Here is a 57,671-nt window from a genome sequence, read left to right as displayed (position 1 = left end):
CAACGATCGGCTGCTGCAGCTCGGTGACGCGCAGGTCAGCCTGATGGACGCGTTCCGCAGCGCAGACGAGGTACTGCTCAACGGTGTTCAGGGCATCACAGATCTGATCACCACCCCCGGTCTGATCAACGTCGACTTCGCCGACGTCAAGGGCGTGATGAGCGACGCCGGCAGCGCGTTGATGGGTATCGGGTCGTCCCGTGGTGAGGACCGGGCGAAGAAGGCCGCCGAGGCGGCCATCAACTCGCCGCTGCTCGAGGCGTCGATGGAAGGTGCTCGCGGAGTGCTCATCTCGATCGCCGGTGGCAGTGACCTCGGACTGTTCGAGATCCACAACGCCGCCACGCAGGTGCAGGAGGCGGCCCACGAGGACGCCAACATCATCTTCGGCACGGTCATCGACGACAACCTCGGCGACGAGGTCCGCGTCACGGTGATCGCGGCCGGATTCGACGGCGGCGCACCGCGCAAGCGCACCGACGTCCCGGCAGCGGCAGGCAAGTCGACGGTCGGGTCCGGTCAGGCCGGGTCCGTGGCGTCCCCGTCGAAGGACAACGACCCGCTGTTCGGCAAGATGCCGACCGGGTCGGGGGATCCGTTCACCGAGGAGCAGCCCGAGCGGCCGCGCCGCAACAACGTCACCCTCGACGATGACGACGTCGACGTGCCGTCGTTCATGAAGCGCTGAGCCGCGCTGTGCGGGTACGCCGAGTGGTCACCAGTCGCTCCGGCGGCGTCTCGGTGGCGCCCTACGATTCGTTCAACCTGGGCGACCACGTGGGGGATGATCCGAAGTCAGTCGCCAACAATCGCGCTCGGCTGGCCGAGCAGATCGGTCTGGCACCGGGGCGGATCGTCTGGATGGAGCAGATCCACAGCCGCAACGTCACGGTCGTCACCGGGCCGGTCGACGAACCGGTCCCGGCCACCGATGCGCTCGTCACCACGGAGCCGGGGCTGGCGCTGGCGGTGCTGTCGGCCGACTGCGTCCCGGTGCTGCTCTCCGATGACGAGGCAGGCGTGATCGCGGGAATCCATGCCGGACGGGTCGGCGCCCGAGTGGGGATCGTGCCCGCGACGCTGCGCGAGATGATTCGGCTCGGTGCTCGCCCGGAACGGATGGGGGCACTGCTCGGACCGGCCGCCAGCGGGCGGCACTACGAGGTGCCGGCCCCTATGCAGCGAGATGTCGAAGAGCATCTCCCGGGCAGTGCATGTGTCACCGAGAAGGGGACCAGTGGACTGGACTTGCGCGCCGGATTGCGACGGCAGTTGCTCGCGGCCGGAGTTGCCGCAGTGGCTGCCGATCCGCGTTGCACGATCGAGGACCCCGAGCTCTTCAGTCACCGGCGGGGCGCCCCGACGGGCCGGTTGGCGTCGGTGATCTGGATCGATCCGGTCGCGCCCGGGAACGGCGATGACCCCACCTGAGTCAGACGCGCGGCGAGCGGAGCTGGCGCGCGGGTACACGGCCGCTCGCGAGCGACTCGATGCCGCGGTCGCGGCCGCCGGACGCAGTCCCGGTGACGTGCAATTGCTGGTGGTCACGAAGTTCTTCCCGGCTGCAGATGTCCGCCACCTGATCGGCCTCGGGGTGCGGACCTTCGGCGAGTCGCGCGAGCCCGAGGCGGGCCGCAAGATCGCCGAACTCCGGCATGCCGACGCGACCGACGCCGCGGTGGCGGCCGCCGAGTTCGACATGATCGGCAGTGTTCAGTCGAAGAAAGCGAAATCCGTTGCGCGGTGGGCGCGAACGGTGCACTCGGTCGATCGCGCAAAGGTCGTCGACGCCCTGTCGTCTGGGGTCGAGGAGGCCTGCGACACCGGTTCGCGCAGCGCGGACCTCGGCATCCTGCTCCAGGTCAGTCTCGATGGTGATCCGCACCGCGGCGGGGTCACGGTGGAGGAGCTGCCGGAGCTGGCCGAACACGTCCGGGGCGCTCATGGACTGACCCTGCAGGGGCTGATGGTGATCGCGCCGGTGGACGGTGCGGCGCAGCGATGGATGGCCCGCGCGCAGGAGATCCACGCCGCGTTCGTGTCCGACCATCCCGACGCCCGGGAGCTCTCTGCCGGCATGTCGGGTGACCTCGAGGAAGCGGTGGCGCACGGATCGACATGCGTGCGTGTCGGTACCGCGATCATGGGGCCGCGGCCGTTAGTCTCTCAGTAATCACATTGGTCACACGAGAACCAACGAAACCAAGATCAACAACTGCACCACTGCACTGCTCCCCGGCAGCGTTGGACGACAGAGAGGCCAGCTATGACCACGATGCAGAAGTTCAAGGCATATTTCGGCATGGTGCCTCCGGGTGACTACGAAGACGACTACCTGGAGGAGCCGGGTGGTCCCCTTCGCGGTGGACGTTCCTATCGGGACGAGTACTACGGTGACGCGAGCTATCGCGAACCCGGCTTCCGCGACGGTCCCCGCGACGCCGACTTCGCCTACGTCGACGACCGACGCTTTCCCGGGGAGTTCGAACCACAGGGGTTCGCGCCTGCCGGCTACGACCCCAACGGCTATGACGCGGGTTTCGAGCCGGTCCCGGAGTACGCCTATGCCGGGGGGCGGCACGGAGGCGAGCCGGTCGATCGGATGCGGGCCCCGCATCGACTCGAACCGTTGCAGCGATCGGGGATGCGCACCGCCGGGGTCGCGCGTTCGGCCGCGGGTTCCGATCAGCGCGCCGAGCTCGAGCGGGTCTTCGCCGACGGGCCCCTGCACAAGATCACCACGCTGCGGCCCTCGGACTACGGTGAGGCCCGCACGATCGGTGAGCGGTTCCGCGATGGAAACCCGGTGATCATGGATCTCGTCGACATGAGCAACGACGACGCCAAGCGGCTCGTCGACTTCGCCGCCGGATTGGCGTTCGCGCTTCGGGGTTCCTTCGACAAGGTGGCCACCAAAGTGTTCCTGCTCTCGCCCGCCGACGTCGACGTCTCGCCGGAGGATCGACGCAAGATCGCCGAGACCGGCTTCTACAACCACTCCTGATCCGCGCTCGCACTCGCGCACCACAAGCACTCCGACGCCGGTCAGCGGGGGGCTGCGGCGCGGGTGCGACATATCAGGCAACCTTGAGTCGTGACGATTCTGTTCCAGGTTCTGTACTACGTCCTGTTCATCTACTGGCTGCTGCTGCTCGCGCGACTCGTCGTGGAGCTGGTCCGGTCGTTTGCGCGTGAATGGCGACCCACCGGTGTGGCGGTGGTGGTCATCGAGATCGTGTTCACCGCGACCGACCCGCCGATCCGTGCGCTGCGTCGCGTGTTGCCGCCCATCCCGCTGGGGCCCGTGCGCCTGGATCTGTCCCTGATGATCGTGATGATCGTGGTGCTCATCGCGATGCAGGTGGTCAGTTCGCTCAGTCGCAGTTCGGCCTCGGCTCTGGTCGGGCTCGGGTGAGTTCTGCACTCCGCTTGGCGCTCGCTGACTCGTCGTTTCCGACACGCCAACCGTGACCACTTCGTGACCATCGGCCCGCAGTGGTTTACCGTTGAGTGTCATCATCGAGTGACCGTTCGATTGCGAGACAGTATCGATCGTCTGCTACGAACGGTTCTCGTGTGACAGGATTTGACGCCAGTTACCCAGTGGACTGGTATGAATAAACAGTGACAGCCTGTAGCAAAGACTGTGCAGACCCATGACTCTCGATGTGGAGAGCAGCGAGTGTCGAACACTGGCTGAGACGGTCGTCGAGCGGGTGATGCTGCCAACTGAATACGGGCTTGATCCGGCCTACCAAATACAGACAGTTCGACTGACAAATGAGGGGAACCGACATGCGGCTGACACCAGCTGATGTGCACAACGTCGCGTTCAGCAAACCGCCTATCGGTAAACGCGGCTACAACGAGGATGAAGTTGATCAGTTCCTCGACTTTGTCGAGGCCGAACTGGCGCGACTCATCGAGGAGAACGGCGACCTGAAGCAGCGCGTCGAGGAGCTCGAAGGCGACCTCGCCGACGCACGGTCGGGCGCACCCGCCGCCGAGTCGGCCGCCGCGCCGTCGGCCGAGGAGCGGACCCAGGTGTTCGCCTCGGCCCCGGTCGCCGAGGCGCCGGCCCCTGCGGCCGCACCGCAGCCCGAGTTCAGCGACGACGATGCGAACGTGCGCGCGGCGCGGGTGTTGGCCTTGGCCCAGGACACCGCGGACCGGTTGACCTCGACGTCTCGTCAAGAGGCGGATTCGCTGGTCGCTGACGCGCGTTCGCGTGCCGACGCCATGGTGTCGGAGGCGCAGTCCAAGGCAGACGCCCTGTTGTCGGATGCCCGACAGCGGTCGGAGGCCATCCTCGCCGACTCGCAGACCCGCTCGGAGGCCCAGGTCCGCCAGGCCCAGGAGCGGGCCGACGCGCTGCAGAGCGACGCCGAGCGCAAGCACAGCGAGATCATGGGCACGATCAATCAGCAGCGCACCGTGCTCGAGGGTCGGATCGAGCAGCTGAAGACCTTCGAACGCGAGTACCGCACTCGTCTCAAGACCTACCTGGAGTCCCAGCTGGAGGAACTGCAGCAGCGCGGTAGCGCCGCTCCGGTCGAGGGTGGCCGGTCCGATTCGTTCTCATCAGATCCCGGCAACGGTGGTTTCACCAGCTACTCTCCGAGCTGATCCGGGACCAGCGGGAGGTTTCTGGTGTTGACACTGGCCCTCGCGGCGACGCTCGTGGGGTTCGTGTTGCTGGTGTTGGGCCTGATCACCGGCACCGTATGGCTGGCGATCTCATGCATCGTGGTTTGTCTGGCAGGCCTCGGCTTCCTGATCGCAGATGTGGTCGGGGCCGGGCGCCGCGGTGACGACGAGCCCACACTGGCCGACTTCGTCGACTCTGATCAGGCCGAAGGGCAGACGCCGGACCGTGAGTCGGGTGACCGGGGCGCCCCGGCCGATCGTCGCATCGACGACGAGCCGGTCGCCCGGCCGCATTCGTCGGTGCCCCAGTCGCCGACACCCCAGTCGCCGACACCCCAGTCACCGATACCGCCGTCGCAGTACGGGTCAGCCGCAGCGCCGACCCCGCAGAGTCCGGTCCCGCCGCCGGGTCCGCCGGGAGTCGGCCGCCACGGGCGGGCGCCGCAACCGCCGCCACAAGCCGGGGTCGGTCGAGACGGTGGCTATGACGACTATCTGAGGTCGGTGGGCGGTTATCCCGCGCCGCAGCCGGCACCCGGGACCCACGGTGCACCCACCGGTGGTGCCGGCCGTCACGACGACGACGTCACGGAGTCCTTCCCGTCCTCGCGATCGTCTTCCTCGCCATCGTCTTCTTCGCCATCCCCGTCCGCGTCGTCCACGTCGCCGACTCACGGCCAGGAATCCGATGCGTCGGACGAGCCACGGGAGCAGCGCCGGGCACGGTTCGATCCGTTGGATCCCAACTGGCGCCCGCCGCTCGACTGACCGCGGTCGGGTCCACGCCGCCGTCACCTCGGCGTTCGGCCCCGCCGGTCGCACCAGCGATTCGTCGTGCGCGGCCGGTGACGGCTACACTCGTTGCTGCGTGGATCCGGCCATCACCGGGGAGCACTCGGAAGAACGGGACCGACACCGCAGCGTGGCAGGTTCTCAGTAGAACCGGGCGGGAGCGGCCCGTGACAGCCGTGGGCTCGCGCCGCATCGCGGGCCGGTGAGTGGCGGTGAACGGCTCAGTAGGCGTTCACCGCAAGCGGGGTGGTACCGCGCGGATCGGCTGATCGTCGAATCAGCCGGTGAGCGTCCCCGTGCCAGAGCAGTTGCGCACATGCCAGGCACGAGGAGAAGCATCATGGCCGACACCGCCCGACCCGAGGCCCCGCAGGTGGATACGTCCGCCGACGCCCGCGTCTATCCCGTCGTCGACATGACCGCCGGCGGCGGTCGCAGCGCTCCGTCCTTCCCGGACGTCGAGCAGCATGTTCTGGCCTACTGGGCCGGCGACGACACCTTCGCCGCTTCCATCGAGAACCGGGCCGACGCCGAGGAGTTCGTCTTCTACGACGGCCCGCCGTTCGCCAACGGCCTGCCGCACTACGGGCATCTGCTCACCGGTTACGTCAAGGATCTGGTACCGCGGTACCAGACGATGCGCGGCAAGCGCGTGGAGCGTCGCTTCGGTTGGGACACCCACGGTCTGCCCGCCGAACTCGAGGCGGAGCGTCAGCTCGGCATCACCGACAAGTCGCAGATCGAGTCGATGGGCATGGAGAAGTTCAACGACTATTGCCGTGACTCGGTGCTGCGCTACACCGGTGAGTGGCGCGACTACGTCACCCGCCAGGCCCGGTGGGTGGACTTCGACAACGACTACAAGACGCTCGATCTTGACTTCATGGAGTCGGTCATGTGGGCGTTCAAACGTCTCCACGACAAGGGTCTGGTCTACCAGGGTTATCGGGTGCTGCCCTACAGCTGGTACGAGCAGACGCCACTGAGCAACCAGGAGTCCAAGCTCGACGACGCCTACCGGATGCGTCAGGACCCGGCCGTCACCGTGCGGATGCCGCTCGTCGGCACCGATGCCCACCCCGAACTCGACGGCGTCAACGCACTGATCTGGACCACCACGCCGTGGACGCTGCCGTCTAACCTGGCGATCGCGGTCAACCCGGATGTCGAGTACGTACACGTCCGTGCGGCCGACGGCCAGGAGTACCTGCTCGCGAAGGCGCTGCTGGCCGGCTATGCCAAGGAGATCGTCGAGCCCGAGATCCTCGGCAGCTACGGCGGCGCGGATCTGGAGGGAATGTCCTACCTGCCGCCATTCGACTTCTTCGTCGGTCATCCCAACGCGCACCGGGTGCTGCTCGGTGACTACGTGACCACCGACAGCGGCACCGGCGTCGTCCACCTCGCGCCGGCGTTCGGCGAGGAGGACATGGACCTCGCGATGGCCAATGGCATCGAGGTCGTGCAGCCGCTGGATCCGGGCGGCCGGTTCACCGCGCAGGTGCCGCCCTACGAGGGCCAGATGGTGTTCGACGCGAACCCGGCGATCATCAAGGACCTCAAGGCGATCGGGAAGATCCTGCGTCACGAGACCATCGAGCACTCCTATCCGCACTCGTGGCGGTCGGGAAAGCCGTTGATCTACATGGCGGTTCCGTCGTGGTTCGTCGCGGTCACCCCGATCAAGGACCGGATGCTCGAGCTGAACAAGCAGATCACCTGGTCGCCGGAGCACATCCGCGACGGTCAGTTCGGCAAGTGGCTCGAGGGTGCCCGTGACTGGAACATCAGCCGGAACCGCTTCTGGGGCGCGCCGATCCCGGTGTGGATCTCCGACGACCCGGAGCACCCGCGTACTGACGTCTACGGTTCCCTCGACGAGCTCGAACGTGACTTCGGCGTCCGGCCGGACAATCTGCACCGGCCCTACATCGACGAGCTGACGCGTCCCAATCCCGATGACCCGACCGGCAATTCCACCATGCGCCGGGTGCCGGAGGTGTTCGACTGCTGGTTCGAGTCGGGATCGATGCCGTTCGCGCAGGTGCACTATCCGTTCGAGAACGCCGACTGGTTCGACGGCAACAGCGACTCGGGCGATGTACCGCACAACCCGGGCGACTTCATCGTCGAGTACAACGGGCAGAGTCGCGGCTGGTTCTACAACCTGCACGTGCTGGCCACCGCACTGTTCGACCGGCCGGCGTTCAAGAGCGTCATCGCCCACGGGATCGTGCTCGGCGACGACGGCCAGAAGATGTCGAAGTCCAAGCGGAACTACCCCGACGTCAACGAGGTGTTCGATCGCGACGGCTCCGATGCCATGCGCTGGTTCCTGATGGCATCGCCGGTGCTGCGTGGTGGCAACCTCGTGGTCACCGAACGCGGTATCCGGGAAGGAGTTCGCCAGGCGCTACTGCCGTTGTGGAACGCCTACAGCTTCCTGCAGCTCTACGCCGAGCGACCCGCGACGTGGCGGACGGACTCCACGCACGTCCTCGACCGCTACATCCTGGCCAAGCTCGCGGTCACCCGGGACACGATGACCGAGGCACTCGACACCTTCGACATCGCCGGTGCCTGCGAGGCGTTCCGGGAGTTCGTCGAGTCGTTGACCAACTGGTACGTACGCCGCTCCCGGGCTCGGTTCTGGGCCGGGCAGGACGACGATCCGGACGCGTTCGACACCCTCTACACGGTGCTGGAGGTGGCTACTCGCCTGGCCGCTCCGCTGCTACCGCTGGCCACCGAGGCGATCTGGCGCGGTCTGACCGGTGGCCGGTCGGTGCACCTGACGGACTGGCCCGCGGCCGACGACCTGCCCGCGGACACCGCATTGGTAGCGGCCATGGATGAGGTGCAGGAGGTCTGCTCGGTCGCATCCAGCGTGCGCAAGGCCAACAAACTGCGAGTGCGGTTGCCGCTACCGGGTCTGACCGTCGCGTCGCCGACGGCCGAACAGCTCACGCCGTATCGGGACCTGATCGCCGACGAGATGAACGTGAAGTCGGTGTCACTGGCCACGGACGCGGATGCCTACGGGCGCTACGAGATCGCGGTCAACGCGCGTGCCGCCGGACCGCGCCTGGGCAAGGATGTCCAGGCCGCCATCAAGGCCGTCAAGAGCGGGGCTTGGACAGTCGGTGCAGGAGCCGACGGAAGCGAGGTCGTCATCGCCGGCGGTATCGAACTACACGACGGTGAATACACCCGCCGCCTCGTCGCCGTGGAGCCGGACTCGACCGCGGAACTGCCGGGTGGCCGCGGCCTGGTCGTCCTCGACACCGCCGTCACCCCGGAACTCGAGGCCGAGGGTTGGGCCAAGGACCGCATCCGCGAACTGCAGGACGCCAGGCGCACTCTCGGTCTCGACGTCTCCGATCGGATCGGCGTCCGACTCGTGGTGCCGGCGAACCGCGCCGACTGGGCACGCACGCACGCCGATCTGATCGCCGGTGAGATTCTCGCGGTCTCCTTCGACGTCGTGGACGCGGAGGCCGGTGCGGCGGGTGGCGTCGAACTCGGCGACGGGATCACCGCGGACGTCACGAAGGTGGCGCGCGCCTGAGTGTGATCTGAGTCACTCGCTGTCACGTCCCGCGGGCGTACGGTGTCTCAGAGGTTGTCCACCTTTTTCGAGAGGAGCAACCCATGAAGAACACTCGACGCCCGCGGGTCGTCGTCCTCGGCGGAGGCTACGCCGGGACCATGGCCGCCAACCGGATCGCGGGCGCAGGTACCGAACCGGCACCCGACGTGGTGCTGGTCAACCCGCGGCCGAATTTCGTCCATCGCATCCGGCTGCATCAATGGGCCACCGGAACCGGGGAGGCCGAGCGCGATTTCGACCAGGTGCTCGGTCCCGACGTGCGTCTGGTCGTCGACTCTGCCGCCCGCATCGACGTGGCCGGCGGCCGGGTCGAGCTTGCCGGCGGTGACACGCTCGACTACGACCATCTGGTCTACGCCGTCGGCTCGACCGCGTTGTCCGCGAACACGATTCCGGGTGCGGCCGAACACGGCTATCCGATCGGCGAATGGGAGACCGCCGAGCGACTGCGTGCCCGGCTGGCCGACCTCGCCGACGATGCGTCGGTCACCGTCATCGGCGGCGGACTCACCGGGATCGAGACGGCCGCCGAGCTCGCCGACGCCGGACGGCCGGTTCGATTGGTGTGCCGCGGCGTGCTCGCCCCGTCGTTCGGGCAGCGCGCGCGACGCGCCACCCGCCGACGGCTGACCAAGCTGGGCGTCGAGATCATGGAAGACCACCGGGTGCACAGCATCGGCCCCGACACCGTGACGGTGTCCACCGGTGAGTCCACCGCGATACTGCCGAGTGCGACCACGGTCGTGGCCGCCGGGTTCGGGGCGCCGGACCTCGCCGCGAAGAGCGGCCTGACCACCGACCGGATCGGGCGACTGGTAACCGACGAGACACTCACCAGTGTCGACGATCCGCGCATCGTCGGTGCCGGGGATTCCGTGGCGCCGTCGGGGCAACCGTTCCGGATGAGTTGCCAGGCGGCCAATCAGCTCGGACCGCACGCCGCCGACACCGTCCGTGCGCGACTGGCCGGTGCGCTGCCGAAACCCGTCGCACTCGCGTTCCTAGGCCAATGCACCTCCCTGGGTCGCCACGCCGCCGTCGTCCAGCCGACGCGACGTGACGACAGCCCGCTCGAGACCGCGATCACCGGCCGTACCGCCGCTGCGACCAAGGAACTCGTGTGCCGCGGCGTCATCCTGAGCCTGCGCCTGGAAGGGCGTCATCCGGGTGTCACGCCGTCGTTCGGTCGGCCACGCGAACTCGCTGAGCCACCGCGCCTGGAGGCGACCGGATGACGGCCGGTACCGACGCGCACGTCGAACGGTTCACCGAACTGCGGCCACTGCTGTTCACCGTCGCTTACGAGATCCTCGGTTCGGCCACCGACGCCGACGACGTGCTGCAGGAGAGTTATCTGCGGTGGGCCGACGTCGATCTCGACGCCGTCGCCGACAGCAAGGCGTATCTCGCCAAGGTGGTCACCCGCCAGGCACTCAACATGTTGCGCACGTCCGTGCGCAGGCGCGAGGAGTACGTCGGGCCGTGGCTACCCGAACCGATCCTGCTCGACGAGCGCGACGCCTCCGAGGATGTCGTTCTCGCGGAATCGGTCTCGACGGCGATGCTGGTCGTGCTGGAGAGCCTGGGGCCCGACGAACGCGCCGTCTTCGTGCTCCGGGAGGTCTTCGGGTTCGCCCATGACGAGATCGCCGACATGGTCGGCAAGTCCGTGCCGGCGGTGCGCCAGACCGCGCACCGCGCCCGGGCGCATGTGCACGCCCGCCGGCATCGCTTCGAGCCGGTCGACTCGGCGCGTACCGCCGAGGTGACCGAGGCCTTCCTGGCGGCCGCGTCGTCCGGCGATGTCGAGCAGCTGATGACCCTGCTGTCGCCGGACGTGGTCTTCACCGCCGATTCGGGCGGTAAGGCCACGGCGGTGCGGCGGCCGGTCAAGGGAGCGCTCGCGGTGGCGCGGTTGCTGTCGGGCTTCAACCGGGTCGGGTCGATACATCCCGACTTCCGGCTCGAAGCCGGGATCTTCAACAGCCTGCCCGGAATGCGGATCTACTTCGACGGCCGTCTGCAGGGTGTGTTCGTGCTGGACTTCGCGGACGGGGTGGTGCACGACATCTTCGCCGTCCGGAATCCGGAGAAGCTGACCGGGATCGAGACGGAGCGACCGATCGCCCGATGAGCACTGGCGCTGCTCAGTCGCGGAGCGCCTCGGCGAGAGGAGCCAGTGCGCGCTCGATGGCGACGTCGAACAACGCGGCCGGATCGCTGAAGGTGTTCGCGCCGTACTGGCCGAACACCTCGAGGCTGACCGCACCGATGGCGGTCGACCACAGGGTGGTCGCCACCACGAGCGCGGCGTCGGAGAGTTCGACGCCGAATTCGTCGCGGATCGTGGCGAGATCGCTGCGGAGGCCGGCGGTCAGGTCCTGCTGCCGGCACTGCAGTACTCCGTCGGCCTCGGCGCGAGCGACCTCGTCGATGAGCATCGCGACCACCCGGGTGCCAGGCTCCACGGTCTGGTCGGCGGGTGCCGAGTATCCCGGGACGGGACTTCCGTAGAGGAGTGCCCACCGGGCCGGGTCGTCGACTGCCCAGGCGCGCAGTGCGCGGGTTGCGGCGTATAGGCGGTCCCGATGACGGTCCGGCGGGACTGCTTCCATCGCCTGCTCGACGGAGTCCGCCACGTCGGAATACGCCTCCACCAGTAGCAACGTGAGCAGGTCGTCGCGGCTCGGGACATAGCGGTACACCGCCGAGGAGACCACGCCGAGATCGCGGGCGACCGCACGGAGTGAGAGGCCTGCGGCGCCGTAGGTGCGCAGGTGCTCGCGGCCGAGTCGTCGGATCTCCGATTCCATCGCCGCCCGATTCGCGGCGCGTGTGGTGGTGGCCATGAGGACATCGTCGCACAACTGAGAGCAGTGCTCTTGAATTTTCCCGCGGGGGCGCGCACACTAGAAAACGAGAGCGGTGCTCTCGATTCTGATCTCACGAAGGGGACTCATCATGCACGCAGCTCAGCCGCACTATCGCGGGCCCAAGGGAATGGACGCCGCCTTCAACCGGGTCGCTCGATGGCTGGTCGAACGCGGGGTGAACCTTGCGGGCGCACAGACGCTGACCGTCACCGGACGCAAGTCCGGCACGCCCCAGACCGTCCCGGTCAACCCGATGCCGTTCGAGGGCCGCGAGTACCTGGTCTCGCCGCGCGGCAACACCCAATGGGCGCGCAACGCCCGGGTGAACGACGCGGCGAAGCTGCGCCGCGGCCGTCGTCGCCGGTCGGTCCGGCTGGTCGAGGTGGCACCGGCCGACCGCGCGCCGATCATCCGCGCCTACCTCGACAAATGGGGATGGGAGGTCAAGCGGTTCCTGCCCGAGGGGATGGGTACCGAGCCCGACGATGCCACCCTCGCCCGGCACGTCGACGACCTGCCCGTCTTCGAGATCCGCTGAGGAATCGCCGATCTGCGGCCGCATACGATGCGGGGGTGGACTCCGCCGTCCCGCCCGAGGCCGAGCCCGGGCACGCCGATACCGAACGCAGTGCGCGGTGGGTGATGCATCTCGACATGGACGCGTTCTTCGCTTCCGTGGAGCAGCTGACTCGCCCGACCCTGCGTGGCCGACCGGTGCTGGTGGGCGGCACTGGCGGTAGGGGAGTGGTTGCCGGTGCCAGCTACGCGGCGCGCGCATTCGGTGCCCGGTCGGCGATGCCGATGCACCAGGCGCGACGACTCGTGGGCTCGGGAGTCGTGGTGCTGCCGCCTCGAGGCGGGGTGTACCGGGTGGTCAGTGCCCGGGTGTTCCGGCTCGTGCGGGATGCGATACCGGTGATCGAGATGTTGTCGTTCGACGAGGCGTTCGGCGAGCCCGCGGAACTCTCCGGCGCCGGCGTCGAGGACGTGACCGCGTTCGCCGAACGGCTCCGTGAGCAAATCCGCGACACTGTGGGCATCTCGGCGTCGGTCGGGTTCGGCAGTGGCAAGCAGATCGCGAAGATCGCGTCTGGCCTCGCCAAACCCGATGGGGTTATGGCGATTCCACCGAGCCGTGAACTCGCGTTCCTGCACGCGCTGCCCGTGCGCAAGCTGTGGGGGATCGGTCCCGTCTCCGGTGACCGGCTGCATCGGCTCGGCATCGAGACGATCGGCGACTTCGCCGCGATGTCCGACCTGGAGGTCGTCTCGGTGCTGGGGGCCACGCTCGGCCCGGCGCTGCATCGTCTGGCCCAGGGCATCGATGAACGTCCGGTCACCGAACGGGCATCGGCGAAGCAGATCAGCGCTGAATCGACCTTTCCCCGCGACCTCGTCGACCTCGACGAACTCCGGCCCGCCATCGACGCCGCCGCCGAGGGCGCGCACCGGCGGCTGCTCGCCGACGGCCGGGGCGCGCGGACCGTGGTGCTCAAACTCCGGCGCTCGGATTTCTCGATCCTCACCCGGTCGACGACGCTGCCCGCGGCGACCAGCGAACTGTCGGTGCTCTCGACGGCGGCCCAGCGGTTGGCCCTCGATCCGCGCAGCATCGGACCGATCCGACTGGTCGGCGTCGGATACTCGGGACTGACTGCGGTGCAGCAGTTCTCGTTGTTCACCGACCTGGACGACCGGCCCGATGAGGCCGTCGTCGAGGTCGGCGACGTCGACGACGTGGAGGCGGCGTTCGTCACCGCGGGTCCCGCACCCGACGTGGCGGAGCCGACCGCCGGACCGCCGGACGAAACGTCGGCCCCGCGCTGGGAGACCGGGACCGACGTGGCACACCCCGAACACGGTCACGGCTGGGTGCAGGGCAGCGGGCACGGTGTGGTGACGGTGCGATTCGAGACACGGGCCACCGGACCCGGCCGGGCCGTGACGTTCCCGGTCGACGAACCGGCCCTTGCCCGCGCGGATCCCATCGCCAGCCTCGCGTGGCCCGACGTCCGTCCCACAGTGGACGACGACTGATCCGCCGAACCGTAGCGCGGCAGGGTCAGGAGGGGTCGATCCGGGCGAAGAAGCCGCGGACCTCCTCGGCCGTGGCACCGGTGGAGAGCAACGCCAACAACGCGATCCGGGCCTGCGGCGGACGCAGCCAACGCGACACGATGGCGCCCGCGCGCTCGAGATCGACCCCACCCCCGCCGCCCCCGTACGTCGGCACCACCCGACCGAACGGCACCCGGGTGGACACCACGACCACGATCCCCTCCCGGACCGCCGCGCTCACCTCGGCCGTGATGTCCGGGTGGGTGTTCCCGGAACCGGTGCCCGCCAGCACGATTCCCGCCGCGTGCTGGCTCATCGCGGCCGCGATGAGTCCCGGGGACACGCCGGGGTAGAGGCCGAAGGAGTCGACTCGGACGTGACCGGTGGCCGGTGGCGCTACGTCGAGGACGACCCTCGGTATGGCGTCGTGAACGGTGTCGAACGCCTCGAGCGCGGTGGTGGAGGATTTGAACAGCCCACGTGCCGAATGGATTCGGCCACCCATCGCGACGAGGACGCCGCGACCCCGGTGGTCGGCGGTCGCGACGGCCCGGATCGCATCGGCGATGTTGCGCGGACCGTCTGCGGTGGGCGAGTCCGCGGTGTGTTGCGCTCCGGTGAAGACCACCGGACGGTCATCGGTGTGGAACAGGTCGACGAGGTAGGCGCTCTCCTCCATCGTGTCGGTGCCGTGGGTCACCACGACGCCGGTGACGGCGGGATCGGCGAGGGCGTCACGGACCGTGGCGGCAATCGCGAACTGGTCGGCGACCGACATCGCCGAGCTGTCCACGGACATCAGATCCGTCGTGGTCACCTCGACCTCGTCGAACGCGAGGTGATCGCCGTCGGCCGTGCCGAGGAGGTCGTGCCCGGACAGGGCCGGAACCGCGCCGTCGGCGGTCGTCCGGGCCGATACCGTGCCGCCGGTCGAGATCAGGACGATGCGGGTGGCCGTCATGGTGTCCAAGCGTATGGTCTCGGGGCGCCGGGAACCCACGGCGCCTCCCGACCGTTGCGCTTCCGACGTGCGACGAACCGCATCGAATGTTGGGTGCGTTCTCGTCGGTTTGGCATAGTGGTGGGAGTTTTGGCGGCCCCGCAGGGGATGAGCGTCCAGAATCCACCGGGATCTGCGAGACGAACACGCAGACCGGACGAACGACTAGTGAGGGGAATGTTCGGTGAAGTTTCCGAAGATCGTGACCGCCGCGTTGATTGCGGGGGCAGTGGCATCGGTTGCCGCCTGTGGCAGTGACGACAGCGACGTCCCAGAGGTCCCGACGGTGTCGTCGGCGACCGCAGCCGCCTCGGGCGAGGGCGGGGGCGTCAACGACCCCGACACCCAGCCGTCGGTGGCGGTGCTGAACCAGATGCTGGAAGAGGCCCTGGACCCGAACGTGCCGAACTCGGAGAAGACCGAACTCGTCGAGGGCTCGGCGGCGGACCCGGCCATCTTCGATGAACTTGTGAAGGCCAAGCAGGACAATCCCGACGTCACCTACGAGATCTTCCCGCCGGTGATCCCGGCCGGGCCCAACAAGGCCACGGTCAAGGTGCAGGTCAAGCTCCCCGACAACCCGCCGACGAAGCTCGATGCCAGCATCGTCTACGTCGACGGTCGCTGGAAGCTGTCGCGCGACACCGTCTGCCCGCTGATCTCGGCGAACAATGTGCAGACGCCGATGTGTACTGATTCGGCAGCGGCTTCGGAATCGGGCAACTGATCATTCGTCGCTGACGACCCGTCACCACACGTCGCTCCTTCGGGGCGCCCCGCTGCTTCGCCAGAAGCAGCCCGAGCGCAACGGGGGAGTGACGTCGTTCACTGCCAGCCGACCGACAACCCGGTCTGCTGGATCAACGGTCGAGCAGGATCGGCACCCACGAGCTCGCGGGCGCCACTGAGCTCGATCGACCCCGAGATCGGTAGACCGCGGGTCAGATCGAGGGTCATCTCACCGTTGCCCGAGTTGCTGAACCGGGCGATGTTCAATGAGCCGCCGGCGCCGGGAACGGTGAAAACCGAATTCACCGGGGTCTGATCCACGGTCACGTCGATCGTCATCCGATCGCCGTCCCAGGCGGTGAGAGTGGCGTCGATCTGTTGGGTGACGGTGACCGCGGAATCGATGGTGCGTTCGATCCGCCAGCGCGCACCTGCACCGATCGCCTCGGTCGGCAGCGGTACCGACATCTGCAGTGCTTGGACCAGCGTCTGCTCCACCGCCAGGCGGGCCTCGGGTCCGGCGTCCTCGGCGGGCAACAGGCGCAGCGAGATCGGCATGGAACCGGGGCCGATCGCCAATCCGGCCCGGGAGCCGGAGGTCGCGGCAAGCTGATCGGTCAACGTGGCATCGGGCGAGGTGACCTCGCCCAGTGTCATCTCCAGATCGGTGGAGTCGGTGCAGTGGAAGAGTGCGCGCAGCGGCATCTCCACGGTCTGGGCCTCGTCGGCACCCGGCGATCGCACGGTCGACGTCGTCGTCACGGTCACCGTCTGCGCGGCGCTGCGATCGGGTGCCGCGGCGGGGAGACGCTTCTCGCCGGTCCCGGCGTCGAGGACGGTCACCTTCGCAGGTGGGATCGGCAGCAGGTTCACTCCGTCGAGTCCCGAGGTCGACTCCTGTGCGCAACCCGCCGACGCCGTCGCGGGGCCGGCGGTGTCGGAGTTCGGGTCGTCGGAGCCGCAGGCGGTGAGGCCGATCAGCAGGGTTGCGGTGATGATGAGGCCGGCGCGACGGGGGTACACGGCAGTCAGCGTATTGGAGGGCTCGTGGATGATGATGGGGTGGATGATGGAGTCATGAGCGAACCGACACCCGGTCCGGTCGACGAAGGCGATCGGTCGCCTACCCACCAGAGCCGCCGGGTGGTCGGGACCCTGCTGGCCATCGCGGCCGCCGTCATCGGTCTGGACCTGCTGACCAAGACGCTGGCGGTCAACCTGCTCGACCCGGGGCAGCCGGTCCGGATCATCGGTGACGCGGTCACGCTACGGTTGGTCCGCAACAGCGGCGCGGCGTTCTCGATGGCCTCCGGCTACACCTGGGTGTTGACCATCGTCGCCCTGCTCGTGGTGCTCGGAATCATCCGCTACAGCAGTCGCCTGCGGTCGATGTGGTGGGTCCTCGGGCTCGGTCTGGTGCTGGGTGGGGCGATGGGCAACCTCGCCGACCGGCTGTTCCGATCGCCGGGGCCGTTGCGCGGGCACGTCGTCGACTTCGTGTCGGTGGGGTGGTGGCCGGTGTTCAACGTGGCCGACTCGGCGGTGGTCTGCGGCGCGGTGTTGCTGGTCGCCCTGTCGCTGCTGGGATTCGAGTACGACGGCTCGCGCACCGGATGGGCGGCGCGGCGGCGCGGCGACCGAGATCGGTCCGCGGCGGAGGACGCCGATGCGTGAGTCACGATCGATGCCCGTGCCAGACGGGCTCGACGGGATGCGGCTGGACGCCGGTGTCGCGCGCATTCTCGGGTTGTCCCGCTCCGTCGTCGCCGCGCTCGCCGAAGACGGCGACATCACCGTCGACGGTGTGACGGTCGGAAAATCGCACAAGCTCGCCGCCGGGAGCTGGCTCGACGTCACGCTGCCGGAACCGGACGAGCCGTTGCGGATCGAGCCGACCCCGGTCGAGGGGATGGACATCATCTACCACGACTCCGACATCATCGTGGTAGATAAACCCATCGGCGTCGCCGCCCATCCGTCGCAGGGATGGACGGGTCCAACCGTTGTCGGTGCGCTGGCTGCGGCCGGCTACCGTATCGCCACTTCGGGTGCCTCCGAACGGCAGGGCATCGTGTCGCGTCTCGATGTCGGGACATCGGGGGTCATGGTGGTGGCCGTCTCCGAGCGTGCGTACTCGCTGCTCAAGCGCGCGTTCAAGGAGCGGGAGGTCGACAAGGGCTACCACGCCCTGGTGCAGGGGCATCTCGACCCGCCGGAGGGCACCATCGACGCACCCATCGGTCGCCACCGGGGCAGCGACTGGAAGTTCGCGGTGACCGCAGCCGGCAAGCCGTCGGTCACCCACTACGACACGGTTGAGATGTTCGCCTCGGCGTCGCTTCTCGACGTCCACCTCGAGACCGGGCGGACCCATCAGATCCGCGTGCATTTCTCGGCGCTGCACCACCCGTGTTGCGGGGATCTGACCTACGGCGCCGATCCGGTGCTCGCCGGGCGGCTCGGGCTGGCGCGGCAGTGGTTGCACGCGCGCTCGCTGTCGTTCGCGCACCCCGTCGACGGGCGGCAGGTCACGTTCACCAGCCCGTACCCCGCCGACCTGCAGCACGCTCTCGACGTCCTCCGCGACGCCTGACCCGCCGACAGAACCCCGAATCGCGCCGAGAGAACCCCGAATCGCGCCGACAGAACCCCGAATCGCGCCGAGGAGTCCGGGCGGTGTGTCGACACGCCGGGCCGACACACCGCACCGCGTCGCCCCATCTGTCACATAGGGCGTGCCATGCCCGGGTCTGTCGGGGCGTGGACATAGAGTTGGGGACGCTTCTTCAGACCGTGCGGTGCACACACCGGACGTGTTCGAAGCGCACCGACACGTCAGCGAACATCAGAGGTGAGAGACGTCCGTGGCCGATTCGTTCGTGCACCTGCACAACCACACCGAGTACTCGATGCTCGACGGTGCCGCGAAGGTGTCGCCGCTGTTCGCCGAGGCCAAACGCCTCGGCATGACGGCAATCGGGATGACCGACCACGGCAACATGTTCGGTGCGAGCGAGTTCTACAACACCGCGGTGAGCAACGACATCAAGCCGATCATCGGCATCGAGGCCTACGTCGCCCCCGAGTCGCGGTTCAACACCAAGCGCGTCACCTGGGGCACCCGCGACCAGAAGTCCGACGACGTCTCCGGTAGCGGTGCCTACACGCACATGACGATGGTCGCCGAGAATGCGACCGGTCTGCGCAATCTGTTCAAGCTGTCGTCGCTGGCGTCGATCGAGGGGCAGCTGGGCAAATGGTCGCGCATGGATGCGGACCTGATCTCGCAGTACGCCGAGGGCATCATCGCGACCACCGGCTGCCCGTCGGGTGAGGTGCAGACCCGGCTGCGACTCGGGCACGAACGTGAGGCCCTCGAGGCCGCGGCGAAGTGGCAGGAGATCTTCGGCAAGGAGAACTTCTATCTCGAGCTGATGGAACACGGTCTGGAGATCGAGCGACGGGTTCGCGACGGTCTGCTCGACATCGGCCGCAAGCTCGGCATCAAGCCGCTGGTCACCAACGACTGCCACTACGTCACGCAGGAACACGCCAAGAGCCACGAGGCCTTGCTGTGCGTGCAGACCGGCAAGACGCTGTCCGATCCCACCCGATTCAAGTTCGACGGCGACGGCTACTACCTGAAGTCACCTGCCGAGATGCGTGAACTGTGGGACTCGATGGTCCCGGGTGGGTGCGACTCGTCGGTCGAGATCGGCGAGCGCGTGCAGAGCTACGCCGATGTGTTCACCCACCGCGACCGGATGCCCATCTTCCCGGTCCCCGAGGGCGAGTCGCAGCAGACCTGGCTCCGCAAAGAGGTCGCCAAGGGCCTCGCCGAGACCCGTTTCGCCGGTACCGAGGTGCCCGAGGAATACCAGCGTCGGGCCAACTACGAGCTCGACGTCATCATCCAGATGGGTTTCCCGGCGTACTTCCTCGTCGTCGGCGACCTGATCCAGCACGCGCTCGAGGTCGGCATCCGGGTGGGCCCCGGGCGCGGTTCGGCGGCTGGTTCGCTGGTCGCGTGGGCGCTGGGCATCACCAACATCGACCCGATCCCCCATGGGCTGCTGTTCGAGCGATTCCTCAACCCCGAACGTGTGTCGATGCCCGATATCGACATCGACTTCGACGACCGTCGCCGCGGTGAGATGGTTCGGTATGCCACCGACCGGTGGGGCAGTGACAAGGTCGCCCAGGTCATCACCTTCGGCACCATCAAAACGAAAGCGGCGTTGAAGGACTCCGCCCGCGTCCAGTTCGGCCAGCCCGGCTTCGCGATCGCCGACCGCATCACCAAGGCGTTGCCGCCGCCCATCATGGCCAAGGACATCCCGGTCTGGGGTATCACCGACCCCGAGCACGAGCGCTACGCCGAGGCCACCGAGGTCCGCACCCTCATCGAGACCGACCCGGATGTCAAGAAGATCTACGACACCGCGCTCGGTCTCGAGGGACTGATCCGCAACGCCGGCGTACACGCCTGTGCGGTGATCATGTCCTCGGAGCCGCTCACCGACGCCATTCCGGTGTGGAAGCGTGCACAGGATGGCGCGATCATCACCGGCTGGGACTACCCGTCATGTGAGGCCATCGGCCTGCTGAAGATGGACTTCCTCGGGCTGCGCAACCTCACCGTCATCGGTGACGCGATCGAGAACATCAAGACCAACCGCGGCATCGACCTCGACCTCGATGCGGCGCCCCTCGACGACCCCAAGACCTACGAACTGCTCGCCCGTGGTGACACCCTCGGGGTGTTCCAGCTCGACGGCGGCGCCATGCGTGAACTGCTGAAACGTATGCAGCCCACCGGATTCGAGGACATCGTCGCCGTGTTGGCGCTGTATCGCCCGGGCCCGATGGGCATGAACGCCCACAACGACTACGCCGACCGCAAGAACGGGCGCCAACAGGTCAAGCCGATCCATCCGGAACTCGAGGAACCGCTCAAGGAGATCCTGGCCGACACCTACGGCCTGATCGTCTACCAAGAGCAGATCATGCAGATCGCGCAGAAAGTGGCCGGGTACTCGCTCGGCCGAGCCGACATCCTGCGCCGCGCGATGGGCAAGAAAAAGGCCGAGGTCCTCGCCGCCGAATTCGAGGGCTTCGAGGAGGGGATGAAGTCCAACGGCTTCTCCTCGGCCGCGATCAAGGCGCTGTGGGACACGATCCTCCCGTTCGCCGGGTACGCGTTCAACAAGTCGCACGCCGCCGGCTACGGTCTCGTCTCCTTCTGGACCGCCTATCTCAAGGCGAATTACCCGGCCGAGTACATGGCCGGTCTGCTCACCTCGGTGGGCGACGACAAGGACAAGGCCGCGATCTACCTGTCGGATTGCCGCAAACTCGGCATCACCGTGCTCCCGCCGGACGTCAACGAGTCGCAGCGCAACTTCGGCGCCGTCGGCGGCGACATCCGCTTCGGTCTCGCCGCGGTGCGCAACGTCGGCACGGGCGTGGTGTCGTCGATCCTGGCCGCGCGTGAGGAGAAGGGGAAGTTCACCAGCTTCTCCGACTACCTCGGCAAGATCGATGTCACCGCGTGCAGCAAGAAGGTCACCGAATCGCTGATCAAGGCCGGTGCCTTCGACTCGCTCGGTCATCCGCGCAAAGGGTTGTTCCTCGTGCACGGCGACGCCGTCGAGTCGGTCATCGGCACGAAGAAAGCCGAGGCCATCGGTCAATTCGACCTGTTCGGCGCAGCGGGCGGAGATGGCGCAGCAGACGACAGCCTCGCCGAGGTGTTCGCGGTGAAGATCCCCGACGAGGAATGGGAATCCAAACACAAACTCGCCCTCGAGCGCGAAATGCTCGGGCTCTACGTCTCCGACCATCCCCTCGCGGGTGTCGCGCACGCCATCGCTGCGCAAACCGACACGTCGATCACCCAGCTGTTGGAGGGGACGGTGCCCGACGGGGCGCAGATCACGATCGGCGGCATCATCTCCGCGGTGAATCGTCGGGTCAACAAGAAGGGTGAACCATACGCGGTGGTCACCCTCGAGGACATGGTCGGTGGCGTGGAGGTCTACTTCTTCCCCCGCGCGTTCTCCGTGTTCGGGATGGACATCGTTCCCGACAACATCGTGCTGATCAAGGCGCGGGTCAACGTGCGTGACGATTCCACGATGATCAGCGCCAACGATCTCGCGGTACCCGATCTGGCTGCCGTCGGGACGGCGAAACCCGTGGCCTTGACGCTCAGCGCACGTATCTGCACCCCGGACCGTGTGCAGGCACTCAAACAGGTGCTGTCCCGCCACCCGGGTACCGCGGACGTGCACGTCACGTTGGTCAGCGAACAGCGGTCCACGGTCCTGCGGCTGACCGAGGCGCTGCGGGTCAGCCCGAGTTCGGCGTTGATGGGCGATCTCAAGGCGTTGCTCGGGCCCAGTTGCCTGGGGCAGTAGGCGGCCCCAACGGCAATGTTCGGGTGCCCGAACATTTGAGTTCACTTCGCGCTACACTCGGGACAGTGGAGATCATCCAGCCCATGATCACCGCCGACCGCGAGGAGTGACGATGACCGCAGCGAATCCGACCGCGTTTGTCGAAGTGCGTTCCGAGGCGCGGCACACGCCGACGCCGACCGTCGAGGTCGCCGGGGTGCGCTGGCCGGTCCACAAACTGCATGCGGTGCTGCTCGCCGTCGTCGTCGCGGTGCTCGTGTTCGCGCTCACCGGCTCCGGACTCGTCGTCGCCTGGACGTCGGCGGCCGTGCTGCTCGCCACCTGGTGGGGAGAGCGGATCTGGTTCTCGCACCGTCGCGGGGTATAGCCGACCGCGGCGCGGTCAGCGACCGGGGTACGCGGCGGTCGCACCACGATCGAATCCGCCGGGCACCTCATAGATTCGTCCGTCGAATCCGGCCCGGAACAGCCGTCCCGCGGAGAAGCCGCGGTCCCCGCGGCCGTAGGAGACCACACTCGACAGTGGCATCCCTGATCCGAGGACGCAGTACCGTCCCGGCGAGGTGATCCGTACGACCTGGCCGGCCGCATTGAAAGGCACCACCGGCCTGTTCCGGGAGTCCAGGGTCAAGCCATCCGGGGTGGCCGCGATGTCGCCGCCCAGGTTCAGCAGACTCTGCACAACCCGCGGATTCGACGTCGAGATCCGGCTCACGCCGGGATTGACGAAGGTTCGCGAGACATAGAGCCACCGATCGTCACGACTCAGCACGGCGCCGTTGGCGCTCGGTAGCGAACCCCAGTCCGCCTGCACCACGCCGTTCGGATACGCCCGTCCGATCAGATTGCCGAAGTCGTTGGTGGCATAGACGATCCCATTGCCCGCGACATCCATGCCGTTGGCGGCCGAGAACCCACGCACCCACGGTCGCAGGGTCCGGGTGCCGACGTCGATCCGCGCTATCCCGGCATGGCGCAGGGCGTCACCCACGATGACCCGGGCGTCGGCTCCGTAGCCGACCAGGAGTGCCCCGTCGCGAGCCCAGGCCAGTGCGCCGGCCCCACCGTCGGGAACGCGGGCGATCGGCACGGCCGGCGCGCCCGGCGACGACAGGCGAAATACCCTGCCCGAGATCAGATCTGTGGTGTAGAGCCGACCGGCCCGGTCGACCGTCAGACCTTCCAGTGCGGCGCCGGGTACGGTGCCCACCACGCGCGGTGCCTGCCCGGCGCCCGGACACACCGGAGCGGCCGACGCGCTCGCCGGGGTGAGTGCGGTGATCAGCCCGGCGGCCAGGGTGCCGACGGCAACCGCGCAGATCATCTGACGGCGTCGTCGCGAGTGGTGCGACGAGCGTGGCGCCGGGGCTGATCGGGCGGGGGGAGCAGGATTCGAGTGAGCGTGTCCGAACATGTCGACCTCCGCGTCGATGGTGGCCACCCCGGTCGGGCAGCGTCGACCTGAGCCGACGCCATCGAACGTATCCCGAAGAGGCGATCTGGTCGATCCCCTGTCGTGCAGTGTAGTGGCCCGACCTCCCCCGCGCCGCTGATCGCGGCAGGTGAGAGCATGGAGATCGTGAGTACTCAGCAGGCGCCGGTTCATCAGCACGACCACGCACTGACCGGTGATGCCGTCAGCGCCTCGGTCGCGCGGATCGCCGACGCGGTGGCCCGCACCCCGCTGGAGGACGCGCCGCGCATCTCCGCGGCCGCGGGCGCCCGGGTTCTGCTCAAACGTGAAGACCTGCAGACGGTTCGCTCCTACAAGATCCGCGGTGCGTACAACGTGATGGCGCAGCTGTCGGACACCGAGCTCGCCCGCGGGGTGGTCGCCGCCAGCGCCGGGAACCATGCGCAAGGTGTCGCCTTCGCCTGCCGGTCGATGCGCGTGCCCGGTCGGATCTACGTACCGACCACCACGCCCAAACAGAAGCGTGACCGAATTCGCTGGCACGGCGGCGACTATGTGGAGCTACTCGCCGTCGGAGAAACCTACGACGCCGCTGCGGCAGCCGCGCAGGCGGACGTGATCCGTACGGGCGCCTCGTGGATCCACGCGTTCGACGATCCGCGGACGGCGGCCGGGCAGGGCACGATCGCCCATGAGATCGTCGAACAGCTCGGTGCGGTCCCCGACGTGGTGGTCGCGCCGGTCGGCGGCGGCGGCTGTCTCGCCGGCATGGCGACGTATCTGCGGTCGCTGTCCGACGATGTGGCCATCGTCGGAGTGGAGCCCACCGGAGCGGTCTCCTTGAGTGCCGCGCTCGCCGCTGGGGAGCCGGTCACCCTGGAGACGATCGATCCGTTCGTCGACGGCGCCGCGGTCAAACGTATCGGGTCCATCGGTCACCGCGTGATGGCGCAACTCGGGGCGACGATCACCGACCATCCGGTGCTGTCACGGGTCGCGTCGCCGGCGGCGGTACCGGTCGTCGACGCGTCGGCACGCCACGTGACCTCGCCGGGCACCGCGCACATCACCCATGTCGACGAAGGGGCGATCTGCACGACGATGCTGGCGCTGTACCAGAATGAGGGCATCATCGCCGAGCCCGCGGGCGCCCTGGCGGTGACCGCGTTGTCGTCGCTTCAGCTGCCGTCGGATGCCACCGTGGTGTGCCTGATCTCGGGTGGGAACAACGATGTCTCGCGCTATGGCGAGATCATCGAGCGATCCCTGGTACACCGCGGCCTCAAGCACTACTTCCTGGTGGACTTCCCGCAGGAACCGGGCGCGCTGCGGCGTTTCCTGGACGAGGTGCTCGGCCCCGACGACGACATCACCCTGTTCGAATACGTCAAACGCAACAACCGGGAAACGGGCGCAGCGCTGGTGGGTATCGAACTCGGTGAGCCGGCCGGACTCGCCGACCTGATGGACCGGATGGCCCATTCCCGCCTGCACTGCGAGCGGTTGGAACCTGGCACACCGGCGTATGACTACCTGACCTGATCCACGTCGGTCAGCCGTCCGATCACGACGTTGGGGCCACCGCTGAGTATCCCGCCGGCCATCGGCGTCACCTCGTCCCACCACAGCACCGGGTCGAGCCCGATCGGCACGGGCACCTCGTCTGCGCGGAGTAGGCAGATCACTGCCCATGAGCCGCGGAGCATCGCGAACCAACCCGCGTCGGCATCGAAAGTGCATCGCACGGAACCGAAGTCGCCCCGGATCAGGTCGTCGGTGGACTTTCGCAGCGCGATCACATCCCGATAGAACTGCAACATTCGGGCATGGCCGGCATCGGTGGGTTCGGACCAGTCGAGCTTGGAGCGCTCGTATGTCGCCGGATCCTGCGGATCGGGGACATCGACGGCATCCCAACCGTGCTCGGCGAACTCGCTGCGCCGACCGGTGCGCACGGCCTCGCCCAGTTCGGGCTCCGGATGTGAGGTGAAAAACGCGAACGGGGTGTCGGCCGCCCATTCCTCGCCCATGAACAGCATCGGGGTGAACGGCGACAACAGCACCAGTGCGGCCTTGATAGCCAGTTGCCCGCCGTCGAGGTATGCCGATGGCCGGTCGCCGACCGCCCGGTTGCCCACCTGGTCGTGATTGCACGTGTAGGCGACCAGCGCGTCGGCGTCGACGATCTCGGTGGGGATCGGGCGACCGTGTCGTCGGCGCCGGAACGACGAGTAGGTGCCGTCGTGGAAGAAGCCCCCGGTCAGTACCTTCGCCAGGCCGTCGAGGCCGCCGAAGTCGGCGTAATAGCCTTGTCGCTCGCCGGAGACCGTGGCGTGGATCGCGTGGTGGATATCGTCGTCCCACTGGGCACCGAGCCCGTACCCCCCGACCTCCCGCGGCATGATCAACCGCGGGTCGTTGAGGTCGCTCTCGGCGATCAGGGTGAGCGGTCGACCCAGCTCGGCGGCGAGTGCGTCGGTGGCGATCGCGAGCTCCTCGAGCAGGTGAAGCGCGCGGTGGTCGATCAGCGCGTGCACGGCGTCGAGCCGCAGGCCGTCAACATGGAAGTCACGCAGCCATCTCAGAGCGTTGCCGACGATGTAGGCGCGTACGGCGTCGGAATCCGGTTCGGACAGATTCAGCGATGATCCCCAGCTGTTGGTGCCGCTGGTGAGATAGGGGCCGAACTCGGGCAGGTAGTTCCCCGACGGGCCGAGATGGTTGTAGACCACGTCGAGGACCACAGCGAGGCCGAGGGCGTGACAGGCGTCGACGAAGCGCGCGAATCCATCCGGCCCGCCATAGGGTTCGTGGACGGCGTACCAGGCGACGCCGTCGTAGCCCCAGCCATGTGTGCCGTTGAACGCGTTGACGGGCATGACCTCGACCGCATCGACGCCGAGCGCCACCAGGTGCGGCAGCTGTTCGATTGCGGAGTCGAAGGTCCCGGCAGGGGTGAACGTCCCGATGTGCAGTTCGTAGAGCACCGCACCCCGTAGGTCGAGACCAGCCCAATCGTGATCGGTCCACCCGAACTCGTCGAGCCGGTGTAGTTCGGCCGCGCCGTGTACACCGTCGGGTAGTCGAACCGCGCGCGGATCGGGCACCGGGTCGCGGCCGTCGATGCGAAACCGATACCGCGCAGGTGCGGAGTTCGTGGCCGAGGCGGCGGCCGACCCCGGTGCCGCGCCCCACCAGCCCGGCGACGTCGACAGCGGCACGAGCCCCACCTCGATCTCGTCCTGACCGACGTCTCCGCCGATCAGCAGTGTCACCGAGGCCGCAGTGGGCGCCCAGACCGTGATGTCGGCAGCGGTCCGTGGTGGGGTGAACGGCGCAGTCGACACCTCGATGGGAGTGTTTTGGCCACCTTGGTCGCTCGTCCCAGTTATGGTGTCGGGAGTCCCTGACTGATCTGTCACCCAACACAAGGTATGTCGCCGGTGATGGCGGCGCAGATATCGGTAATGTGAGCCGTGGCACAGCGGAGATGGCGAAGCGGGGTATATTACCGGCCGGGGGTTCGTCCTCGAGGGGGAGAACGAGTGAAAGCATCTGCACGCAGCAGTGCCTTCACCGAACATATATGTGATACGACGAGCCTTCTACGGAAGCAGCCGACAGCAGGGGCAGGGGAGTGACTACTGACGCGGTGACCTCGAATGGCGAGGGAACACGTGCACGCGCCGGGGGGATACGGAAGTGGTTCGGTGACCACGTGCTGGCGTCGTTCGACGTTCGGACGTCAGATGGGGATGTTCGTCGAGGTGTTCCGCGTACTGATCGTGGACATCTTCAAGCGCCGTTTCCCGTTCGGTGAGTTCATCCGGCAGTGTGCGTTCATGTCGAGCACCTCGGTGTTCCCGACGTTTCTGGTCGCCATCCCGATCGGTGTGATCGTGTCGATCCAGGTTTCCAACATCGCCGGGCAGATCGGTGCCACCTCGTTCTCGGGCGCGGCCACCGGTCTCGGCGTCATCCGGCAGGGCGCACCCCTGGTGACCTCGCTGTTGCTCGCCGGCGCGGTGGGGTCGGCGATCGCTGCCGACCTGGGATCGCGCACCATTCGCGACGAGATCGATGCCATGCGGGTGATGGGGGTCAACCCGATCCAGCGGCTCATCTCGCCACGTCTGCTGGCGACGATGGTGGTGAGTTTTCTGCTGTGCGGCTTCGTTTGCTTCGTCGGGTTCATCACCGGCTACGTGTTCAACGTTTATTTCCAGGGTGGTACCCCGGGTAGCTACACCGGTACGTTCGCGGCCTTCGCCTCGGTCTCCGACCTGGTGTTCGCAATAGCCAAAGCCGTCATCTTCGGCGCGATCGTGGCGATTGTCGCTTGTGACCGTGGTCTGAGCACCAAGGGCGGGCCGGCCGGCGTCGCGAACTCCGTGAACGCCGCGGTCGTGAACTCGGTGCTGCTGCTGTTCACCGTCAACGTCGTGCTCACGCAGTTGTTCGCGATGCTCTTCCCGGCGAAGGTGGTGTGAGTTGACGGCATCACGGTACGTCCCGCCGGCCCTGCGGCCACTGGAGGCCGCCAAATCGATCTACCGCGGACCGCGCTCCGGGCTGGCCGCGATGGGCCACCTCATCACGTTCCTGGTCAAGTCGATCGGTGCCGTGCCCATCGCGTTCACCCACTACCGCAAGGAAGTGTGGCGCCTGCTCTCCGATGTCGCATGGGGCAATGGAGCCATCGTCGTGGGCGGCGGCACGGTCGGGGTGATGGTGATCCTCGGGGTCATGGGCGGAGCCACGGTCGGCATCGAGGGCTACACCGCCCTCAACTTGCTGGGCATGGGGCCGGTGACCGGCGGGCTCTCGGCGTTCGCGACCACACGCGAGATCGCGCCGCTGCTGGCGGCGACCGCGTTCACCGCGCAATCGGGCTGCCGCTTCACCGCCCAGCTCGGTTCGATGCGGATCAGCGAAGAGATCGACGCGCTGGAGTCCATCGCGATCCGGCCGTTGCCGTATCTGGTCACCACGCGGATGTCGGCGGCCGTGCTGGCGATCGTCCCGCTGTACGCAGTGTCGCTGGCCGCCAACTACATCGCCTGTCAGCTGATGTTCCAGGTACAGAGTGGACAGGGCGCGGGCACCTACACCTACTACTTCAACCAGTTCCTGGTGTCCGGGGACATGGCCTTCTCGTTCGTCAAGGTGATTGTGTTCGTGCTGCTGACCACGTTCATCCAGTGCTACTACGGATACTTCGCGTCGGGCGGTCCCGAGGGGGTGGGCGTGGCGGCCGGTCACGCGATCCGGATGGCGATCATCGTCATCGTCTTCGCCAATCTGGTCATGACACTGGTGTTCTGGGGCACGTCACCCGGAATCCAGATCTCGGGTTAGGGGGAGACCGATGCAAATCGACACCGACGGCAGGAATCCCTCGCTGGTGCAGTACATCCTGCGTGGGGTCGCCTTTCTGGTGGCGTTGCTCATCCTGTTCGTGCTGCTGTTCATGCGCTATCAGGGTGTGTTCACCTCCACGGTTCCCGTCACCGCGAAACTGACCGATGTCGGCGACGGACTGATCACGCAGGCCGACGTCCGCTACAACGGTCTGATCGTCGGATCGGTGAAGTCGATCGAACTCAGCGACGAGGTCGGCCCGGGCAATCTGCAGTACAAGAACGTCGAGATCGACGTCGATCCCGCGCAGGCCGAGGGAATTCCGGCCAACGTCACGGCGCGTACGGTGCCCGCCAACCTCTTCGGTGTGAACTCGGTGCAGCTGGTCCGGCCCGCCGACGTGAGCACCGAGCACCTGTCCTCCGGCGACGTCATCCCCGCCGACGAATCGATGGCGACGCTGAAACTCCAGGACGCGCAGAATGAGCTGCGCACGCTGCTGCGTGCGGTGCCGCCGGAAGACCTCGCGTCGGTACTGGGGGTGATCGCCGACGCGCTCGAAGGCGGTGGCGCGGTGTTCGGCGCATTCGTGCCGCTGCTGGACAACTACTGGCAGAAGATCAACGCCCAGTTCCCACCCGGTGCACCTGGCGGTTTCGACAACTTCGACAATGCGGTACGTGGATTGTCGGAGAGCACTCCCGAGCTCCTGGACACTCTGGGCCGCAGCGTCATCCCGGCGATGACCATAGCCGAGAAGCAGCAGGATCTCACTGCGATGCTGTCGGCCGGCCAGGGCCTGCTCGACGAGACCCAGGCGTTGTTCGCCGCCAACGGCGACCGCGGCAAGAGCGTCGTGCGCGACCTCAATCGCACCGTCGGGGCCGCGGTGTTGGAGCCGGAATCGCTACCGCAGGCGCTCGACGCGCTGAACAACCTCGCTGCGCGGGTGCTGACGGTGTTCACCGGCGTCAACGGGCACCCCCAGCTGAACATCGGCGTGAACTTCGGTGCGTTCCAGCGATACACACGCCAGAACTGCCCGGTCTACAACGCCGGCGAGTACGGCACCATGCGCGGACCGAACTGTCAGGGTCCGGGCACCGGCACCGGACCGACGAGCTCGGGGCCGCTGCTGATCTACCCGTCCGACGGGATGCGGCGTGCTGCACAGACCTTCGGCGCGGTGAGCACCTCGTCGGACAATCTGACGTTGGCCGAGGCGCTCAAGCGTCAACCGAACGCCGCGGACACGCTGATGTTGGGGCCACTCGTGCAGTCCTCGACCATCAAGCCGGGTGAGTCCGAACGGGGCGAATCCGCACAGGCCGAGGGAGGGGGCCGATGAGTCACGGCCAGGCCAGTATCCGCAAACCGCTCATCGGGTTCTCACTGTTCGCGGTCGTCGCACTGCTGTTGACCTACATCATCTACTCCACGCTGGAACGGTCCCTGCCCGGCGACACGGCGTCGTACAGCACCTACTTCAACGACGCCTCGGGACTCGCCTCCGGTGACGACGTCCGGATGGCGGGGGTGCGGGTCGGTCGGGTGTCCGACATCGCCCTCGATGACGGGCGGGCCCGTGTCACGTTCGAGGTGCAGACCGACCAGCCGGTGTTCACCAACACGATGGCGGCGATCAGGTATCAGAACTTGATCGGGCAACGATATCTGTCGCTGACGCTGGTGCCGGATGAGCCGAGTACCCCGTTGGCTGCCGGTGCGAGTTTGCAACAACCCTCCGAGGACTCGTTCGACGTGACCAAGTTGCTCGCTGGTTTTCAGCCGGTCTTCGAGACGCTCGACCCCGAACAGGTCAACGCGCTGTCCGAAGGACTGGTGCAGGCATTCCAGGGCAACGCGGTCTCGCTGAGCTACACCGTCGCCGAGGTGGGTCAGGTCGCCAGTGACATGGCCGACCGCGACGCGGTGATCGGCGCGATCATCGACAATCTGAGCGGCGTGATGCGAGATCTCGCGATGCAGGGCAGTCAGGTGAGTACCGTGATCGACAGCATCGGCAGCCTCATCGAGAACCTGAACAGCAACTCGGCTGCGTTCGGCCAGTCGGTGTCGCAGATCGGTGAGACCGCAACCGGTTTCGGTGATGTCCTGGCGCAGAGCCGGTCGTCGCTCGCCGACGCCGCCGACAACGCGCGCGCTGCCACCGACACCCTCATCGCCAACGGCGCGAAACTCGACAACATGGCACAGCAGCTGCCGATCTTCCTCGGCCACTTCCCGCTGGTGCAGGGGCAGGGCGCGTACCTGAACATCTACGCCTGCGATCTCGACATCGCCATCGGCGACGTCCTGTTCCCTCCGGGAATCATCAACAAGATCGGCGGGACGAAACACTCGGAGGTGTGCCGATGAGACGATGGCGCAACCACTACAACGAGAACCGGCGCATGTGGTACGGGGCGATAGGCGCGGTGGTGATCGTCCTGTTGACGCTCGGTGTGGTCGGGATCGCCCAGGCCCATCTCGGCAAGAAAACCTATATCGGTGAGTTCGCCCAGGCAGGCGGAATCCGCCCGGGCGACAAGGTGCGGGTGGCCGGCATCGACGTCGGTGAGGTCAGCGCGACCGAACTCGCCGGCAATCAGGTCGACGTCACCATGAAGGTGGACCAGGATGTCGACGTCACCGCGAACGGATCGGCGGAGATCAAGATGTCGACGCTGCTCGGGCAGCGCTATGTCGATGTGTCGCTGGGTGATTCACCCGATCCACTCGACGGCGAGCGGATCACCGACACCCGGGTACCCTACGACCTGCAGAAGACGATCGAGGAGGGGACACCGATCATCGCCGGAATCGACGATGTGGAACTGTCGGAGAGTATTCGGACGCTCAACCGGCAACTGGCCGGAGCGCCCGCGGTGACCAAACCGACCCTCGACTCGCTGACCGAGATGTCGAAGGTGATCACCAATCGTCGCGATCAGATCAACCAATTGGTCAGTGACACCAAAGCGGTCACCGGGATCGTCGACGACAGTCAGGCGCAGTTGTCGATCATCGTCGGTCAGGGGCAGCAACTGGCCGAGAAGATCGCCGCGCGTGAGGCGTTGGTGACCCGAATGCTCGACGGTATCGCCCAGCTCACCGAGCAGGCGCGTGCGGTGGCCGCGGAGAACGGCAATCAGTTCGCACCGATCATGGCCAACCTCAACACGATGTCGCAGGGCTTGGAGAAGAACCGCGAGAATCTGCGCAAGATGCTCGAGATTCTGCCGGTCACGACCCGGGTCACCAACAACACCATGGGCGACGGTCCATACGCGAACGGCTATCTGCCGTGGGGCATCTTCCCGGACAACTGGCTGTGCACCGCACGGGTGGTGGACGGATGTTGATCACCACCAGGCGGGGGCGTGCCAACCGGATGCGTCGCTCGCTGGCGTTGACCGCAGTCTCGTTGTTAGCGGTGCTCGGGCTGTCCGGCTGCTCGCTGATCCCTGCGTCGTGGACCGCCGCGTTCGGCTCGGCGATCGAGGCCACTGCGTACTTCGACGATGTCTCCGGGCTGTACGAAGGCAACGACGTCGCCGTGCTGGGGATGCCGGTGGGTCAGGTGACGTCGGTGCAGCAGCAGGGCAACCGGGTGAAGGTTACCTTCACCGTCGACAAGGACGTGCCGGTGCCAGCGGACGCGACCGCAGCCATTGTGAACACGTCCATCGTGACGACGCGACACATCGAACTCTCGCCGGCCTACACCGAGGGACCAGAACTCGCCGACGGAGGTGTCATTCCCGAGACCAAGAGCCCGGTGTCGGTGGGTGAGCTGTTCGACTCGATCGACCGGTTGATGGAGTCGCTGTCGGGGGATGCGCCCGGTGAGGGCCCGATCGCCGACATGATCGACATCACCTCGGGCATCACGAGTGGCAACGGTGAGCGGATGCGGGTGGCCCTCGACGAACTGGGCAAGGCCGCCGAAGTGGCCTCGGGCAACGGGGACGCGCTCGTCGACATCATCCGGACCGTTCAGGCGCTCACCACGACGCTGGTGGACAACTATCCCAAGATGACCGCCTTCTCCAACTCCATCAACGACGTGGCGGAGATGCTGGGTAGGCAGGCACCGGGGCTACAGGCCACTCTGGCCGACGTCAATGCCACGCTGCGGAACACGTCGGAGTTCCTGCAGAACAACTCCGGCACCATCAGCTCGTCGACGGGACGGCTCGCGGCGTTGACCCCCAACCTGAGCGACTTCTCCCGTCAGGTGGTCGAGACCATCGACATCGCACCGCTGCTGTTCCAGAACCTCAGCAATTCGGTCTCGGCGGAACAGGGTGCCTGGCGCGCACAGGTCCTGCTCGACAAGTCGCTGATCGACACCGAACTCGTGTCGACGTTCTGTCAGGCGATCAACCTGCAGAAGAACGGTTGTCGCACCGGTCAACTCAAGGACTTCGGCCCGGACCTCGGTGTCTTCTCGGCGATGCTGGAGCTCACGAAATGACCGGCCGTGATCAGATGCGTCCGTTCCGGACCGTGCATGGGCGGCGCCGTGATCGCCGAATCGGGCGCCGCTGGGTGGTGGCATTCACCGCTGCGGCCACGCTGGCCATGTCGGGATGCGGCGTCGTTCCCGGACTGACCGTCGAGCAGATCCCGCTGCCGGCGCCCGGCGGCATCGGTGACTCCATCACGTTGACCGCGGACTTCGACAACGCGCTCAACCTGCCCACTCGCGCCAAGGTGAAGCTCAACGGCATGAACGTGGGGCAGGTGTCGGAGATCGAGGCGGAGAACTACAGCGCCATCGTCACGATGCAGGTCGGGACCGCGACCAAATTGCCCGTCGGTACCGGCGCCGAACTACGGCAGGCCACCCCGCTCGGCGACGTGTTCGTCGCGTTGTTGCCACCGCCGGGTAGCCCGGAGGGCTACCTCGGCGACGGGGACCAACTGACCGGCCCGACGTCGGCGGCCGCGACAGTCGAGGACCTACTGGTCAGCACGGCCGGTGTGGTCGACAGCGGATCGCTCAATTCGCTGACGGTGATCCTCACCGAGTTGAGCAATGCGGTCGCCCCGAATCCCGATGCGCTGTCCGGCTCGATCGAAGGATTGACCACCGCGATCACCAAGTTCAACGAGAACGCCGCCCGGGTCGACGAATCGATGCGCTACACCCAGGTGCTGACCGGTCAGCTCGCCGCCGGCCGCGCTCAGATCATGGCCTCGATCGACAAACTCGGTCCCGCCGTGGACGCGGTCAACGGCCAGATCGGCCAGATCCTGACGACGCTGGACAAAACCAATCAGGTGACGGCGGCCACCAACGACTTCCTGCAGTCCGACGGCGGCAACCTCGTCGAACTGCTGGCGAATCTGAACACCGCCCTCGGCGGTTTGCGTGAAGGCGCCAAGACCTTGGGTCCGCTGGCCGACAACCTGGCCGAGCTGACCCCGAAATGGGTGAAGGCGACCCCGGGCAGTGCGGCGGCGCTGTCGTCGAAGGTGTACTACCTCAATCCGGGCGTCGGTTTCGACGCGGCGACGCGTCTGCCGGAGTTGGAGGACGTCGACTCGGCGTCGGAGTCGTTGCAGCAGACGCTGACCCGCTTGCTGGCACGACTGTCCGGAACGAAGGGGTGCTGCGGATGAGCGCGGTGACCGGTCCGATCACCTGGGTGCGCAAGCATTCGATCCTGGTCGGCAACATCGGACTGATCCTGGTGATGGTGGTGGGTTTGGCGTATCTGTCCTTCGGGGCGTTGCGCTGGGACCCGTTCCGCGGCACCTATCAGTTGACCGTGCACTTCCCGAACTCCGGCGGTCTGCAGGAGACATCGGGAGTCACCTTGCGGGGCGCCCGGATCGGTGATGTCCAGCAGATCCGGGTGCAACCGGAATCGGTGGACGTCACCGTCGAGATCGCCGAGGACGTCCAGATCAATCGCAACGCGGTGGTGGCCGCGCTCGGGCTGTCCGCGGCGGGCGAGCAGTACGTGGACTTCCAGCCCGCGACGGCGGACGGCCCGTACTTCGTGAACGGCGATGAGATCGCCATCAACCAGACTCGCGTGACCGCGCCGTTCCCGCAGACACTGGAGGCGACGCTCAACGTTGTCGACCAGATCGATCCCGTCGAATTGCGTTCGGCCATCGACAACTTGGAGGTGGCTCTCGGGGCGGATGGTTCGGGCGACAACGTTCTGCGATCGCTGTTCGTCTCCGGTGGAACGATCTTCGCCGATCTGGCCCGGGTGTTGCCGCAGACCACGAAACTGATCTCCGACACCGGCACCATCCTGAAGACGACGGCCGACATCCAACCCGATCTGGGCACCACGGTCGACTCGATGAGTACCCTCGTCAACGCTGCTGTGGCCGCCGACAAAGAGCTACGGGTGTTGCTCGATCAGGGACCCACGCAGCTGACGAGTCTGACCGGTTCGATGAACCAGATCCGTGATCCGATCACCGACGTCCTTACCCAGTTCGTCGACATCGCGCGCCAAGGTGCGTTGCGAGCGCCCGCGATCGCCAATCTGTTGCCGTCGATCCGGGACGCGAGCATCAAGAGTCTGAGCATGTTCCACGACGGGGCATGGTGGGCGTTCGGATCGGTCTACCCACGGCCGAGCTGCAACTACGCGGTCACCCCGGTGCGCCCGACCAAGATCCTGGAATTGAGCGTTCCGACCAATCTGTACTGTGTCACTGAAGATCCGAATCAGCAGATCCGCGGATCGGCCAATGCGCCGCGCCCGCCTGGCGACGACACCGCCGGCCCGCCGCCGAATTTCGACCCGAACGCGCGGACCGTGCCGCTCGACAAATGACGTGAAGAGTAGGAATGACCGAGCAGGACAAGCCGACTGACCCCGACCGCGCCCCCGAGGTGCCCGAGCCGGACTCCGACAGCGGGGGTGCCGAGACCGCGCCGACCCCGCCTCGACCGCGAACCAAGTCCGCACGAAATCGCGCGGCGGGGACCGGGTTGTCGGCAGCCGACTCCGGCGCCGCAGACCGTGGCACCGCAGACAGTGGCACCGCAGACACCGGCGGCCCCAGCGCCGACAGTCGCGATTCGTCTGATGCGGTACCGGGGCCGACCTCACAACCCCGTCAGATCTCGCTGACCTTCACCACTGCCGGACTGGCCAAGGTGCTCGCCGTCGTGGTGGTGATCGCGGCCGTGATGGGGGTGGCGCTGCTCGGGTGGGGCTACTACCAGGAGCGGCAGCGACTCGACGCCTTCGATGGCAGCAAGGCCGCGTCCGAGGAGTTCGTCACGAAGTTGGTCAGCACGATGACCAAGGACGGTGTCGGCAATATGAAGGAGTTGCTCGGCCCGTTGTCGACCGGCGAGTTCAGACAGCATCTCGAGCAGCAGCAGTCCGATACCGCGCAGGCCGTCGAGCAACTCAACCTGCAGGACGCCCAGTCGGCGGTCAAGTCGGTGTCGGTGGAGACCTTCGACACCGACTCCGCCCGTACGGCGGTCCTGATGGAGGTCAGTGGCAAGAGCGCCATCGCCCCAGAAGGTGGCAAGAGTCTGATGCTGCTGTGGCTCGATCTGCGCCACGAGGACGGGCGATGGCTGGTGTCGGAACTCAGTGGGGCCCAGGCCGGCATCGGCGAGGAACAGGGTGGTGCGAATGGCGCCCAACCGGCGCCTGCCGCGCCCGCTCCCGCCGGCTGAGGTTGGCCAAGGCGGCACCGTGGCCACCGGCTGGCCTGTGACGATCCGTTTGTCAGTCGGTTCGGGTCAGCAACGCCACACCGTGAAAAGTGGCGAGCTCAGTGAGTGCGGTCGGCACACCGCCGTCGATCGTCCGTCCGGGGGCGGGCCCGAGCACGTCTTCCCACCGGCCGGTGGGAAGGGTGAGGGTCGTTGCCGCGCGGCCGGTGTCGGACAAGCTGTGGGTGAGTCGGGTTGCGATCACGATGACCTCGGCGCGGCCGCTCGCTCCGCGTGCGAACGCGATCACGTGGTCGGCACCCCGACCGTCGGCGTGGATCGGCGTGTAGTCGCCGCCTGCGCCGAATGCGGTGGGATGGGCGGTGCGCGCCCGTAGCGCAGCCTGGATCAGGTGGGTTTTCGGGTGTTCTGTCGAGCGGTTGTGGTCGACTGGGCGGCGATTGTCCGGATCCACCAGCGAGTCATCCCACCACTGGGTGCCCTGATAGATGTCGCCGACGCCCGGTCCGAGTAGGGCGATCAACTTGCGGCCCAACGTTTCGGACTGCCAGCTCGGCGTGATCTCGGTGACCAGCGCCGAGATCGTCTGCGCCGCAGTACCGGTGGTGATCGCGATGATCCACTCGGCGAGGTCGGACTCGAATTCCTCGTTCACCTCGGTCCACGTGGTGTGCAGTCCCGCCTCTCGGGCCGCCTTGGTCGCGTAATCGGTGATGCGGGTGCGCAGGATGTCGTCGACCGGCCCCTGGACTGGCCACACTCCGATGATGTTCTGCAACAGGAAGTATCCCGTGAGATCGTCGGGTGGCGGAGCCATCTTCCACAGGTCGGACACCACCATCGACCATCGCTCGGGCACCTGGGTCAGTATCGCGATGCGAGCGCGGACATCCTCGCCACGCTTCGTGTCATGCGTGGCGGTGGTCGTCATCGCCCACGGCCACTGCGTGCCACGACGGATGTTGTGGGCGTGAAAGTCTCGTATGCTCACCGCGGGGTCGGCCGGATCGCCACCCACCTCCTGCGCCGACACCAGCCGCGCCGTGCGATAGAAAAGGCTGTCCTCGACGCTCTTGGCGGTCACCGCGCCACACGTCTGGGCCAGTCGCGAGGTTGCCGCACCGGGGCTCGCGGTGGCGCGGACCACCAACTCCAGCGCCTCGGCGAGCCGCGGAATCCGCACGGCGATGGCCGAGGCCACCCGCTCGAGCCGGGAGCGCAGCGCGGGATAGTCGGCGCGGTACACGCCGAGTTCGGCGATGAGTTCGGCCGTGGCATCGGCCACGGCTGCCGCGTCGGCAGACGGATCGGAGTGGGTGATCGCCCGAACCAGCCGACGATGCTCGGTGGGAAACATCTCGCGCAACGTTGCCAGTTTGCGTGCGCGTTCGGTGCGGTGCAGCCAGTCGGAATCACCGGGTTGCCCGGTGATCCGCTCATGGATCTCCCCGAGTTCGACGATTCCGCTCGGCGCGGTGAACACCCCGTCGATGATGCGCAGTTGATCGTAGCCGGTGGTGCCGTCGACCGGCAGTGACGGTTCCAGTGGTTCGTCGGGGGCGAGGATCTTCTCGATGTAGAGCAACCGGCGTTCGCCTACGTCGCTGCGCAGCCTACGCAGATAAGATTGCGGATCCCAGAGTCCGTCGGGATGGTCCACGCGCACACCGTCGATGAGGTCCTCGTCGATCAGATCGAGCAGCCAGTCGTGAGTTGCTGCATAGACTGCCGGCTCCTCCTGCCGCAGTCCGGCGAGTTCGTTGACGGTGAAGAATCGGCGGTACCCGATCAGTCCGCTGTTCCAGGGGACCAGTCGGTAGTGCTGTCGCTCGTGGACGTCGATCGGGTTGCCGGCCGCGGCCGAGCCGGGAGTGATGGGAAATGCGTGATCGTAATAGTGCAGGTGACCATCGGAGACGGTGAGCGGGGACAGGTCGCCGTCGGCCGCGAGGACGGGCAGGGCGATCTTGCCATCGGCCCCGTTGGCGGTGGAGAAGTCCACATCGAACCACGAGGCATAGCGGGACGCCGAACCGTAGCGCAGCAGGTCGCTGAACCACGGGTTCTGCGTGACGTCGGCGACCCCGGTGTGGTTCGGGACGATGTCGACGATCAGGCCGAGACCGGCGGTACGTGCCGCGGCGCGGAGCTCCCGGAGCCCGTCGAGTCCACCGAGCGTCGGCGACACCGCCGGGGGCGGCACCCAGTCGTAGCCGTGTGTCGAACCGGCCGTGGCCCGTCCGATCGGGGACAGGTAGACGTGACTGATCCCGAGGGACACCAGGTGATCCAGGATGCCGATGACGTCAGCGAAACCGAAGTCGGGGGTGAGTTGGATCCGGTAGGTGGCGACGGGCTCCCGCTGCCCGCCGACGCCGGGTGGTGAGGGAGTGGCCATCACCGTCGACTCACGACGTCCTGCGCAGGACCAACACCGAGCGCGCGCCCACGGTGACCACCGAATCGGCGGTGGCGGTCATGTCGGTGGTGCCGGTCGGATCGGTGGTGTCGAGTTCGCCCACCCATTCTGTGCCCCAGGAGGACGGTGGGAGCGTGAAGTCGATGTCGCCGTCGTGGGCGTTGAAACAGACGATGAAACTGTCGTCGACGATCTTCTCTCCGCGCTCGTCCGGCTCTCCGATCCCGTCACCGTTGAAGTACACCGCGAGGCTGCGGCCGAACCCGCTGTCCCAGTCCTCGGAGGTCATCTCCTGGCCGGCCGGGGTCAGCCAGGAGATGTCCAGCGTCTGCTCGCCCCATCGGATCGGTTTGCCGGCGAAGAACCGCCGTCGACGGAACACCGGGTGTCGGGTGCGCAGGTTGATCGCCTTGCGGGTGAACTCGAGCAGGTCGGCGTTCTTCTCGGCCAGCGCCCAGTCCATCCAGGAGAGCTCGGAGTCCTGGCAGTACACGTTGTTGTTGCCCTGTTGGGTGCGGCCGAGTTCATCTCCGTGGGCCAACATCGGTGTGCCCTGGGAGAGGAACAGGGTGGCCAGGATGTTGCGTTGCTGGCGGCCACGCAGCGCCAACACATCCGGGTCGTCGGTCGGTCCCTCGACCCCACAGTTCCACGAGCGGTTGTGGCTCTCCCCGTCCCGGTTGTCCTCACCGTTGGCGCTGTTGTGTTTCTCGTTGTAGGACACCAGATCCTGCAGGGTGAAACCGTCGTGGGCGATCACGAAGTTGATGCTCGCCAGTGGCCGTCGACCGGTGGCCTCGTAGAGATCGGAGGAGCCCGTGAGGCGGGACGCGAACTCGCCGAGCGTGGACGGTTCCCCGCGCCAGTAGTCGCGAACCGTGTCGCGGTACTTGCCATTCCATTCGGTCCACAATGGTGGGAAGTTGCCCACCTGGTAGCCGCCTTCGCCGACGTCCCATGGTTCGGCGATCAGTTTCACCTGGCTGACAACCGGATCTTGTTGCACCAGATCGAAGAACGCCGAGAGCCGGTCCACGTCGTGCAGTTCGCGGGCGAGCGTGGACGCCAGATCGAAGCGGAACCCGTCGACATGCATCTCGAGCACCCAATAGCGCAGCGAGTCCATGATCAATTGCAGGGTGTGTGGGTGACGTCCGTTGAGGCTGTTGCCCGTCCCGGTGTAGTCCATGTACATCTCGGGATTGCCGTCCACGAGACGGTAATACGCGGCATTGTCGATACCGCGGAACGAGATCGTGGGGCCGAGGTGATTGCCCTCGGCGGTGTGGTTGTAGACCACATCGAGGATGACCTCGATGTCGGCGCGGTGGAACTCGCGCACCATGGCCTTGAACTCGGTTACCGCCGCAGCCGGCTGTTCGGGTTGCGAGGCGTACTCAAGATGCGGCGCGAGGAAGCCGAAAGTGTTGTAGCCCCAGTAGTTTCGGAGGCCCTTGTCGATCAGGACGAAATCCTGCATGAACTGGTGCACCGGCATCAGTTCGATGGCGGTGATTCCGAGTGATTTCAGATGATCGATGATGACCGGGTGGCACAATCCGGCGTAGGTGCCGCGGAGATGTTCGGGTACGTCGGGATGAGTCGCCGTCATCCCTTTGACATGCGCCTCGTAGATGACGGTCTGGTGGTAGGGGTGACGTGGTGGTCGGTCGTTCTGCCAGTCGAAGTATGGGTTGATGACCACCGAGACCATGGTGTGGCCGAGCGAGTCGAGTTGCGGCATGTCGGTGGGATGTGCCGACGCCATCGGCACGCTGGGGGTGGCGGTACTCGTCGTTGCCGGGCTCGGTTCACCGCTGGTGGCTCGCACGGGGTCGGTCTGCACGGGCGTGTCGGCGTCGACTGCTGCATCGACCTGATTTTCCGCGTCCTCGACAGTGGCGGCCGGTGCTGCGGACGACGTTGCCGTGCCCGAGGGCCCGTCGCCGGATTCGGCGCTGGGTTCGGGTTCCGGGGCGTGCTCGTCAGGGTCGGCCATGGCGTAGGAGAACAACGCCGGGTCGCCGTCGAAATCGCCGTGGAATGCCTTGCCGTACGGGTCGAGCAACAGCTTGCTCGGGTCGCACCGTAAACCTTGCGCCGGGTCGTAGGGGCCGTGTACCCGGAACCCGTAGAACTGACCCGGCCCGATGTTGGGCAGGTAGCAATGCCAGCAGTATCCGTCGACCTCTTCGAGTCGGATTCGTTGCTCCACGCCGGTCGCGTCGATCAGACAGAGATCGACCGCGGTCGCGACCTCGGAGAAGAGCGAAAAATTGGTTCCCACACCGTCATAGGTGGCGCCCAGCGGGTAAGCGTTGCCCGGCCAGACGACAAACGGTGTCGATTCCGTACTGCTGGGAGACCAGGTGCCGGGTGTGGGGATGTCGACCATCTCGGCGGGTTCGGCTGAGTCCCGCCCATCCGCGTCGGGGGCCGGCGACGGGGTCATCTCGGCCTTCGGCGATTCCATGACATGACACTAGCCGTCAATGGTCGGGGGTTCATCTCGGAGCGATCGCGCGCTGGTGTGGCGTGGGCGACTATCTCGGCGCCGCTGGGCCGGTCCATGGAGCGGCCGCGGCCATCTGCCGTCCCAGCTCATCGGTGAGGCTACGAACATAGGTGGCGCTCAGGTGGTGCCAATCCTTGTAAACCACGATGTTGCCGACGATCGCCGGACACAGTTCGGCGTCACAGACCCCGTCGGAAAGGTCCAGGGCATGGAAGCCCGGGCGGGTGGCAGCCAGGGCCAGCGCGGGGTCCTCCGGGGCGAGCGCGACGTCGCGGCGCGTGGCGCAGCTCGTCGCGGTGCCGCCGTCGGCCAGGCACGTCGGAGTGTCGATCAAGCCTTTCGCGTTGTGCGGCCACGGTGTGTCGCGGATGCCGAACACCTCGATGCCGGCGTCGAGGAACTCGTCGAAGATGGGGGTGTAGGTGGGCGGCACCCAGTCGCCGGGCTGATAATCGCGCGGCCGGGTCGAATTGGTGAACACCGCGGTCGGCTTGTCGGCGATCACCTTCTTCATCACCCGCATCACCCAGTCGTGACATTGCGGATACGGTACGCCGTCTTGCTTCGGGACCAGCTCGGTCGACATCGGGCACCCCATTTTGAGGTAGGTGGTGACCTTGAAGTGGTTACGCCGGCCCAGCTCGTCGAGCGCCGAGATCCACATCTCGGCGTGTGATCCGCCGATCAGTGCGACGGTCTCGGTGGCGTTCGGGTCACCGTAGACGCCGACATGGATCTCAGGGTCCTCGAAGTTGCTCATGTAGCCATCGGTAGAAGTCTCCGGGAAATCCTGCGTGACCATCAGCGGCGACGGCTGCGGGTCGACCGCGGGAACGGGCCACCCGTTCAGCAGCGCGCGGGCCCCCGGGTAGGTCCGTGGGTCCAGGTTTCTGGTGTCCACCACCATCGTGGACACCCGGTGGTCCCACACCTTGATGCCGATGCCGGTCACCAACGTGCCGATGACCAGAATCGATGTCACAACCGATGTGTAGGTCAGCCACCGATACCGACCGTCGCGACGCGCATGCGACGGCTCGGAGCGCCCGCCACGGAGCGGGTCCTCGATGTAGCGCTTGGTGAGCCATGCCAACCCGACCGACACCGTGAGCAGGCCGACACCTTCGAGGACGCTCGCGTGGTTCTTCTCTCGCCAGGTCAGATAGAAGATCAACAGCGGCCAGTGCCAGAGGTAGAGGGCGTAGGCGATGCTGCCCAGCCACACCGGCCACCGACTGGCGAGCATGCGATTGACCGGCGGCAGCCCCTGCGGACCATCGGAGCCGGGTCGCGGACGCTCCAACGCGGTGGCACCCGCCCAGATGATCAGCAGCGTGGAACCGACGGGGACCAGCGCCCACGGCCCCGGATACGCGTTCACGCCGTCGATCCACCAGCCGCAGGTCACGATGAGGGCCAGCGCGACGATCGCGGCAACCGTCCGGAGCCATCGCGGGACCCGCCAACTGGGCAACCAGATGGCGAGCAGGCCACCGGCCAGCGGCTCCCAGACGCGGGAGAAGGTGTCGTAGTAGTTGAACTGCTGGTTGACGCCCATCCGCATGTGCGCCCAATAGAAGGAGACCAGCGCCACCGCCAGCACGGCGACACCCACCACAACCCGGATCACCCGGGGTTCGGCCACCGGCGCGAGAAACCGCGCGCAGAGCTTGATCAATGCCGCGAAGGCGAGCGCGACCAGCATGGTGAGCACGAAGAACTGGCCCTGCACCGACATCGACCAGATGTGTTGCAACGGGCTGTTCGCCGAGCTGGCCGCCAGATAGTCCTGGGAATTGAAGGCCAGATGCCAGTTCTGGTAGTAGAGGGCGCTGGCGATGAGTTCGCGCCCGATACTCACCCAGCGGGTTTGCGGGATGATGATCACGGTCAGGACGGCAACGGCGATCAGTACCGTGAACAGTGCCGGGATCAGGCGCCGCAGCAGGCGTTTGAGACGTGGCCACGGATTGATGGTGTCGCGCAGCGTCACATGGGTGGCCTGGCTGTGGATGGCATGACGCAGCAGCGAGCCCAGGAAAAAGTAGCCGGACAGGGCCAGGAACACGTCCACCCCGCCCGACACCCGGCCGAACCACACATGGAAGCAGGCGACCAACGCGATCGCGATGCCGCGCAGACCGTCGAGGTCGGTGCGGTACGCGGGCACGTTGTCCGCCGGAGCCGGACCGGCCGGGGTGGCGGTGTGGATAGGGGCTGCCACTGCCTGGATGCGTCCTTCTGTTATCGGTGGCCGCTGGGGCCGGGTTGTCGCAATCGGACCCGACCGGTGGTCATCACGTGATAGAGGCCGTAGGTCCGCCCAGCAATCTACATGCCGCCGCACCGAGATCTCGATTCGACGCGGCGTGCCGAGGCGAGTGTCGTACCCGCGCTGACCTTTACTTTTCTTTACCTTGCGGTACGCCGGCGGCGGTCGTCAGACGTTGTGCCCGCATCCGGGCACCGTCGAGGATCACGCTCAGACCGCCGGAGAACTCCGCGGTGAAGTCGCGTCCGGACGGTCCGGTCACCTGGAGTCGTTCCATCTGCGACCGGGTCTGCTCCTCGATCGTCAGCCCGATGGTCAGCTGGCACACGGCGGTCGCCACGGCCTGCGCGTCACGCTCGTCGAGTCCGCCGTCCCGCGCCACCGCCGCCAGTTGCCCCGCAATGGTCCGCGCTGACAGTCCGCTGGCCCAACTCGAGGACACGATCTCCGCGCTGTCGGGGACGTCGAGCAGGGCAGCGCGCAGGCCCGTGGCGAGGTAGGCCAGGCGCTGATCCCAACCCAGATCCTGCGGTGTCGCTGGGATCTGCTCGAGGATGTCGTCCGACAGCGCCGCCAGCAGGGTCTGCTTGTTGGGGAAATGCCAATACAGGGCGTTCGGGCGGACGCCGAGATCGGCGGCCAGACGCCGCATCGACAGATCGGCCAGGCTGTGCTCGGCGAGGATCTCCCGCGCCGCCTGCAGGACGTCTGCTCGACTGTTGCTCACCCGGCCAGGATAAGGGTCCTGTACACCGTTCAGGAAAATACCTGTACAGTGTCCAGGACATCGATCCTGTACAGCGTTCAGGATCAGGTAATCCCGGCGCATACGCGCCCCGACGAACTCGTGAGGGTGATCCGGCGTGGACGATGCCACCATCAGCCGCATCGATGCCGAGCACATCTGGCATCCGTACGGCGCTCTGCCGGCGGCAGTGGCGCCGATCGTCGTTCGGGGTGCCCGGGGCGTCCGGATCGAATTGGCCGACGGCCGACACGTGGTGGACGGGATGAGTTCGTGGTGGGCGGCGATCCACGGGTACCGGCATCCGGTGCTCGATGCGGCGCTCGCCGGGCAGGTCGAATCGATGTCACATGTCATGTTCGGCGGTCTCACCCATGAACCCGCGGCGCGACTGGCTCAACTGCTGGTCGAGATCACCCCGCCCGACCTGCGCAAGATCTTCTTCTGCGACTCCGGCTCGGTGTCGGTAGAGGTCGCGGTCAAGATGGCCGTTCAGTATTGGCGTAGCCGCAGCGAACCCCGGCGACATCGACTGCTGACCTGGCGGGGTGGCTACCACGGTGACACCTTCGCCCCGATGAGCGTGTGCGATCCCGACGGCGGGATGCATGCGATGTGGACCGACGTCCTCACCGATCAGGTGTTCGTGCCCCCGCCCCCGCGTGACTTCGACGAGCGCTACGTCGCCGTCCTGGAAACAGCCGTCGCCGAGCACCGGGAACGGCTCGCCGCGGTAATCGTCGAGCCCGTCGTGCAGGGGGCGGGCGGTATGCGGTTCCACGACCCGCGCTATCTCTCCGAACTCCGGCGCATCTGCGACGAGTCGGGTGTGCTGTTGATCTTCGACGAGATCGCCACCGGATTCGGTCGTACCGGCGAACTGTTCGCCGCCCACCATGCCGGCGTGACCCCCGACATCATGTGCCTGGGCAAGGCGCTGACCGGCGGCTACCTGACGCTGGCGGCCACCATGTGCACCAGTGAGATCGCCGAGGTGATCAGCGCGGGGGAGGCCGGTGGGCTCGCGCACGGCCCGACCTTCATGGCCAATCCACTCGCCTGTGCGGTGGCCGTCGCCTCCGTGGAGGAACTGCTCGCCTCGGACTGGCGGGCCCGCGTGCAGGCCATCGAATCGGGTCTGCGCGCCGGGCTCGGCGATCTCGCGGCGCGGCCGGGGGTTGCCGATGTCCGCGTCCGCGGAGCCATCGGGGTCGTTGAACTCGACCGCCCGGTCGACATGGTCGCTGCCACGGCCGCGGCCGTCGACGCGGGGGTCTGGTTGCGGCCGTTCCGTAACAACGTCTACGTGATGCCGCCGTTCATCTGCACCGCCGACGACATCGCCACCATCTGCCGTGGAGTTCACGCCGCCGTCGCCGCCAGTCTGTCCGCCGACCACACCGTGGGAGTGATGTCTTGATGACCACGACCGAGCTCACCGATACCGACATCGCCACTCGTGGAGCCGATCCGGCCATCGGCGCGGGCGCCACCGAACAGGGGGCGCTCGGGTGGCTCGCCGACGAGGCCGACCGGGTGCGGACCGCCGGTCTGCATCGCGATCCCATCGTTCGACGCGCCGACACCCCGGTCGTAGACCTCGCCTCCAACGACTACCTCGGGCTCTGCACGCACCCCGAGGTCGTCGCCGGTGGGCAGGCGGCGTTGGCGCAGTGGGGGGCCGGTGCCACAGCCTCGCGACTGGTGGTTGGAACCACTGAGGCCCACATCGAGCTGGAGAACGACCTCGCCGATTTCCTCGGGTTCGACAGCGCGCTGGCCTTCTCGTCGGGATATCTCGCCAACGTCGGCGCCATCACCGCCCTCGTCGGACGCGGCGACCTGATCGTCAGCGACACCGGGACCCACGCGTCGTTGATCGACGGATGTCGGCTCTCGCGCGCACGCGTCGTCGTGGTCGACCGCGGTGATCACCAGGCCGTTCACGACGCCCTGCGCGCTCGCACCGAGCAGCGCGCGCTGGTGGTGACCGACTCGGTGTACAGCATCGACGGCGAACCGGCCCCGGTGGCCGACCTGTATGCCGTCGCACGCGACTGCGGGGCGGCGCTGCTCGTCGACGAGGCGCATGCGCTCGGCGTGCGCGGTCCGGGCGGGCGTGGGCTCATCGCCGAACACGGCCTGTCCGGTGCCCCCGACCTGATCATGACCACCGTGCTGTCCAAGTCGTTGGGTGCCCAGGGCGGAGTCGTGCTCGGACCCGAGTTGTTGCGATCGCATCTCGTCGATCGCGCGCGGACGTTCATCTTCGACACCGGCCTCAATCCGGCCGCGGTGGGCTCGGCCCACACCGCGCTGCGGCTGCTACGTGCCGATCCCGCCATGCCGGACCGACTGCGTGAGAACGCGGCTCGACTGGCCGACGCCATCGAGGCCCCGGCGCCCGCTGCTGCCGTCGTCTCGCTGATCGTCGGGGATCCGCACGCCGCGGTGGCCGCGGCTGCTGCGTGCCGCGACCGAGGTGTGCTCGTCGGGTGTTTCCGTCCGCCGTCGGTGCCCGCCGGGACCTCGCGGTTGCGGCTGACAGTGCGTGCCGATCTCGACGACGTGACGATCGACCGGGTCGCGCGCATCGTGCTCGATGCCTTGCGCACGGTGGGTGCCCGATGACCGCGGCGTCGGAGAACGTGCTGGCGGTTGCGGGCACCTCGACGGACGTCGGCAAGACGATCGTGACCGCTGCGCTGGTGGCCGCCGCCCGCGCGGCGGGTGTGAACCCTGCGGTGTGCAAACCCGCGCAGACCGGCGTCATGCCCGGACAACCCGGCGATCTGGCTGTGATCGAGGACCTCGTCGGGCCGCTGGGCACCGCCGAGTGTGCCCGCTATCCGGATCCCCTCGCGCCGGAGACCGCCGCGCGGCTGGCCGGTGTGCCGCCGCTCGAGCGCGCCGTCGCCCGCGCAGCCATCGATCGCCTGGCCGCGAACCACGACGTGACCCTCGTCGAGGGCGCCGGTGGGGTCATGGTGCGCTTGGCGCCGGAGCTGACCCTGCTCGACCTGTGCGCCGATGTCGGCGCATCGGTTCTGGTGGTGGTCCCGGCCGGACTCGGGGCCCTCAATCATGCGGAGCTGACCGTCGGCGCCGTCCGCGCACGCGGATTGCGCGTCGCGGGTCTGGTGATCGGTTCCTGGCCGACGGAACCCGATCTCGCCATGCGCTGCAACCGCGACGACCTGCCCCGACTGAGCGGAGCCCCTGTCGTCGGGGTCATCCCGGACGGTGCCGGTGCCCTCGACCCGGCGGAGTTCCGTCGGCGGGCGCCGGCCTGGTTCGACCGGGAATGGACGGCCCGCGAACTCGCACCCACCCGGCCGGCGGCACCCCACGTCGCCCCGACGGCACTGTAAATCTCTGCCCGCCGAAGCCTCCCAGATTCTCGCCGACAGCAACCCAGCCCATCGATCAACAGTCCAGACAAGGAGTTCTCCCGTGACCCAGGCCCCCGTCGCCCCCGGCACATCGCATTCGCAGACCGCCGACGACATTCTTGCCGTCGCCCGTGAACAGGTTCTCGAGAAGGGCCAGGCCCTCGATCAGGCCCAGGTGCTCGAGGTGCTGCGTTTGCCCGAGGATCGACTCACCGAACTGCTGCAGCTCGCGCACGATGTGCGGATGCGCTGGTGCGGGCCGGAAGTCGAGGTGGAGGGGATCATCTCGCTCAAGACCGGCGGTTGCCCGGAGGACTGCCACTTCTGTTCGCAGTCCGGTCTGTTCACCTCCCCGGTGCGTAGTGCCTGGATCGACATCCCATCGCTCGTCGAGGCCGCCAAACAGACCGCCAAGACCGGCGCCACCGAGTTCTGCATCGTCGCCGCCGTGCGGGGCCCGGACAAGCGGCTCCTCAGCCAGGTCGCCGCGGGAATCGAGGCCATCCGCAACGAGGTGGACATCCAGATCGCCTGCAGCCTGGGCATGCTCACCCAGGAGCAGGTCGATCAGCTCAAGGACATGGGCGTGCACCGCTACAACCACAACCTCGAGACCGCGCGCAGCCACTTCCCGAACGTGGTGACCACCCACTCATGGGAGGAGCGCTGGGACACGCTGCGCATGGTGCGTGAAGCCGGCATGGAGGTGTGTTGTGGCGGCATTCTGGGGATGGGTGAGAGTCTCGAGCAGCGAGCCGAGTTCGCCGCCGACCTGGCGGCGTTGGAGCCCGACGAGGTGCCGTTGAACTTCCTCAACCCGCGTCCCGGCACCCCGTTCGGCGACCTCGACGTGCTCCCGGCGGCCGAGGCGCTGAAGTCGGTGGCCGCGTTCCGTCTGGCGCTGCCGCGCACCATCCTGCGTTTCGCGGGCGGACGCGAGATCACCCTCGGTGACCTCGGCGCCAAGCAGGGCATCCTGGGCGGCATCAACGCCGTCATCGTCGGCAACTACCTGACCACCCTGGGGCGGCCCGCCGAGGAAGACCTCGACCTGCTGACCGATCTGTCGATGCCCATCAAGGCACTCAACGACAGCATCTAGGCTCGAACAGGTGACCATGTCGATGACGAATCCGGGTTCGGGTGCAACGCCCCGACCGTTGCACTCCACGCTCGAGGTCCCCGGCCCGCTTGCGCAGCCCTGCCGCTTCGGTGTGTACACGGGACTGAAACTGGAGCTGCAGTCGGCCGACGCGATACCGGCGGCCGCCCGCCTCGGTCTGGAGCCACCGCGCTTCTGCGGGCAATGCGGCCGGCGCATGGTGGTGCAGGTACGCCCGGACGGCTGGGGAGCACGATGTTCGCGGCACGGGACGGTCGACTCGACCGAGCTGGGACAACGATGACCGATCCGGCACCGGTCGTCTCCGACGACGATCTGTCTGGCGGTGCGGATGCACGCCGCGGTGTCCACCGGTCGGTGTCCGGGCTCGTGGCGGTGGCCGTGACGGTGATGTTACTCGGAGTCGTGCTCGGCGCGCTCTGGGCGGCGGTGACCCCGGCGCTCAGTGGGCGCGTGGTGTCGGAGGGCTCCGCCGTGGTACCGGCCAGCGCATTCGGGTCCGAGTTCGCGGCTGTCGGTACTTTTGCCCTCCTGCTCTTCGGTTACGGCGTGGTGTCGGTGATCATCGGGTGGACAACTGCTCGATCATGGCGCGGGCCGGTGGGGTTCGGGGTGCTCGCGGTGGCCACCACCATCGGGTCGCTCATCGCGGCCGCCGTCGGCACCTGGGTGGCGGACTGGCGTTTCGACGACCCGCGTGCCCTGCCGGTCGGCTCGACCTTCGACGTGGTGCCCGACCTCTGGCTCGACGGTGCGGTCCGTGGCGGTGCGGGCGGTCCCTGGGTTTTGTTCGTGTGCGCGCCGCTGGCCGCCGCGCTGGTGTATCTGGGCGTCACGCTCGCGGCTCGTCGGGCCGATCTCGGCGTCGGAGATCTGCCCTCGATACCAGAAAACACGCTGTCGGCACCCGCTCCCTGAGTAGCGGGGCATTGGCCGAGCGTGATTACTGTTCCCGAGGAGCCCGGAGCTTGCGGAGGGCGTCACGAAGGGGCAAGTAGTACCCGTTAGACGGTCGACCGGGCACTCGGCATCGGGGCGGCCCCGGCAACCGCGTCGGCGAGCAGTTCCACCGGTACATCGAGTGAACGGCCCAGTGCGACGACGGTGGCGAACGACGGGGTCAGCAACCGCCCACTCTCGATCTTGCGCAGCGTCTCGGGTGAGATGCCGGCGCCTTCAGCGACCTCGGCCACGGTGCGCGGGCCGCGCCATTCCCGCAGCACCGCGCCGAGCCGGCGTCCGGCGGCGATCTGCTCTGGGGTCAGTGGTGCGCGAACCATGCATTCACCTTAGTGGCCCAGCCGCTGAGCTGCACCGGTATGAAAATACCACCACCTCTTCTACTGTGGTATTTAAATACCGACCGCCATCGGGTGACCATGGGCGGGTGACTTGGAGAGGGCGTTGTGATCGAACTGAAGTCGCGTGACGAAATCGCCGCGATGCGAACCACCGGTGGGTTCATCGCGGACCTGCTCGATGACCTGTCTGGTCTGGCGGCTCCCGGGGTCAATCTGCTCGACCTCGAGATGCGGGCCCGCGAGCTCATCCGTCGGCGTGGTGCGGTGTCCTGCTATTGGGATTATGCGCCGTCCTTCGGGCGTGGGCCGTTTCGCAATGTGATCTGCCTATCCCTCAACGATGCTGTGCTGCATGGCCTTCCGTATGATTGCGCGCTCGCCGACGGCGACGTGCTGAGTATGGACATCGCCGTCTCGATTGATGGCTGGGTGGCCGATTCGGCTCGTACCGTGATCGTGGGCGCCGCCCGCGACGAGGATGAGTTTCTCGTGCAGACCACCGAGCTGGCATTGGCAGCCGGAATCGACGCGGCACGCCCGGGTAATCGGCTCGGCGACATCTCGGCGGCGATCGGCGAGGTCTGCACCTCGCGTGGCTTTCGGGTCAACACCGAGTTCGGCGGCCACGGCCTCGGTCGCACCATGCACGAGGACCCGCATGTGCCCAACATCGGACGACGTCGAGGCAAAGGGCTGGCGCTGCGGCCCGGACTCACCCTGGCGCTCGAACCGTGGCTGGCCCAATCCACCTCGCGGATCATCTATGACCCGGACGGCTGGACGATCCGGTCGGCCGATGGGTCCCGTACCTCGCACAGCGAGCACACGATCGCCGTCACCGACGGAGCCGCCGAGATACTGACGCGGTCCAGCGGTCGGTGACGAGATAAGGCTTGTGCGCGGGCGATCAGCGGGACGTGTGGTCGCACGTCCGGTCACATCGGCGGCCGCAGCGTCGCGAACTCGTCGGTGACGCGCAACTGTGCGTCGGCGAACGCATACAGCGCCGGCGGCCGCCCGCCGGTGCGTCCGGTCTTGCCGACGGTGCCGGTGGCCACCACCACGGCGCGGCGGCTCAGGATGCGGAGCAGGTTGGTGGTGTCCACTGGATAACCCAAAGCGGCGCAGTAGATCTCCGAAAGCTGTGACATCGGGAAGCGAGCGGGGGCCAGGGCGAAGGCGATGTTGGTGTAGGAGAGCTTTGCGGCCAGCCGGTGGCGCGCGGCGTCCACGATCCGATCGTGGTCATAGGCCAGGGCAGGGAGGTGATCGACGGCGTGCCACGCCGAGTCGACGGCGAGCTCGGTCGGGGCATCGCTGGGCACCAGGCCCAGGTAGGTCGAGGCGATCGTGCGGATGCCGGGGACCCGGGCGGGATCGGAGAACACGGCGAGCTGTTCGAGGTGGGCGATAGTGGTGATCTCCACCGTGTCGGCCACGGCCCGGCGTGCGCTGACGTCCAGTGGTTCCTCGGCCGCCACGGCGCCGCCGGGCAGGCGCCAAGCCGAGTTCCCGTCATCGGCGAGTAGGACACACAGCGCCGGCTCGGTGCCCGCAGCGATGTCGCGGACCTGGAACACAGCGGTCAGCGTCTCGACTTCGACGGGCGGCCCGCCGGTAGATGGCGCACTCGGCGGGGGCGTCGGCATGGCGTCGATTGTATGGCGGCGACGTCGCGCCGACCCGCACCGACCATCCGGGTCTCAGAGATCTTCGAGAGCGATGATGCCGTCCTGGATCGCGCGTGCCGCGAGCGAGGCCTTGGTTCGTGCTGTCCGTCCCACCGCGGTGTATTTGGCGCGGATACGCGTCAGGTGGGTGTTGACGGTGCCGATCGAGATCGACAGTTCCTCGGCGACCACGATCTTGGAGTCGGTGAGCAACCAGGTCCGCAACACCTGGATCTCGCGCTCGGTCAGCCCCGGTCGGCGTCGGGGCGCCGCCTCGGGCGCGGCTGTGGCCGGGCGGGGTGTGGCGGCCGGGATGGCAGCCGACTGCTCGACGATGTCGTGCGGCTCGACGACCAGCCGCACATGTCCTCGACCACGTGCGTCGTCGAGGGGGCGCCGTACCGTCGGGCGATGCTGGGCGTGCGGTGGTGCGGGCTGTCCGGGCAACGGCATCCGGCGAGCGGCCAGCCGCGCCAGCGCCGCCTCACGGCGCGCGACGGCGGCGTCGGCGCGGCGATCCGCGGGACTCGATGTCCGTGGCGGCAGGGTGGTGCGCGGCGGAGTGGACAGTGCGTCGTCGTACGGGGAAACGGTCATCACGCTGCTCGCAATCTTCTTTATGGCCCGCCTGGCCAGGGTTATCGCGGCCGGACCTGGGCGGACGAGTGGTACATCCCCGACGCTAGGTTTCGCTCGTGCGAAGCAAACGCGTAGTCGACTACTCGAATCGTGCACGGGAATGCCGCAGCTGTGACCGGTGTTACCATGGGCAGCGTTTTCGATCATCAGTCGAAAACTCTGGTGCCGGGAGCAGCCACCCGGGACCCGCACGTGTGAGGAGTGTCAGATGAGCATCACCAGCGACCGCCCCGTCATGGTCGAGACGCAGACCGTGGGGCTGCCCGATGCGCACTGGACCGACGGTCCGGGCGGATACACCGGAGTGGAGCCCACACCGGAATGGGCCGACGAGGTGCGCCGTCTCGCCCGAGCGCGCAATGCGACGCTGCTGGCGCACAACTATCAACTGCCGGCGATCCAGGACGTCGCCGACCACGTGGGCGACTCGTTGGCGCTGTCTCGCATCGCCGCCGAGGTCGACGCCGACGAGATCATCTTCTGCGGTGTGCACTTCATGGCCGAGACCGCCAAGATCCTCAGCCCCCGCAAGCGGGTGCTGATCCCCGACGAGCGCGCCGGATGTTCGCTGGCCGACTCGATCACCGCCGACGAGTTGCGCGAGTGGAAGGCCGAGCACCCCGACGCCGTCGTCGTCTCCTACGTCAACACGACCGCCGAGGTGAAGGGGCTCACCGACATCTGCTGCACCTCGTCCAATGCCGTCGACGTGGTCGCGTCGATCGATCCCGACCGCGAGGTGCTGTTCCTGCCAGATCAGTTCCTCGGCGCGCACGTCAAGCGCGTGACCGGGCGCGACAACATCCACATCTGGGCCGGTGAATGCCACGTGCACGCGGGCATCAACGGTGACGAACTGGCCGACCAGGCCGGCAGTCATCCGGACGCCGACCTGTTCATCCATCCCGAATGCGGTTGCGCCACTTCGGCCCTGTACCTCGCCGGCGAAGGTGCGGTGCCCGCCGACAAGGTCAAGATCCTGTCCACCGGCGGCATGCTGGACGCTGCTCGCGAAACCGGCGCAAAGCAGGTGCTGGTGGCGACCGAGATCGGCATGCTGCACCAGCTGCGCAAGGCGGCGCCGGGGGTGGACTTCCAGGCCGTCAACGACCGCGCATCCTGCCCGTACATGAAGATGATCACGCCCGCCGCGCTACTGCGGTCACTGCGCGAGGGGCGCGACGAGGTGTTCGTCGCCGACGATGTGGCCGAGCGAGCGCGTAAGAGCGTGGAACGGATGATCGCCATCGGAAATCCGGGTTCCGGTGAGTGAGGGATTCGTCGGACAACTCGGTGCCGTCGATGAACTCGGTCTGGAGATCACCGACGAGGTCCGCACGCTGATCCGGACGGCCCTCGACGAGGACCTGCGTCACGGGCCGGATGTGACGACTGCGGCGACCGTGCCCGCCGACGCGATGACCGATGCCGCCATCGCGAGCCGTGGCGCCGGTGTCATCGCGGGGCTTCCGGTGGTGCTGGCCGTCTTCGATGAGGTCATCGGTGCCGGTGCCTATGAGGTCACCTCGGCAGTCGTGGACGGTACGCACGTCGGGCCCGGTGAGGTGGTGCTCGGCGTACATGCACCCACTGGTTCGTTGCTCACCGCGGAACGGACTGCGCTCAACATCATCTGCCACCTGTCGGGAATCGCGACCGCCACTGCCCGGTGGGTGGCGGCTGTTGACGGCACCGCAGCGCAGGTCCGCGACTCGCGCAAGACCCTGCCGGGGCTTCGGCACCTGCAGAAGTACGCGGTCCGCTCGGGCGGGGGAGTCAACCACCGCATGGGGCTCGGCGATGCGGCACTCATCAAGGACAACCACGTCGCCGCGGCCGGATCGGTCAGCGCGGCCCTGTCCGCGGTCCGGGCGGCCGCGCCGGGCCTCCCCGTCGAGGTCGAGGTCGACTCGTTGGCCCAGCTCGACGAGGTGTTGGCACTCGAACCGCAGTTGGTTCTGCTCGACAACTTCGCTCTCTGGGAGACGCAGATGGCCGTGCAGCGACGCAACACGCGTTCGCCGCAGACCAAACTGGAGAGCTCCGGTGGCCTGACGCTGGACATGGCCGCCGACTACGCCCGCACCGGTGTGGACTACCTGGCGGTCGGTGCACTCACGCATTCGGTGACCGCACTCGATCTCGGGCTCGACATCGCCGCGCCGACGCCGGTGAACTGACCGGATCATCCGCGCCGCCATCGCGTTCGGGCGCACCTCGCGACATGCGCGGGAACTCGGCGGCTGCGCGTTTGCGTTGGCGCCACCGACCGGATTCGAAACCGGGTGGCGTCACCCCATATCCTGGACGGGAAATCCCAGCACAACAGGAGATGATCATGCTCGCCCGAACCGACCTGCGCGGCACCGCGCCCACGCTCGCCGAGCTGCGACGTGCGCTGCCGCGCGGGGGCACCGATGTCAACGCCGTCCTCGATACGGTGGCGCCGGTGGTGCACGCGGTCTCTGAGCAGGGCGCCGACGCGGCGCTCGGCTTCGGCGAGAAGTTCGACGGTGTGCGTCCGACGTCGGTGCGGGTGCCCGCGGCCGTTGTCGCCGACGCCCTCGACCGGCTCGATCCGGCGGTCGCCGACGCGCTGCGCGAGTCGATCGGCCGCGCCCGGATGGTGCACGCCGATCAACGCCGTGAGACCACGCGCACACAGGTCGTCGACGGGGGTGTGGTCAGCGAGAAGTGGATTCCGGTCCGTCGGGTCGGGCTCTATGTGCCCGGCGGAAACGCCGTGTACCCGTCGTCGGTGATCATGAACGTCGTCCCCGCACAAGAAGCGGGGGTGGGTTCGCTCGTCATCGCCTCGCCGCCGCAGAAGGAGTTCGGTGGCTGGCCGCATCCGACGATCCTCGCCGCGTGCGCGTTGCTCGGCGTCGACGAGGTGTGGGCGGTCGGTGGTGCGCAGGGTGTCGCACTGCTCACCTATGGCGGCATCGACACCGATGCGGCCGACGACCCGCGCTCGGTTCTCGACCCGGTCGACCTCATCACCGGTCCGGGCAACATCTATGTCACCGCCGCCAAGCGGCTCTGCCGAGGTGTGGTCGGCATCGACTCGGAGGCAGGACCCACCGAGATCGCGATCCTCGCCGACGACAGCGCCGATCCGGGCATCCTCGCCTCCGATCTGATCAGTCAGGCCGAGCACGATGTGCTCGCGGCCTCGGTGCTCGTCACCGACAGTGCCGAACTCGCCGACGCCGTTGACGAGGCGCTCGATGCGCAGGTGGCCGCGACCAAGCACCGGGAACGGGTCACCACCGCGCTGTCGGGCAAGCAGTCCGGCATCGTGCTCGTTGACGACCTCGAGTCGGGCCTCGCCGTGGTCGACGCCTATGCTGCCGAACACCTCGAGATCCAGACCCGTGAGGCCGCCGCAGTCGCCGACCGGGTGCACAACGCGGGCGCGATCTTCGTCGGGCCCTACGCTCCGGTGAGCCTCGGCGACTACTGTGCCGGGTCCAATCACGTTCTGCCGACGTCGGGCTCGGCTCGATTCGCCTCCGGGCTGTCGGTGCAGACCTTCCTCAAAGGCGTGCACGTCATCGACTACGACGAAGCTGCGCTGCGCGATGTCGCCGACCACGTCGTGACCCTGGCCGATGCGGAAGATCTTCCCGGGCACGGTGATGCGATCAAGCAGCGATTCGTCGGAGGGCAGGCGTGAGCACTCCGCAGACGGTGGTTCCCGGGCTCGGCGTGACCATCGACGACCTGCCGTTGCGCGACAATCTGCGCGGCAAGAGCCCCTACGGCGCACCGCAACTCAAGGTGTCCGTGGTGCTCAACACCAATGAGAACCCGCACCCGCCGTCGGACGCCCTGATCGCCGACGTCGCCGAATCGGTACGCACGGCGGCCGCGGAACTGCACCGCTACCCCGACCGTGACGCCGTCGCGTTGCGCGCCGACCTGGCTCAGTACCTCACGGAGGCGACCGGGGTTGCGCTCACCACCGAGAATCTCTGGGCGGCAAACGGTTCCAACGAAATCCTGCAGCAGCTGTTGCAGGCCTTCGCCGGGCCGGGCCGCAGCGCACTCGGGTTCGTCCCTTCCTACTCGATGCACCCGATCATCTCCGACGGCACCGACACCACCTGGCTGCACGCGGTGCGCGCGTCCGATTTCTCGCTCGACGTCGACTACGCGGTCGCCGAGGTGACCAATCGGCGCCCCGACGTCGTCTTCGTGACCTCGCCGAACAACCCCACCGGGGGATCGCTCGACAACGACCAACTGCGCGCCATCGTCGGGGTGGCGCCCGGCATCGTCGTCGTCGACGAGGCCTACGGCGAATTCTCCGAACAACCCAGTGCCGTGGCGTTGATCGACGAGTACCCGACCAAGGTGGTCGTCAGCCGCACGATGAGCAAGGCGTTCGCCTTCGCCGGCGGACGTCTGGGCTACCTCGCGGCGTCGCCGGCCATCGTCGACGCGTTGCAGTTGGTGCGGCTCCCATATCACTTGTCGGTGCTCACCCAGGCAGCCGCGCGCGCCGCGCTCCGCCACCGCGACGACACCCTCGCCGGTGTCGCGGCGATCATCGCCGAACGCAAGCGGGTCGCGGCCGAACTCGAGGCGGCCGGGTACCGGGTGATCGACTCCGACGCGAACTTCTTGCTGTTCGGCCCGTTCCGGGATGCCCCGGCGAGCTGGCAGCGTTACCTGGACGACGGCGTGTTGATCCGCGACGTCGGCATCGCCGGACACCTGCGTGTCACCATCGGACTGGCAGCCGAGAACGACGCGTTTCTCGCCGTCAGCCGCACCCTGGCAGCCACCGACCTGGAGAGAACCGAGTGACCACCACGCCCGCACCGCGGATCGCGCGCGTCGAACGCGCCACCAAGGAGTCGTCGATCGTCGTCGAGCTCAACCTCGATGGCACCGGCATCACCAACGTGTCGACCGGGATCGCGTTCTTCGACCACATGCTGACCGCCTTCGGTCAGCACGGCAGCTTCGACCTGACTGTCGAGGCCACCGGCGACGTCGAGGTGGAGGG

General features: G+C 67.3%; 50 protein-coding genes and 1 pseudogene (2 of these 51 cut by a window edge). 39 read left to right on the top strand and 12 right to left on the bottom strand.

What is annotated here, in order from left to right; genetic code table 11:
• The 10 genes from ftsZ to ACIGKQ_RS00730 form a co-directional block, all read left to right on the top strand.
• A protein-coding gene (ftsZ, locus tag ACIGKQ_RS00775; protein WP_235723210.1) for a cell division protein FtsZ crosses the window boundary here: on the top strand, positions 1–688 show its 3' portion. The gene continues 485 nt to the left of window position 1, outside the view; 688 of the gene's 1,173 nt are visible here — the last part of the coding sequence; its start codon lies beyond the left edge, outside the window; the stop codon is at positions 686–688.
• An 8-nt stretch (positions 689–696) separates the two neighbouring features.
• A complete protein-coding gene (gene pgeF, locus ACIGKQ_RS00770) occupies positions 697–1,431 on the top strand; it encodes a peptidoglycan editing factor PgeF (RefSeq protein ID WP_235723209.1) in 735 nt (244 codons plus the stop codon).
• Complete coding sequence (locus ACIGKQ_RS00765) at positions 1,418–2,173, top strand: YggS family pyridoxal phosphate-dependent enzyme (protein WP_287015039.1); 756 nt, start codon at positions 1,418–1,420, stop codon at positions 2,171–2,173. Before pgeF ends, ACIGKQ_RS00765 begins: the two co-directional genes overlap by 14 nt.
• Positions 2,174–2,266: 93 nt before the next feature.
• Entirely contained in the window at positions 2,267–3,004 is a 738-nt protein-coding gene (locus ACIGKQ_RS00760; RefSeq protein ID WP_287015038.1) for a cell division protein SepF, read from the top strand.
• Positions 3,005–3,094: 90 nt separating this feature from the next.
• A complete protein-coding gene (locus ACIGKQ_RS00755; protein WP_235723206.1) occupies positions 3,095–3,415 on the top strand; it encodes a YggT family protein in 321 nt (106 codons plus the stop codon).
• A 380-nt stretch (positions 3,416–3,795) separates the two neighbouring features.
• The gene (locus ACIGKQ_RS00750; RefSeq protein ID WP_266060991.1) at positions 3,796–4,626 is read left to right on the top strand and encodes a DivIVA domain-containing protein; all 831 of its coding nucleotides are present in this window, start codon (positions 3,796–3,798) and stop codon (positions 4,624–4,626) included.
• A gap of 24 nt (positions 4,627–4,650) precedes the next feature.
• On the top strand, positions 4,651–5,415 hold the full coding sequence (locus ACIGKQ_RS00745) for a hypothetical protein (RefSeq protein WP_287015037.1): 765 nt from the start codon (positions 4,651–4,653) through the stop codon (positions 5,413–5,415).
• A 364-nt stretch (positions 5,416–5,779) separates the two neighbouring features.
• Positions 5,780–9,007: an isoleucine--tRNA ligase gene (ileS, locus tag ACIGKQ_RS00740; protein WP_396571957.1), complete on the top strand. Its 3,228-nt coding sequence runs from the start codon at positions 5,780–5,782 to the stop codon at positions 9,005–9,007.
• Between the two features lie 83 nt (positions 9,008–9,090).
• Positions 9,091–10,284: an NAD(P)/FAD-dependent oxidoreductase gene (locus ACIGKQ_RS00735; RefSeq protein ID WP_287015036.1), complete on the top strand. Its 1,194-nt coding sequence runs from the start codon at positions 9,091–9,093 to the stop codon at positions 10,282–10,284.
• A complete protein-coding gene (locus ACIGKQ_RS00730; protein WP_287015035.1) occupies positions 10,281–11,183 on the top strand; it encodes an RNA polymerase sigma-70 factor in 903 nt (300 codons plus the stop codon). Before ACIGKQ_RS00735 ends, ACIGKQ_RS00730 begins: the two co-directional genes overlap by 4 nt.
• A gap of 13 nt (positions 11,184–11,196) precedes the next feature.
• Here the strand turns inward: ACIGKQ_RS00730 and ACIGKQ_RS00725 are convergent, their stop codons facing one another.
• The gene (locus ACIGKQ_RS00725) at positions 11,197–11,898 is read right to left on the bottom strand and encodes a TetR/AcrR family transcriptional regulator (protein ID WP_396571954.1); all 702 of its coding nucleotides are present in this window, start codon (positions 11,896–11,898) and stop codon (positions 11,197–11,199) included.
• A 112-nt stretch (positions 11,899–12,010) separates the two neighbouring features.
• On the opposite strand from ACIGKQ_RS00725, the gene ACIGKQ_RS00720 reads away from it, so the two are divergent.
• Together ACIGKQ_RS00720 and ACIGKQ_RS00715 are read left to right on the top strand one after the other, a co-directional pair.
• On the top strand, positions 12,011–12,460 hold the full coding sequence (locus ACIGKQ_RS00720) for a nitroreductase/quinone reductase family protein (protein WP_235723199.1): 450 nt from the start codon (positions 12,011–12,013) through the stop codon (positions 12,458–12,460).
• 104 nt (positions 12,461–12,564) lie between these two features.
• Positions 12,565–13,959 (top strand): DNA polymerase IV, encoded by a 1,395-nt coding sequence (locus tag ACIGKQ_RS00715; RefSeq protein ID WP_396572170.1) that lies wholly within the window; start codon positions 12,565–12,567, stop codon positions 13,957–13,959.
• A 25-nt stretch (positions 13,960–13,984) separates the two neighbouring features.
• Here ACIGKQ_RS00715 and ACIGKQ_RS00710 read toward each other — a convergent pair whose 3' ends face one another.
• The gene (locus ACIGKQ_RS00710) at positions 13,985–14,941 is read right to left on the bottom strand and encodes an asparaginase (protein ID WP_287015032.1); all 957 of its coding nucleotides are present in this window, start codon (positions 14,939–14,941) and stop codon (positions 13,985–13,987) included.
• 223 nt (positions 14,942–15,164) lie between these two features.
• On the opposite strand from ACIGKQ_RS00710, the gene ACIGKQ_RS00705 reads away from it, so the two are divergent.
• On the top strand, positions 15,165–15,707 hold the full coding sequence (locus tag ACIGKQ_RS00705) for a hypothetical protein (RefSeq protein WP_235723197.1): 543 nt from the start codon (positions 15,165–15,167) through the stop codon (positions 15,705–15,707).
• Between the two features lie 98 nt (positions 15,708–15,805).
• On the opposite strand, the gene ACIGKQ_RS00700 is transcribed toward ACIGKQ_RS00705, so the two are convergent.
• A complete protein-coding gene (locus ACIGKQ_RS00700; protein WP_287015031.1) occupies positions 15,806–16,732 on the bottom strand; it encodes a hypothetical protein in 927 nt (308 codons plus the stop codon).
• Between the two features lie 54 nt (positions 16,733–16,786).
• Between ACIGKQ_RS00700 and lspA the strand changes: the two genes are divergently transcribed.
• From lspA to ACIGKQ_RS00680, 4 genes are all read left to right on the top strand, one after another.
• Complete coding sequence (lspA, locus tag ACIGKQ_RS00695) at positions 16,787–17,383, top strand: signal peptidase II (RefSeq protein ID WP_235723195.1); 597 nt, start codon at positions 16,787–16,789, stop codon at positions 17,381–17,383.
• Positions 17,376–18,302 carry an RluA family pseudouridine synthase gene (locus ACIGKQ_RS00690; protein ID WP_235723194.1) on the top strand — a complete coding sequence of 309 codons (927 nt, stop codon included), beginning with the start codon at positions 17,376–17,378 and terminating at the stop codon, positions 18,300–18,302. Before lspA ends, ACIGKQ_RS00690 begins: the two co-directional genes overlap by 8 nt.
• Positions 18,303–18,573: 271 nt before the next feature.
• Positions 18,574–22,128: a DNA polymerase III subunit alpha gene (dnaE, locus tag ACIGKQ_RS00685; RefSeq protein WP_396571950.1), complete on the top strand. Its 3,555-nt coding sequence runs from the start codon at positions 18,574–18,576 to the stop codon at positions 22,126–22,128.
• Between the two features lie 112 nt (positions 22,129–22,240).
• Positions 22,241–22,495, top strand: coding sequence for a hypothetical protein (locus tag ACIGKQ_RS00680; RefSeq protein WP_235723192.1), 255 nt, complete (start codon positions 22,241–22,243; stop codon positions 22,493–22,495).
• A gap of 15 nt (positions 22,496–22,510) precedes the next feature.
• On the opposite strand, the gene ACIGKQ_RS00675 is transcribed toward ACIGKQ_RS00680, so the two are convergent.
• Positions 22,511–23,452 (bottom strand): SMP-30/gluconolactonase/LRE family protein, encoded by a 942-nt coding sequence (locus ACIGKQ_RS00675; protein WP_266061145.1) that lies wholly within the window; start codon positions 23,450–23,452, stop codon positions 22,511–22,513.
• 246 nt (positions 23,453–23,698) lie between these two features.
• Between ACIGKQ_RS00675 and ilvA the strand changes: the two genes are divergently transcribed.
• On the top strand, positions 23,699–25,084 hold the full coding sequence (gene ilvA / locus ACIGKQ_RS00670) for a threonine ammonia-lyase IlvA (protein WP_287015028.1): 1,386 nt from the start codon (positions 23,699–23,701) through the stop codon (positions 25,082–25,084).
• Here the strand turns inward: ilvA and treZ are convergent.
• Entirely contained in the window at positions 25,072–26,889 is a 1,818-nt protein-coding gene (treZ, locus tag ACIGKQ_RS00665) for a malto-oligosyltrehalose trehalohydrolase (RefSeq protein ID WP_235723189.1), read from the bottom strand. The genes ilvA and treZ overlap by 13 nt on opposite strands.
• A gap of 290 nt (positions 26,890–27,179) precedes the next feature.
• Between treZ and ACIGKQ_RS00660 the strand changes: the two are divergent.
• The 9 genes and pseudogenes from ACIGKQ_RS00660 (at position 27,180) to ACIGKQ_RS00620 (ending at position 36,578) form a co-directional block, all read left to right on the top strand.
• Positions 27,180–28,032 (top strand): annotated as a pseudogene (locus tag ACIGKQ_RS00660) (MlaE family ABC transporter permease).
• Position 28,033: 1 nt separating this feature from the next.
• Positions 28,034–28,900, top strand: coding sequence for an ABC transporter permease (locus ACIGKQ_RS00655; protein WP_266061009.1), 867 nt, complete (start codon positions 28,034–28,036; stop codon positions 28,898–28,900).
• 10 nt (positions 28,901–28,910) lie between these two features.
• On the top strand, positions 28,911–30,251 hold the full coding sequence (locus ACIGKQ_RS00650; RefSeq protein WP_266061011.1) for an MlaD family protein: 1,341 nt from the start codon (positions 28,911–28,913) through the stop codon (positions 30,249–30,251).
• Positions 30,248–31,282 (top strand): MCE family protein, encoded by a 1,035-nt coding sequence (locus ACIGKQ_RS00645; protein WP_266061013.1) that lies wholly within the window; start codon positions 30,248–30,250, stop codon positions 31,280–31,282. The genes ACIGKQ_RS00650 and ACIGKQ_RS00645 overlap by 4 nt, the downstream gene beginning before the upstream one ends.
• Entirely contained in the window at positions 31,279–32,268 is a 990-nt protein-coding gene (locus tag ACIGKQ_RS00640; RefSeq protein WP_287015027.1) for an MCE family protein, read from the top strand. Before ACIGKQ_RS00645 ends, ACIGKQ_RS00640 begins: the two co-directional genes overlap by 4 nt.
• Positions 32,262–33,383, top strand: coding sequence for an MlaD family protein (locus tag ACIGKQ_RS00635; RefSeq protein ID WP_287015026.1), 1,122 nt, complete (start codon positions 32,262–32,264; stop codon positions 33,381–33,383). The genes ACIGKQ_RS00640 and ACIGKQ_RS00635 overlap by 7 nt, the downstream gene beginning before the upstream one ends.
• A 14-nt stretch (positions 33,384–33,397) precedes the next feature.
• Complete coding sequence (locus ACIGKQ_RS00630) at positions 33,398–34,534, top strand: MlaD family protein (protein WP_372512373.1); 1,137 nt, start codon at positions 33,398–33,400, stop codon at positions 34,532–34,534.
• Positions 34,531–35,715, top strand: coding sequence for an MlaD family protein (locus ACIGKQ_RS00625; RefSeq protein WP_266061017.1), 1,185 nt, complete (start codon positions 34,531–34,533; stop codon positions 35,713–35,715). Before ACIGKQ_RS00630 ends, ACIGKQ_RS00625 begins: the two co-directional genes overlap by 4 nt.
• A gap of 14 nt (positions 35,716–35,729) precedes the next feature.
• Complete coding sequence (locus tag ACIGKQ_RS00620) at positions 35,730–36,578, top strand: hypothetical protein (protein WP_266061018.1); 849 nt, start codon at positions 35,730–35,732, stop codon at positions 36,576–36,578.
• A 52-nt stretch (positions 36,579–36,630) separates the two neighbouring features.
• On the opposite strand, the gene treY is transcribed toward ACIGKQ_RS00620, so the two are convergent.
• From treY to ACIGKQ_RS00600, 4 genes are all read right to left on the bottom strand, one after another.
• Complete coding sequence (gene treY, locus ACIGKQ_RS00615) at positions 36,631–38,976, bottom strand: malto-oligosyltrehalose synthase (protein ID WP_396571945.1); 2,346 nt, start codon at positions 38,974–38,976, stop codon at positions 36,631–36,633.
• Between the two features lie 10 nt (positions 38,977–38,986).
• On the bottom strand, positions 38,987–41,470 hold the full coding sequence (gene glgX / locus ACIGKQ_RS00610) for a glycogen debranching protein GlgX (RefSeq protein WP_287015023.1): 2,484 nt from the start codon (positions 41,468–41,470) through the stop codon (positions 38,987–38,989).
• Positions 41,471–41,540: 70 nt separating this feature from the next.
• Positions 41,541–43,736, bottom strand: coding sequence for an acyltransferase family protein (locus ACIGKQ_RS00605; protein WP_235723178.1), 2,196 nt, complete (start codon positions 43,734–43,736; stop codon positions 41,541–41,543).
• 178 nt (positions 43,737–43,914) lie between these two features.
• Positions 43,915–44,511: a TetR family transcriptional regulator gene (locus ACIGKQ_RS00600; RefSeq protein ID WP_235723177.1), complete on the bottom strand. Its 597-nt coding sequence runs from the start codon at positions 44,509–44,511 to the stop codon at positions 43,915–43,917.
• Positions 44,512–44,647: 136 nt separating this feature from the next.
• Between ACIGKQ_RS00600 and ACIGKQ_RS00595 the strand changes: the two genes are divergently transcribed.
• From ACIGKQ_RS00595 to ACIGKQ_RS00570, 6 genes are all read left to right on the top strand, one after another.
• Positions 44,648–45,949 (top strand): adenosylmethionine--8-amino-7-oxononanoate transaminase, encoded by a 1,302-nt coding sequence (locus ACIGKQ_RS00595; RefSeq protein ID WP_396571942.1) that lies wholly within the window; start codon positions 44,648–44,650, stop codon positions 45,947–45,949.
• Positions 45,949–47,160 carry an 8-amino-7-oxononanoate synthase gene (locus ACIGKQ_RS00590; RefSeq protein ID WP_396571940.1) on the top strand — a complete coding sequence of 404 codons (1,212 nt, stop codon included), beginning with the start codon at positions 45,949–45,951 and terminating at the stop codon, positions 47,158–47,160. Before ACIGKQ_RS00595 ends, ACIGKQ_RS00590 begins: the two co-directional genes overlap by 1 nt.
• Complete coding sequence (gene bioD, locus ACIGKQ_RS00585) at positions 47,157–47,900, top strand: dethiobiotin synthase (RefSeq protein ID WP_396571938.1); 744 nt, start codon at positions 47,157–47,159, stop codon at positions 47,898–47,900. Before ACIGKQ_RS00590 ends, bioD begins: the two co-directional genes overlap by 4 nt.
• An 82-nt stretch (positions 47,901–47,982) precedes the next feature.
• A complete protein-coding gene (bioB, locus tag ACIGKQ_RS00580) occupies positions 47,983–49,023 on the top strand; it encodes a biotin synthase BioB (RefSeq protein WP_266061031.1) in 1,041 nt (346 codons plus the stop codon).
• A 16-nt stretch (positions 49,024–49,039) separates the two neighbouring features.
• Positions 49,040–49,327, top strand: a complete 288-nt coding sequence (locus tag ACIGKQ_RS00575; RefSeq protein ID WP_266061149.1) for a hypothetical protein — start codon at positions 49,040–49,042, stop codon at positions 49,325–49,327.
• Positions 49,324–49,962, top strand: coding sequence for a DUF2567 domain-containing protein (locus tag ACIGKQ_RS00570; protein ID WP_266061032.1), 639 nt, complete (start codon positions 49,324–49,326; stop codon positions 49,960–49,962). The genes ACIGKQ_RS00575 and ACIGKQ_RS00570 overlap by 4 nt, the downstream gene beginning before the upstream one ends.
• Positions 49,963–50,048: 86 nt before the next feature.
• Here ACIGKQ_RS00570 and ACIGKQ_RS00565 read toward each other — a convergent pair whose 3' ends face one another.
• Positions 50,049–50,324 carry a helix-turn-helix domain-containing protein gene (locus tag ACIGKQ_RS00565; RefSeq protein ID WP_266061034.1) on the bottom strand — a complete coding sequence of 92 codons (276 nt, stop codon included), beginning with the start codon at positions 50,322–50,324 and terminating at the stop codon, positions 50,049–50,051.
• Positions 50,325–50,450: 126 nt separating this feature from the next.
• Here ACIGKQ_RS00565 and map point away from each other — a divergent pair, with 126 nt between their 5' ends.
• Positions 50,451–51,227, top strand: a complete 777-nt coding sequence (gene map / locus ACIGKQ_RS00560) for a type I methionyl aminopeptidase (RefSeq protein ID WP_396571936.1) — start codon at positions 50,451–50,453, stop codon at positions 51,225–51,227.
• A 53-nt stretch (positions 51,228–51,280) separates the two neighbouring features.
• Here map and ACIGKQ_RS00555 read toward each other — a convergent pair whose 3' ends face one another.
• Together ACIGKQ_RS00555 and ACIGKQ_RS00550 are read right to left on the bottom strand one after the other, a co-directional pair.
• Positions 51,281–51,994, bottom strand: a complete 714-nt coding sequence (locus ACIGKQ_RS00555) for an NrtR DNA-binding winged helix domain-containing protein (protein WP_287015015.1) — start codon at positions 51,992–51,994, stop codon at positions 51,281–51,283.
• A 54-nt stretch (positions 51,995–52,048) separates the two neighbouring features.
• Positions 52,049–52,612, bottom strand: coding sequence for a helix-turn-helix transcriptional regulator (locus tag ACIGKQ_RS00550; RefSeq protein WP_287015014.1), 564 nt, complete (start codon positions 52,610–52,612; stop codon positions 52,049–52,051).
• Positions 52,613–52,862: 250 nt separating this feature from the next.
• Between ACIGKQ_RS00550 and nadA the strand changes: the two genes are divergently transcribed.
• The 5 genes from nadA to hisB all read left to right on the top strand — a co-directional run.
• Positions 52,863–53,927 carry a quinolinate synthase NadA gene (gene nadA / locus ACIGKQ_RS00545; RefSeq protein ID WP_235723167.1) on the top strand — a complete coding sequence of 355 codons (1,065 nt, stop codon included), beginning with the start codon at positions 52,863–52,865 and terminating at the stop codon, positions 53,925–53,927.
• Positions 53,920–54,834: a carboxylating nicotinate-nucleotide diphosphorylase gene (gene nadC, locus ACIGKQ_RS00540; protein ID WP_235723166.1), complete on the top strand. Its 915-nt coding sequence runs from the start codon at positions 53,920–53,922 to the stop codon at positions 54,832–54,834. Before nadA ends, nadC begins: the two co-directional genes overlap by 8 nt.
• 158 nt (positions 54,835–54,992) lie before the next feature.
• Entirely contained in the window at positions 54,993–56,333 is a 1,341-nt protein-coding gene (gene hisD / locus ACIGKQ_RS00535) for a histidinol dehydrogenase (protein ID WP_396571933.1), read from the top strand.
• Positions 56,330–57,469 (top strand): histidinol-phosphate transaminase, encoded by a 1,140-nt coding sequence (locus tag ACIGKQ_RS00530; protein ID WP_287015012.1) that lies wholly within the window; start codon positions 56,330–56,332, stop codon positions 57,467–57,469. The genes hisD and ACIGKQ_RS00530 overlap by 4 nt, the downstream gene beginning before the upstream one ends.
• Positions 57,466–57,671, top strand: partial view of an imidazoleglycerol-phosphate dehydratase HisB gene (gene hisB / locus ACIGKQ_RS00525; protein ID WP_235723163.1) — the 5' portion only. The gene runs 421 nt beyond the window's last position; only the first 206 of its 627 coding nucleotides appear in the window; it begins with the start codon at positions 57,466–57,468; its stop codon lies off the right edge, out of view. Before ACIGKQ_RS00530 ends, hisB begins: the two co-directional genes overlap by 4 nt.

It is taken from the genome of Gordonia sp. NPDC062954, assembly GCF_044543825.1.
In the GTDB taxonomy this organism is placed as follows: domain Bacteria; phylum Actinomycetota; class Actinomycetes; order Mycobacteriales; family Mycobacteriaceae; genus Gordonia; species Gordonia tangerina.
Note: the sequence above shows the minus strand (reverse complement) of the source record. Positions and strands in the feature narration are given on the sequence as shown.

What these genes read in the sequence shown, in the direction of transcription:
- ACIGKQ_RS00765 (WP_287015039.1), top strand. Translation starts at nt 1,418, where the DNA reads ATGACCCCACCTGAGTCAGACGCGCGGCGAGCGGAGCTGGCGCGCGGG.
- ACIGKQ_RS00760 (WP_287015038.1), top strand. Translation starts at nt 2,267, where the DNA reads ATGACCACGATGCAGAAGTTCAAGGCATATTTCGGCATGGTGCCTCCG.
- ACIGKQ_RS00750 (WP_266060991.1), top strand. Translation starts at nt 3,796, where the DNA reads ATGCGGCTGACACCAGCTGATGTGCACAACGTCGCGTTCAGCAAACCG.
- ileS (WP_396571957.1), top strand. Translation starts at nt 5,780, where the DNA reads ATGGCCGACACCGCCCGACCCGAGGCCCCGCAGGTGGATACGTCCGCC.
- ACIGKQ_RS00735 (WP_287015036.1), top strand. Translation starts at nt 9,091, where the DNA reads ATGAAGAACACTCGACGCCCGCGGGTCGTCGTCCTCGGCGGAGGCTAC.
- ACIGKQ_RS00730 (WP_287015035.1), top strand. Translation starts at nt 10,281, where the DNA reads ATGACGGCCGGTACCGACGCGCACGTCGAACGGTTCACCGAACTGCGG.
- ACIGKQ_RS00725 (WP_396571954.1), bottom strand. Translation starts at nt 11,898, where the DNA reads ATGGCCACCACCACACGCGCCGCGAATCGGGCGGCGATGGAATCGGAG.
- ACIGKQ_RS00720 (WP_235723199.1), top strand. Translation starts at nt 12,011, where the DNA reads ATGCACGCAGCTCAGCCGCACTATCGCGGGCCCAAGGGAATGGACGCC.
- ACIGKQ_RS00715 (WP_396572170.1), top strand. Translation starts at nt 12,565, where the DNA reads ATGCATCTCGACATGGACGCGTTCTTCGCTTCCGTGGAGCAGCTGACT.
- ACIGKQ_RS00710 (WP_287015032.1), bottom strand. Translation starts at nt 14,941, where the DNA reads ATGACGGCCACCCGCATCGTCCTGATCTCGACCGGCGGCACGGTATCG.
- lspA (WP_235723195.1), top strand. Translation starts at nt 16,787, where the DNA reads ATGAGCGAACCGACACCCGGTCCGGTCGACGAAGGCGATCGGTCGCCT.
- ACIGKQ_RS00690 (WP_235723194.1), top strand. Translation starts at nt 17,376, where the DNA reads ATGCGTGAGTCACGATCGATGCCCGTGCCAGACGGGCTCGACGGGATG.
- ACIGKQ_RS00680 (WP_235723192.1), top strand. Translation starts at nt 22,241, where the DNA reads ATGACCGCAGCGAATCCGACCGCGTTTGTCGAAGTGCGTTCCGAGGCG.
- ACIGKQ_RS00675 (WP_266061145.1), bottom strand. Translation starts at nt 23,452, where the DNA reads ATGATCTGCGCGGTTGCCGTCGGCACCCTGGCCGCCGGGCTGATCACC.
- ilvA (WP_287015028.1), top strand. Translation starts at nt 23,699, where the DNA reads ATGGAGATCGTGAGTACTCAGCAGGCGCCGGTTCATCAGCACGACCAC.
- ACIGKQ_RS00650 (WP_266061011.1), top strand. Translation starts at nt 28,911, where the DNA reads ATGCAAATCGACACCGACGGCAGGAATCCCTCGCTGGTGCAGTACATC.
- ACIGKQ_RS00645 (WP_266061013.1), top strand. Translation starts at nt 30,248, where the DNA reads ATGAGTCACGGCCAGGCCAGTATCCGCAAACCGCTCATCGGGTTCTCA.
- ACIGKQ_RS00640 (WP_287015027.1), top strand. Translation starts at nt 31,279, where the DNA reads ATGAGACGATGGCGCAACCACTACAACGAGAACCGGCGCATGTGGTAC.
- ACIGKQ_RS00635 (WP_287015026.1), top strand. Translation starts at nt 32,262, where the DNA reads ATGTTGATCACCACCAGGCGGGGGCGTGCCAACCGGATGCGTCGCTCG.
- ACIGKQ_RS00630 (WP_372512373.1), top strand. Translation starts at nt 33,398, where the DNA reads ATGCGTCCGTTCCGGACCGTGCATGGGCGGCGCCGTGATCGCCGAATC.
- ACIGKQ_RS00625 (WP_266061017.1), top strand. Translation starts at nt 34,531, where the DNA reads ATGAGCGCGGTGACCGGTCCGATCACCTGGGTGCGCAAGCATTCGATC.
- ACIGKQ_RS00620 (WP_266061018.1), top strand. Translation starts at nt 35,730, where the DNA reads ATGACCGAGCAGGACAAGCCGACTGACCCCGACCGCGCCCCCGAGGTG.
- treY (WP_396571945.1), bottom strand. Translation starts at nt 38,976, where the DNA reads ATGGCCACTCCCTCACCACCCGGCGTCGGCGGGCAGCGGGAGCCCGTC.
- glgX (WP_287015023.1), bottom strand. Translation starts at nt 41,470, where the DNA reads ATGGAATCGCCGAAGGCCGAGATGACCCCGTCGCCGGCCCCCGACGCG.
- ACIGKQ_RS00590 (WP_396571940.1), top strand. Translation starts at nt 45,949, where the DNA reads ATGACCACGACCGAGCTCACCGATACCGACATCGCCACTCGTGGAGCC.
- bioD (WP_396571938.1), top strand. Translation starts at nt 47,157, where the DNA reads ATGACCGCGGCGTCGGAGAACGTGCTGGCGGTTGCGGGCACCTCGACG.
- ACIGKQ_RS00575 (WP_266061149.1), top strand. Translation starts at nt 49,040, where the DNA reads ATGTCGATGACGAATCCGGGTTCGGGTGCAACGCCCCGACCGTTGCAC.
- ACIGKQ_RS00570 (WP_266061032.1), top strand. Translation starts at nt 49,324, where the DNA reads ATGACCGATCCGGCACCGGTCGTCTCCGACGACGATCTGTCTGGCGGT.
- ACIGKQ_RS00565 (WP_266061034.1), bottom strand. Translation starts at nt 50,324, where the DNA reads ATGGTTCGCGCACCACTGACCCCAGAGCAGATCGCCGCCGGACGCCGG.
- ACIGKQ_RS00555 (WP_287015015.1), bottom strand. Translation starts at nt 51,994, where the DNA reads ATGCCGACGCCCCCGCCGAGTGCGCCATCTACCGGCGGGCCGCCCGTC.
- ACIGKQ_RS00550 (WP_287015014.1), bottom strand. Translation starts at nt 52,612, where the DNA reads ATGACCGTTTCCCCGTACGACGACGCACTGTCCACTCCGCCGCGCACC.
- nadA (WP_235723167.1), top strand. Translation starts at nt 52,863, where the DNA reads ATGAGCATCACCAGCGACCGCCCCGTCATGGTCGAGACGCAGACCGTG.
- hisD (WP_396571933.1), top strand. Translation starts at nt 54,993, where the DNA reads ATGCTCGCCCGAACCGACCTGCGCGGCACCGCGCCCACGCTCGCCGAG.